This window comes from Pseudomonas sp. NBRC 111140 (assembly GCF_001320885.1).
GTDB classification, from domain to species: domain Bacteria; phylum Pseudomonadota; class Gammaproteobacteria; order Pseudomonadales; family Pseudomonadaceae; genus Aquipseudomonas; species Aquipseudomonas putida_P.
Genome location: NZ_BCBQ01000011.1, coordinates 1 through 57671 on the forward strand (window position 1 = coordinate 1; position 57671 = coordinate 57671).

The 57671-nt window shown below is 63.8% G+C and carries 45 protein-coding genes (1 of these 45 running past the window's edge); 20 read left to right on the top strand and 25 right to left on the bottom strand.

The features are described 5' to 3' along the window. A partial coding sequence (locus APH42_RS05610) for an MFS transporter (RefSeq protein ID WP_156352734.1) occupies positions 1 to 534 on the bottom strand: 534 nt, incomplete at its 3' end. 194 nt (positions 535 to 728) lie between these two features. On the opposite strand from APH42_RS05610, the gene APH42_RS05615 reads away from it, so the two are divergent. Next, on the top strand, positions 729 to 1415 hold the full coding sequence (locus APH42_RS05615; protein ID WP_060492896.1) for a helix-turn-helix domain-containing protein: 687 nt from the start codon (positions 729 to 731) through the stop codon (positions 1413 to 1415). Here the strand turns inward: APH42_RS05615 and APH42_RS05620 are convergent. From APH42_RS05620 to APH42_RS05635, 4 genes are all read right to left on the bottom strand, one after another. Then, positions 1398 to 2279: a sterol desaturase family protein gene (locus tag APH42_RS05620; RefSeq protein WP_060492897.1), complete on the bottom strand. Its 882-nt coding sequence runs from the start codon at positions 2277 to 2279 to the stop codon at positions 1398 to 1400. The two genes, APH42_RS05615 and APH42_RS05620, sit on opposite strands and share 18 nt — an antisense overlap. A gap of 118 nt (positions 2280 to 2397) precedes the next feature. Further along, the gene (locus APH42_RS05625; protein WP_060492898.1) at positions 2398 to 3177 is read right to left on the bottom strand and encodes an alpha/beta fold hydrolase; all 780 of its coding nucleotides are present in this window, start codon (positions 3175 to 3177) and stop codon (positions 2398 to 2400) included. Continuing rightward, positions 3174 to 3593, bottom strand: a complete 420-nt coding sequence (locus tag APH42_RS05630) for a VOC family protein (protein WP_060492899.1) — start codon at positions 3591 to 3593, stop codon at positions 3174 to 3176. Before APH42_RS05630 ends, APH42_RS05625 begins: the two co-directional genes overlap by 4 nt. A 75-nt stretch (positions 3594 to 3668) precedes the next feature. After that, positions 3669 to 4595: an alpha/beta fold hydrolase gene (locus tag APH42_RS05635; protein WP_060492900.1), complete on the bottom strand. Its 927-nt coding sequence runs from the start codon at positions 4593 to 4595 to the stop codon at positions 3669 to 3671. 191 nt (positions 4596 to 4786) lie between these two features. Between APH42_RS05635 and APH42_RS30780 the strand changes: the two genes are divergently transcribed. Next, complete coding sequence (locus APH42_RS30780) at positions 4787 to 5884, top strand: dermonecrotic toxin domain-containing protein (protein WP_256217787.1); 1098 nt, start codon at positions 4787 to 4789, stop codon at positions 5882 to 5884. Between the two features lie 123 nt (positions 5885 to 6007). Beyond that, on the top strand, positions 6008 to 9256 hold the full coding sequence (locus APH42_RS30785; RefSeq protein ID WP_256217788.1) for an NEL-type E3 ubiquitin ligase domain-containing protein: 3249 nt from the start codon (positions 6008 to 6010) through the stop codon (positions 9254 to 9256). Between the two features lie 4 nt (positions 9257 to 9260). Here APH42_RS30785 and APH42_RS05645 read toward each other — a convergent pair whose 3' ends face one another. After that, complete coding sequence (locus tag APH42_RS05645) at positions 9261 to 11705, bottom strand: UvrD-helicase domain-containing protein (protein WP_060492901.1); 2445 nt, start codon at positions 11703 to 11705, stop codon at positions 9261 to 9263. Positions 11706 to 11891: 186 nt separating this feature from the next. On the opposite strand from APH42_RS05645, the gene APH42_RS05650 reads away from it, so the two are divergent. Continuing rightward, entirely contained in the window at positions 11892 to 12590 is a 699-nt protein-coding gene (locus APH42_RS05650) for a pirin family protein (protein ID WP_060492902.1), read from the top strand. Between the two features lie 153 nt (positions 12591 to 12743). On the opposite strand, the gene APH42_RS05655 is transcribed toward APH42_RS05650, so the two are convergent. The 7 genes from APH42_RS05655 to APH42_RS05685 all read right to left on the bottom strand — a co-directional run bounded on the left by APH42_RS05655 (position 12744) and on the right by APH42_RS05685 (position 18339). Then, on the bottom strand, positions 12744 to 13643 hold the full coding sequence (locus tag APH42_RS05655; RefSeq protein ID WP_012272926.1) for a transporter: 900 nt from the start codon (positions 13641 to 13643) through the stop codon (positions 12744 to 12746). Positions 13644 to 13719: 76 nt separating this feature from the next. Beyond that, positions 13720 to 14781 carry an NADH:ubiquinone reductase (Na(+)-transporting) subunit F gene (locus APH42_RS05660; protein WP_060492903.1) on the bottom strand — a complete coding sequence of 354 codons (1062 nt, stop codon included), beginning with the start codon at positions 14779 to 14781 and terminating at the stop codon, positions 13720 to 13722. 11 nt (positions 14782 to 14792) lie between these two features. Then, the gene (locus tag APH42_RS05665; protein WP_060492904.1) at positions 14793 to 15152 is read right to left on the bottom strand and encodes a phenol hydroxylase subunit P4; all 360 of its coding nucleotides are present in this window, start codon (positions 15150 to 15152) and stop codon (positions 14793 to 14795) included. A gap of 65 nt (positions 15153 to 15217) precedes the next feature. Next, positions 15218 to 16732, bottom strand: a complete 1515-nt coding sequence (locus tag APH42_RS05670) for an aromatic/alkene/methane monooxygenase hydroxylase/oxygenase subunit alpha (protein WP_012272929.1) — start codon at positions 16730 to 16732, stop codon at positions 15218 to 15220. 32 nt (positions 16733 to 16764) lie between these two features. Further along, positions 16765 to 17034: an MmoB/DmpM family protein gene (locus tag APH42_RS05675; protein WP_012272930.1), complete on the bottom strand. Its 270-nt coding sequence runs from the start codon at positions 17032 to 17034 to the stop codon at positions 16765 to 16767. Beyond that, positions 17031 to 18026 carry an aromatic/alkene monooxygenase hydroxylase subunit beta gene (locus APH42_RS05680; RefSeq protein WP_060492905.1) on the bottom strand — a complete coding sequence of 332 codons (996 nt, stop codon included), beginning with the start codon at positions 18024 to 18026 and terminating at the stop codon, positions 17031 to 17033. Before APH42_RS05680 ends, APH42_RS05675 begins: the two co-directional genes overlap by 4 nt. A 55-nt stretch (positions 18027 to 18081) precedes the next feature. Further along, positions 18082 to 18339 carry a phenol hydroxylase subunit gene (locus APH42_RS05685; RefSeq protein WP_012272932.1) on the bottom strand — a complete coding sequence of 86 codons (258 nt, stop codon included), beginning with the start codon at positions 18337 to 18339 and terminating at the stop codon, positions 18082 to 18084. A 375-nt stretch (positions 18340 to 18714) separates the two neighbouring features. On the opposite strand from APH42_RS05685, the gene APH42_RS05690 reads away from it, so the two are divergent. The 6 genes from APH42_RS05690 to APH42_RS05715 all read left to right on the top strand — a co-directional run bounded on the left by APH42_RS05690 (position 18715) and on the right by APH42_RS05715 (position 28610). Further along, a complete protein-coding gene (locus APH42_RS05690; protein WP_012272933.1) occupies positions 18715 to 20403 on the top strand; it encodes a sigma-54-dependent Fis family transcriptional regulator in 1689 nt (562 codons plus the stop codon). Positions 20404 to 20570: 167 nt separating this feature from the next. Then, complete coding sequence (catA, locus tag APH42_RS05695; protein ID WP_060492906.1) at positions 20571 to 21476, top strand: catechol 1,2-dioxygenase; 906 nt, start codon at positions 20571 to 20573, stop codon at positions 21474 to 21476. Positions 21477 to 21725: 249 nt separating this feature from the next. Beyond that, positions 21726 to 24497: an amino acid adenylation domain-containing protein gene (locus APH42_RS05700; protein ID WP_060492907.1), complete on the top strand. Its 2772-nt coding sequence runs from the start codon at positions 21726 to 21728 to the stop codon at positions 24495 to 24497. A gap of 97 nt (positions 24498 to 24594) precedes the next feature. Continuing rightward, positions 24595 to 25125 (top strand): sigma-70 family RNA polymerase sigma factor, encoded by a 531-nt coding sequence (locus APH42_RS05705; RefSeq protein WP_012272936.1) that lies wholly within the window; start codon positions 24595 to 24597, stop codon positions 25123 to 25125. Further along, on the top strand, positions 25122 to 26075 hold the full coding sequence (locus APH42_RS05710) for a FecR domain-containing protein (protein WP_012272937.1): 954 nt from the start codon (positions 25122 to 25124) through the stop codon (positions 26073 to 26075). The genes APH42_RS05705 and APH42_RS05710 overlap by 4 nt, the downstream gene beginning before the upstream one ends. A gap of 84 nt (positions 26076 to 26159) precedes the next feature. Beyond that, positions 26160 to 28610, top strand: a complete 2451-nt coding sequence (locus tag APH42_RS05715) for a TonB-dependent receptor (protein WP_060492908.1) — start codon at positions 26160 to 26162, stop codon at positions 28608 to 28610. A 35-nt stretch (positions 28611 to 28645) separates the two neighbouring features. On the opposite strand, the gene APH42_RS05720 is transcribed toward APH42_RS05715, so the two are convergent. Then, complete coding sequence (locus APH42_RS05720) at positions 28646 to 29665, bottom strand: LLM class oxidoreductase (protein ID WP_060492928.1); 1020 nt, start codon at positions 29663 to 29665, stop codon at positions 28646 to 28648. A 150-nt stretch (positions 29666 to 29815) separates the two neighbouring features. On the opposite strand from APH42_RS05720, the gene APH42_RS05725 reads away from it, so the two are divergent. Beyond that, positions 29816 to 30706 (top strand): LysR substrate-binding domain-containing protein, encoded by an 891-nt coding sequence (locus tag APH42_RS05725; protein WP_012272940.1) that lies wholly within the window; start codon positions 29816 to 29818, stop codon positions 30704 to 30706. A gap of 22 nt (positions 30707 to 30728) precedes the next feature. Here APH42_RS05725 and APH42_RS05730 read toward each other — a convergent pair whose 3' ends face one another. From APH42_RS05730 to APH42_RS05750, 5 genes are all read right to left on the bottom strand, one after another. Next, positions 30729 to 32579 carry a DUF3857 and transglutaminase domain-containing protein gene (locus APH42_RS05730; protein ID WP_060492909.1) on the bottom strand — a complete coding sequence of 617 codons (1851 nt, stop codon included), beginning with the start codon at positions 32577 to 32579 and terminating at the stop codon, positions 30729 to 30731. A gap of 79 nt (positions 32580 to 32658) precedes the next feature. Next, the gene (locus APH42_RS05735; RefSeq protein ID WP_012272942.1) at positions 32659 to 33144 is read right to left on the bottom strand and encodes an isochorismatase family cysteine hydrolase; all 486 of its coding nucleotides are present in this window, start codon (positions 33142 to 33144) and stop codon (positions 32659 to 32661) included. 58 nt (positions 33145 to 33202) lie between these two features. Further along, positions 33203 to 35689 carry a TonB-dependent siderophore receptor gene (locus APH42_RS05740; RefSeq protein ID WP_012272943.1) on the bottom strand — a complete coding sequence of 829 codons (2487 nt, stop codon included), beginning with the start codon at positions 35687 to 35689 and terminating at the stop codon, positions 33203 to 33205. Positions 35690 to 35803: 114 nt separating this feature from the next. After that, positions 35804 to 36751 carry a FecR domain-containing protein gene (locus tag APH42_RS05745; RefSeq protein ID WP_060492910.1) on the bottom strand — a complete coding sequence of 316 codons (948 nt, stop codon included), beginning with the start codon at positions 36749 to 36751 and terminating at the stop codon, positions 35804 to 35806. A 3-nt stretch (positions 36752 to 36754) separates the two neighbouring features. Then, entirely contained in the window at positions 36755 to 37264 is a 510-nt protein-coding gene (locus APH42_RS05750; protein WP_012272945.1) for a sigma-70 family RNA polymerase sigma factor, read from the bottom strand. A gap of 171 nt (positions 37265 to 37435) precedes the next feature. Between APH42_RS05750 and APH42_RS05755 the strand changes: the two genes are divergently transcribed. The 3 genes from APH42_RS05755 to APH42_RS05765 all read left to right on the top strand — a co-directional run bounded on the left by APH42_RS05755 (position 37436) and on the right by APH42_RS05765 (position 41411). Continuing rightward, positions 37436 to 37954: a sigma-70 family RNA polymerase sigma factor gene (locus tag APH42_RS05755; RefSeq protein WP_060492911.1), complete on the top strand. Its 519-nt coding sequence runs from the start codon at positions 37436 to 37438 to the stop codon at positions 37952 to 37954. Further along, a complete protein-coding gene (locus tag APH42_RS05760) occupies positions 37951 to 38922 on the top strand; it encodes a FecR domain-containing protein (RefSeq protein WP_060492912.1) in 972 nt (323 codons plus the stop codon). Before APH42_RS05755 ends, APH42_RS05760 begins: the two co-directional genes overlap by 4 nt. A 98-nt stretch (positions 38923 to 39020) precedes the next feature. Next, positions 39021 to 41411 carry a TonB-dependent siderophore receptor gene (locus tag APH42_RS05765; protein WP_060492913.1) on the top strand — a complete coding sequence of 797 codons (2391 nt, stop codon included), beginning with the start codon at positions 39021 to 39023 and terminating at the stop codon, positions 41409 to 41411. Positions 41412 to 41483: 72 nt separating this feature from the next. Here the strand turns inward: APH42_RS05765 and APH42_RS05770 are convergent, their stop codons facing one another. Beyond that, positions 41484 to 42542, bottom strand: a complete 1059-nt coding sequence (locus APH42_RS05770) for a sigma-54-dependent Fis family transcriptional regulator (RefSeq protein WP_012272949.1) — start codon at positions 42540 to 42542, stop codon at positions 41484 to 41486. Between the two features lie 294 nt (positions 42543 to 42836). On the opposite strand from APH42_RS05770, the gene APH42_RS05775 reads away from it, so the two are divergent. The 6 genes from APH42_RS05775 (at position 42837) to APH42_RS05800 (ending at position 51835) form a co-directional block, all read left to right on the top strand. Next, positions 42837 to 43910, top strand: coding sequence for an ABC transporter substrate-binding protein (locus tag APH42_RS05775; protein WP_060492914.1), 1074 nt, complete (start codon positions 42837 to 42839; stop codon positions 43908 to 43910). A gap of 11 nt (positions 43911 to 43921) precedes the next feature. Next, complete coding sequence (locus APH42_RS05780; protein WP_012272951.1) at positions 43922 to 45145, top strand: lipase family protein; 1224 nt, start codon at positions 43922 to 43924, stop codon at positions 45143 to 45145. A gap of 12 nt (positions 45146 to 45157) precedes the next feature. Beyond that, positions 45158 to 46357, top strand: a complete 1200-nt coding sequence (locus APH42_RS05785; RefSeq protein WP_060492915.1) for an LLM class flavin-dependent oxidoreductase — start codon at positions 45158 to 45160, stop codon at positions 46355 to 46357. Positions 46358 to 46361: 4 nt separating this feature from the next. Continuing rightward, a complete protein-coding gene (locus APH42_RS05790; RefSeq protein ID WP_060492916.1) occupies positions 46362 to 47915 on the top strand; it encodes an ABC transporter substrate-binding protein in 1554 nt (517 codons plus the stop codon). Positions 47916 to 48142: 227 nt separating this feature from the next. Continuing rightward, a complete protein-coding gene (locus APH42_RS05795; RefSeq protein WP_012272954.1) occupies positions 48143 to 50719 on the top strand; it encodes a TonB-dependent siderophore receptor in 2577 nt (858 codons plus the stop codon). Positions 50720 to 50746: 27 nt separating this feature from the next. After that, the gene (locus tag APH42_RS05800) at positions 50747 to 51835 is read left to right on the top strand and encodes an LLM class flavin-dependent oxidoreductase (RefSeq protein ID WP_012272955.1); all 1089 of its coding nucleotides are present in this window, start codon (positions 50747 to 50749) and stop codon (positions 51833 to 51835) included. A 132-nt stretch (positions 51836 to 51967) separates the two neighbouring features. On the opposite strand, the gene APH42_RS05805 is transcribed toward APH42_RS05800, so the two are convergent. The 5 genes in view from APH42_RS05805 to APH42_RS05825 are tightly spaced (at most 10 nt apart) and all read right to left on the bottom strand, a layout consistent with a single transcriptional unit that may run on beyond the window. Beyond that, positions 51968 to 53752 (bottom strand): ABC transporter ATP-binding protein, encoded by a 1785-nt coding sequence (locus APH42_RS05805; RefSeq protein WP_060492917.1) that lies wholly within the window; start codon positions 53750 to 53752, stop codon positions 51968 to 51970. Next, positions 53749 to 54576: an ABC transporter permease gene (locus APH42_RS05810; protein ID WP_012272957.1), complete on the bottom strand. Its 828-nt coding sequence runs from the start codon at positions 54574 to 54576 to the stop codon at positions 53749 to 53751. Before APH42_RS05810 ends, APH42_RS05805 begins: the two co-directional genes overlap by 4 nt. Beyond that, complete coding sequence (locus APH42_RS05815) at positions 54569 to 55645, bottom strand: ABC transporter permease (protein ID WP_060492918.1); 1077 nt, start codon at positions 55643 to 55645, stop codon at positions 54569 to 54571. The genes APH42_RS05810 and APH42_RS05815 overlap by 8 nt, the downstream gene beginning before the upstream one ends. Beyond that, complete coding sequence (locus APH42_RS05820) at positions 55638 to 57212, bottom strand: ABC transporter substrate-binding protein (protein ID WP_060492919.1); 1575 nt, start codon at positions 57210 to 57212, stop codon at positions 55638 to 55640. The genes APH42_RS05815 and APH42_RS05820 overlap by 8 nt, the downstream gene beginning before the upstream one ends. A 10-nt stretch (positions 57213 to 57222) precedes the next feature. Further along, a protein-coding gene (locus APH42_RS05825) for an LLM class flavin-dependent oxidoreductase (protein WP_060492920.1) crosses the window boundary here: on the bottom strand, positions 57223 to 57671 show its final stretch. The gene runs 739 nt beyond the window's last position; only the last 449 of its 1188 coding nucleotides appear in the window; its start codon lies off the right edge, out of view — the gene reads right to left on this strand; the stop codon is at positions 57223 to 57225.

Consider the following 57671-nt stretch of genomic DNA (forward strand, 5'->3'; position numbering starts at 1 on the left):
CGACAGGAACAGCCCCAACGTGGCCGTGGTCTGGATCCAGGCGGTGAAGAAGCCCCGTCGGCCCTTGGGTGCATGTTCGGCCACATAAGTGGCCGCGCCGCCGTATTCACCACCCAGGGCCAGGCCTTGCAGCAGGCGCAGGGTAATCAGGATGACCGGCGCAGCCACGCCAATCGCGCTGTAGCTGGGTAGCAAGCCCACCAGTGCGGTCGACAGGCCCATGATGACAATGGTGATCAGGAAGGTATGCTTGCGCCCGATCATGTCGCCCAGCCGGCCGAACACGATGGCGCCGAACGGCCTTACCGCAAACCCGGCGGCGAACGCCAGCAGCGCGAAGATGAACGAGGTGGTTTCATTGACCCCGGCAAAGAAGTGCTTGGCGATGATCGCGGCGAGAGAACCGTACAGGTAGAAGTCGTACCATTCGAACACCGTGCCCAGGGACGAGGCGAAGATGACCTTGCGCTCCTCCTTGGTGATACCGCGTTGGGGCGCGCTACTGCCCGTGGATGCGCTGTCGAGAACCGCCATGGGTTGCCTCCGTCATGTCGTCATGCAGGCCGGAGCACCTCACAACCACTTCACCGTCGCACCCAGGCGCTGGGGCTTGCTTTGGGTTGCGCGAAGCACGACGAGGCGGGCCGCCTCGGATCGCAGCAAGGTAAATGAAGCATAATCGGGATTGCCGGGATATCCACCCGCCTGGCCATACACCAGAGGGCAGCATGGACGACACGGCAACACCCGGCTGGCAGGGCGATATCTGGTTGGCGGACGATCACTGCCTGCTGCGGTCTACGCTGGGCAGGACCGACAGCCATGTGCATTACGCGCATCAGGTGCTTGTGGGCCTTGGTGCGGATGTCGAGGTGCGCCTAGGCGAGCGGATTTGCAGCGGCCCACAGGTGTTCATCGCGTCGCGGCAACCCCATGCCATCCTCAGCCATGGCGTACCGTGCCTAACCGTGTTTGCCGAACCGCTGGCCTTCGACCTGGCAGACCTTGCCCTAGCCTGCAAGCAAGCCGGCAACAGCGCAGAGCAACTGGCAGAGTGCCTCATGCACTGGCCGCGCCGGCCGCTCGACCCGCGCCTGAGAAAAGCCCTCGAGCGCATCCGCGCACTCGACGAACAGGCCTTGCCGGCCCAGGAACTGGCCAGCACTGTTGCGCTGTCGCTCAGCCAACTGGAACGCCTGTTCAGCGGCTCACTGAAATTGTCCGTGCGCCGGCTGGTGCTGTGGCAGCGCTTGCGCATGGCCCTGCAACAGGCGCTGGGCGGCGCCAGCCTGACCGAAGCGGCATTGGCGGCGGGGTTTGCCGATTCGGCGCATTTCACCCGCAGCGTTCGCCAGCAATTCGGCCTCAGCCCAGGTACCGCTTTGCGCCGCTTGCGCCTACGTACGTTCGGCTAACGCCTGACGCAGGCCTGCCGGCAATACCGCCGGTGGCTGAACATCTGCGCTTGCCCACGGCTCACGCAGTTGCGCCAGGTACGCCTGCGGATAGTCCGGCCGATCACCGATGCCCATGTCGTCGTCCGCCAGCGTATAGCCTGGCAGGTACAGCCGCGTGCCAAGCAGGCGGTCCCACAGGGGGAAGAACAGCGCAAAGTTGACGTCGCCGGTAGTGCCGTACTTCAGGTGGTGCAAGCGATGCACCGGTGCCCAGGCGAACACATGGCGCCAGCCGCCAATATGCATGTCCACGTTACTGTGCTGCAGCAACAGCTGGATAGACACACTGAACGCCAGCAGCGATGCCACCTCGACGGGCAAGCCAAGCAGCAGCAACGGCAAGGTGCCCCCCAAGGTTTCGAGCAACTGGTGTATAGGGTGTTTCATCAAACCGTTGAAGCCGTACAAGCGGGTGACACTGTGGTGCACCGCATGCAGCCGCCACAGCAGCGGGCTGCGATGGCTGGCGTAGTGCACCAGCGTGATGCCCAGGTCGGCCAAGGCAATGGCCAGCAGCAACTGCAAGGCCAACGGCCAGTGGCCCGGCCACAGGCCCGTTTCCGGGAGCCAGTGGGCAAGCAGCGGGATGCCTGCCACGCTGGCGAGGGTCAGGCACTCGTTGAACAGCGCATGGCACAGGTCGCGACGGCCATCGCCTTGTGCCCGGTTCCAGGCAGCCTTGTAAGGCATGAGCCGCTCACAGGCGAATGACAGCAGCACTGCGCTGGCCAGCAGTGGCACCAGCCACAACGGGTGGGCTGCCAATGACAAGGCGGCGGCAATGAAACCGAAGAAGAACAGTGGGGCGTATAGGGTGCGCATGGGCGACTCCAGGTAGTCAGGAGCCGCCAGTGTTGAGCCTCAGCCCAGGTGAGCGCTTGAAAGAACGGCGCATGCATGGCCGCGCCTGCAAATCGCCCGCGTTGGCTTGAAAAAACCGTTACCGCAAGAACTGCACGACCTCCGCCAGCACCACCTCTGCCTGCTCCCGGTGTGGCACATGCCCACAGCCTTGCAGCAGTCGCGCCACCCCAGGCCCACCCGCCAGCGCCACCAGTCGTTCGGGGTGCGCCGACGAGCCAAACTCGTCGTTATCGCCATGCAGGCTCAACAAGGGGCAGCGAACCTGCGCCAAAACGGTATCCAGGTTCCAGTCGGCAAAATCCTCGGCCAGCCAGTTGTCCACCCAGGCGCGCAGTACCCATTGGGCCTTGCTGCCGTGGTAGCGCTCCAGCCGCTGCAGTTGCCCAGGCTCGGCAAACTGCTGGTCCGCTGACCGAATGCCTTCAAGTGTGCGGGCTTCGACAAAGGCCTGCGCCGACTCGGTGATCAACCCCATGCACTGGCTGGCGAATGCCGCAGCGCAGGCCACGGCCATTCCGCCGCCAACGCTGTGACCGAAGACAATGAAATCAGCTATGTCAAAGTACTCGCGCAGGGCCGTGAAGCCCTGCTGCGCCTCGTTCTCGACAAAGCCCAGGCGTAACCTGCCGGGGTGTGCGTCGGAACGACCGAAGCCCAAGCGGTCGTAAGCGATCACCTGGTGCCCGGTAGCCTGCGCCAGCTGCGCCGGGAAGTCGCGCCACAAGGCCACGCAACCCAGCGAATCGTGCAACAGGACGATAGGCGCCCCCTGTGCCTGCAGCGGCACCCACTGCTGGGCGAACAGCTTGCCTGACGCGGTGTCGATCCAGTGCTCGCGAATGTGCAGGCCGCTCATACCGCCTCCGCCACCGGCCCCTTCAACTCGACCTGGTTGCCATCCGGGTCGTAGCAGTACAGCGAGAGCCCTTCGCCTTCGGCGCCATAACGCTTTTCCGCAGGCTCTACCGTTACCCCGGCGGCCTCCAGGTAGGCCGTCAGTGCGGCCTCGTCGAACGGCTCGATCCGCAGGCAGAAGTGATGCAGGTTGCGCCCCTCCACCCCCGGTGCCGCCCCGCCTGGCTGGCCCAGCGGGCCGTCCAGGGTCACCAGGTCGATCATCGCTGTGCCCGTGGCCAGGTGCACCATGCCCAGGTCTTCGCGCACCCGGCTGACATTGCAGCCCAGCAGCTCGGTGTAGAAGGCAACACTGCGCGGCAGGTCACGGACCCGCAGAACAAGATGGTCTATGTGCTTGATAGCGAACGGTCGCATGCCGGGCTCCTTATGCCGTGTGTGCGAGTACCGTCGCCACCATAGCCCAGCTTCGCCCGGCGTGGCCAGAATCAGCTACTCGTTAACCAACCGTTGCAGCACGCCCCCTTCATGGCGCGTCAAGATACGCAGCAGTTGGTCGACCAGCGCGCGGTCCGGGGCGTCCAGGTGGAAGTGGTGCCCGCCCGGGTGCCAGGAAACCTTCGCCTGGCTGGGCAAGGCGGCCTGACGCCGGATAAAGGCCTCACCAGTGAATGCGCCCTGGCGGCCAAACAGCAGGTACAACGGGCAGCGGATCTGGCGGAGCAGGTCGCAGGCTTCGCGCTCGGTCAGCGGCATGGGTTCGGGCAGCACCAGCCGTGGATCGTGGCGCCAGCAATAGCCATCGCCCAGTTGCAGCAGGTCGCGCAACGCCAACAGCCGTGCGGCACCCTCCGACAGCTCGGTGTCTAGGCGTTCGCGGCGTTGCGCCAGGGCGGTGTCCAGGTCGTCGAAGCGGCCCGCGTCCGGCTCGGCAAAACCCGGCAACTGGCTGCGCTGTACCATGCGCTTGAGCCGGTAGGCCCGTGCCAGGTGCTGCACGCGGTCATCCTCGGCCACCGTGAACGGTGCACCCATGCCGTCGAGGAAGGTCATGCTGGCAACGCCACTGGTCATGGCCGCCAGCAGCGACGCTACGCCAGTGCCCATGCCATGGGCCAGCACATGAAACTGCGCCAGGCCCAGGCTGTCGACCACAGCCAGCATGTCCTGGGCGTGTTCCCACAGGTAATAGCCACTGTCATGACGACGATGGTCGGAACGGCCATGGCCGACCAGGTCGGGCGCCACCACGAAGCAACCATCGAGCATCGGTGCCAGGCGCTCGAACGAGGCGGCGTTGTCCAGCCAGCCATGCAGGGCCAGTACCGGTATCCCCTCTTCCGGGCCCCAACAGCGCACAGCAATCTCGATACCGTCGAGGTCCAGTAAATGGTCCTTGGGACTGAACGGCGAACGCATGCTCTCTCTCCCTGACTGGTGCCTGGCGCGTACTCGTCAGGCCGGCACACCACCTTGGCCCAGCCACGGCTCACCTGCTGGCCCCTCGCCGACAACCGCATGTGCATCACCGACTCGGGCAGGCAATTATCTACCGCACCTCGCGCCTGCGCCTGCGGCTCCATAGCGGCGACCGACCACGGAGCTACGACATGAGCCACACCCCTTACCACCACGCGCAAATGACACAGTCCCTTCCCGGCTGGAGCAAGGCGCTGCACAGCGAACACGCCAGTCGCATCCTGGCGCGCTTGCGCAAGGACTATCAGGATGCCGAAGGCAATGCTTACCCTTGGTACAGCCAGGCAGACCCACTCACCCGTCAGGCCGTGCAGCGCGCCATCGCCACTCGCGACGCCAGCAGCAGGGCCCTGCAGGCTGCGCTGAGCGACTTGCAGGGCGTCACTGCGTTCTGCGCCCCACTGCTGCAAAAGCAGCTGGGCATCGACACCCCGGTCACTCAGGCGCAATACGTTTATCAAGCCACCGCCGTCAGGCAACCGGACGGGATACCGAGTGGCCCTGTAGTACCAGGTGAGCTGGGCGAGATCGTACCCAAAGGTGACCCGCAGTATCGCAGCCTGCTCGAAGCGGCCCTGCACAATTTCGAAGGAACTGCCGATACCACCCGTTTCAGCCGCCTGCAGCACGGCCGCCAGGACATCAGGCCAATCGCAGGGATGTCAGTGGCGGGGTTCATCGACCAGTGCCGTGCGCTTGACCTGGGCCAGCGCTACCAGCAGCACCTTGACCAGGTCTACGGCGGTGCAAACAAAGCCGAGCTGCAGTCACTGGCCATCACCGCACGGCGTGACGAGTTCCGCGTGCAAACCCGTATTGCGGCCTGCAAAGGCCACCTCAGCCACGCCAGCGCTTTCGCGCTGCATGGCCTCGGTGCCGAAAACGCCGACCCCACCTATCAAGGCCGCCCCCTGCGTTGCTGGCAGCTGCAATTGTTTGGCATCCCGATCCACGAACTGCTGTTCATCGCGCCCACGCAAAACCGCACCCATGACCCGGTATTTCTCTACAACCCGGCAGATGGCGATGCGCTCAGGGAATTTGCCTCGCTGGGCGATGCACGCAAGTACCTGCGCCAGCAACTGCTGCAGGACGACTACCGCAAGCGCTTCGTCGCCCTGGCGCTGCAATCGCAACAGGCAGCGTTGAACCAGCAGCTTGAGCGCGCCCTTTACAGCAACGCCGACCAGGGAGCGCAGCGGCAACCTCGCAAGTCGATACATCTTTAGTCCATCGACAGCACCTTGCCAGATGTCCCTTGGGCACAGCTGGAATCCCGCCATCTTGTACGTCTGCGGGCCGATGCTCGCCAGGTGGCGGTTCCCACAGAGGATGTTGACGCCAGGGTACGCTTGCAGAACATCGAATACTGGCTGGACCTGGGCATGACCGTGCTGAATGTCGCCGCCATGGTCGTACCCTGCCTGAACCCGATCATGCTGACCATCGGCGCCGCGCAGATCATGGGCAGCGTGTTCGAGGGCATTTCAGCGTGGGAGGAAGGTGACAATGAAGCGGCTGTGGCCCAGCTTGAGTCGGTGTTGCTGAACATTGTCACAGTGGCTGCCATGGGCGGCGCCACCGTAGCGCTGAAGGCCTCAGGATTCGTCGATGCCATGCAGAGCATCGTCAAGGATGGCAATGACTACCTATGGAACCCCACGTTGAAGGACCGTGCAAGCCCGGTATCGATTGCCGAACACCTTGAGCCCGACGCACAAGGCCGTTACACGGTAGACGGGCGCCACTACATTCGCATCGATGGTGTTGTCTACGAACAGGTGTATGAGCGGGGCCAGTGGCGCATCCCCCACCCACTGGACCCACAGGCTTATCGGCTGGTAGTGCGCGAATACGGTGCAGGCGCATGGCGCGCAGAACATGAAACGCCGCTGGAATGGGATGACCTGTATTTGTTGCGCCGCTTAGGGCCAATCAGTGACGGCCTGACTGACGAAGCGCTGAAGGCAGCGCTAGCGAGCTCCGGTGTGCAAGGCGACGAACTTCGCCAAACCCAGGTTGCCGCACAGCAACCGCCTGCCTTGCTGGCCGATGCACTCGACCGCCTTAGCGCACGGGATCAGCTCAGCCCTGCCGAACGAGCCCACCCCCTGGCCAGGCAGTTTCCGGGGCTGCCGGGGCGCGCCATCCGGCAGCTCATGGCCAGGACCTGCGCCAGTGAGCGCCTACGCCTGGCCCAAGGCAGGGTGCCTTTGCGCGTCGCCGAAGAGGCCCGGCGGCTTCAGGCACATGCCCGCTTGAGCAGGGCCTTGCTGGGGCTGTATCGCCCTGACCTGGCCACTGCCGACAGTGAAGTGCTGGATGCCGCACTCAAGGCCGAACACCCTGAGCTTGATCCTCACCAACGGTATGAGGTGGCGATTGCCAACCGGGCGCATGCGGCACGGCTGATCGGGCAGCAACCCATCAGGCCGGGCTACCGTTCGCCAATGCGCCTGGCCGATGGCCGCCTTGGCTACCCACTCAGTGGAAGGCTGCCTTGGACCAATACGGCAAATAGACGATTGCGGGCACTGTACCCCAGCCTGAGTTCAAGCGAGCGCAATACTTTGCTCGGCCAAATGCGCCAGCGCGGTAACGTAGCGGCGCAGATCAGCGCGCTGGAAACCGAGCGCAACAGCCTCGACAACACACTGCGTGACTGGACGAGCCAGGGTAACGAGAACCAGCGCAACGCACGCAACGTGGTGCGAGACCTGTTCAATGCCGCCTGGCGCCGTGACGACCCCGACAGCCTGACACTGCAGGGCCTGGAAGTCGACGCCCTGCCATCACTGCCGGCGCGCTTCGATCACATCACCACCCTGAACATTCGCGCTATCGGCATCCGTCAGATACCTGCAGACTTCTTCCAGAGTTTCCCCTCGTTGCGCACCCTGCGCCTGGCGCAAAGCCCAGAGCTCGATTTCGACGGCCTGTTCCGTGCACTGGCGTCCACCCCGCAACTGGAAGAGCTGGACCTGGGCAACAACCAGTTGGGCAGCCTGACCGACGGAATGCGCCAACACCTGACCGGCCTGACCCGCCTGCGCCGGCTGAGCCTGCGTCTGAACAGGCTGCAGCTAAGCGAAGCCGACCTGCAGACCCTTGCACAGCTTCCCCTCGAATACATTGATCTGGAGTACAACCACATTACGCTGAGTGATGCCTTGGCAGCACGATTCACCGGCCTGCACCAATTGCGCGGCCTACGCTTGACCAACAACCCGCTGGGTCAGGCCCCCGACCTGACCGGTCTGACCCGCCTGACCAACCTGCAACTGCGCAACTGCAGCCTGCATGAGTGGCCGCGCGGCCTCACATCACTGATGGCGCAGGCCGACCTGCAATTGCGCCACCTCAGCCTGAGCTACAACCCGATCGCCGAGGTGCCGGACCTTAACCAGTTGCTGACCAGCCCCTTTGCCGATGCCCTGCGTGCAAACCGCGATGCCTTGTGGGACTTCAACGAAAACGACCTGGATGCCAACAGCAACCGCCGGCTACGCGCGGCCGGCGTCGAAGTGCACAGCGACGATCAACTGTCGGATATCAGCGAGGAGTTCTGGCTCGTGGATGCCAGCCCAGAACAGACACAGCTTTGGAACGAATTATTCGAGGGCGATGCAAACCGACATTTACGCGATGTCATCGAACGCGTGACTCGCTCGCAGCAAGCCGAGCAGGATTTGCGCGGGCTGAGTAACCAGGTCTGGCGGTTGCTCGAACAGGCCGGGCAGGATGAGGCGCTGCGCACCCATCTGGACAATGTCGCGCAAGACTACCCGCCCACCTGTGGCGACGCCGGTACCGATGCGTTCAGCGCCCTCGAAATTGAAGCACAGGTGTTCAGCCAACTGGCCCAGGAAGCAGAGCGCCCCGCCTACCTGTTCAACTTTTTCAGAACCCTCTATCGCCGGGAAATGGTCAACGCGCTGGGCGAACGGATCCAGCTCGCTCGACTGGCGCGCCAGGCACGCTTGCTGGAGCTGGAGCGGCTACCTGCCCAGGCACAGCCCGCAAGGCTTGATGTGCCTGCACTGGACAGCCTCGACGAGCTGAGTGACAACGCCCTGCTCACTGGCGGGACGGACCTGATCGAAATACGCCTGGCCTTGCGCCAGTCACTGGCAGTGCCACTCGACTTTCCAGAAACCAGCCAAGGCATGCTGTATCGCCGCGAAGCGATGATTTCGACACGGGTGGAAAGCAATGTCGAACACGCCGTCCGGCAATTCGACCAAACCGCCACAGAGCGCAGGGCATGGGTTGCGCGGCAGCCCAGCTGGCAACGTTACCTTGCCCAGCACTTCGCCAGCCAGTTCGCCACGCTGGATGAGCGGTGGTACCAAGGCATGCAGTACCTGGACTATTGCCTGGACGCTGAAAACGAAGCCGTCACTTCGCTGGATGGTACGGTATTGCAAGCCATCGGCGAGGCGCTGCCCGCGCCAGCGTTGGACGGCAGTGGTCAATTGCAAAGAATGGACCTTGGCAGCCAGGCTTACGACCTGGCCAGCCGGCGCCTGAACGCCGGGCGTGAGCAGCAGCGCGAAGCGTTGTTCGAAACGCTTACCCGCCTGCAAGACCCGAACAGATAGCGCCCTACTGCCCGCGCAGGTCTTCGAAAAAGGCCTGTCTGCCATCCACTTGGCTCGACGCCCGTGGGGCCACCGCGGCATCGCCGTTGGCGGCCTCCACATGCCAGTAGCAGTGCTGCACCGCGCGGGTCACCGCCACATAGGCCAGGCGTTGCACCTCTTCCTTCTGCGCCGTATCGAACGGCTGCGCATCACCAGCCTTGCCCAAGCCGGCTTGGCGATACACCTGATTCTTGTACGGCGAGCTGGTCAGGTACTGGCAGTCACCCAGCATGAACACCGCATCGGCCTGCAGGCCCTTGGCACTGTGGTAAGTCAGTTGGCGCAGCCGACGCTGTTCGGCCGGCAGCGCCGCGTCGGCGTGCAATACGCCTTGCAGGTGCTCGGCCATCAAGGCCCTGTCGCTGCCTTTGCGGTACAGCATCATGACCGTCTCACCGCGCTGGTAATGCTCGATCAGCGTTTCGCCCAAGGCGGCCTCGTCACGGTCGAACACCTTGACCGGCGAGCCGGGCAGCTCGGCCGCCGGGCCACTGGCACGGGCTTTCTTGCCGGCAATCGCCGGGGTGCCTTTGACCAGGTGCTCGGCCGCGTCGATCACCTGCTGCTGGCAGCGATAGTTGTCCACCAGCATCACCCGCGTGTTGGCCGGTGACGGGAAGGCCTTGGTGAACTCCATGAAATACTTGGGCGAACTGCCACGCCAGCCGTAGATCGACTGCCAGTCGTCACCCACGCACAGCAGCGACGAGTGCTGGGCGTGGCGCCCAGTGTGCATGGCCGGGCCGCGTCGGCGGATTTCGGCGAGGCTGGCACGCAGCCAACTGACGATCTGCGGCGACACATCCTGGAACTCGTCGATCATCAGGTGCGCCAATGGCCGCAGCAACGGGTCGGGCAGCAGTTGCAGGTTTTCCGGGTTGTTTTCGCCGAACAGCGCGAACATGCGGTTGTAGCTCATCACCGGCGGCGACTGGTCCAGCAGGTGCATTTCCAGCGCTTTCCAATACAGCGCCAGGGCTTCGAAGAACCGTGCATCACTGTCGCCGGACGGGAAGCTCATGGCCGCCACCGCGTTGTTAACGTCCAGGCCAAGGTTCTCGATGAAGTTGGCCGCGCTGACGAATGCATCCAGCAGTGGCGCCGGGGCCAATTCACCCTTGACCTTGTACTCGAAGCCGGGGCCAGCCACCGCATCGCCTGCCAACGATGCGGCCAGGCGCCGGGCCATGGCGTAGTTGTCCAGCCAGATCAGTGGCCTGTCGCAGAAAGCCTGCAACAGCGTGCGCTTGACCGCCCACTCCGCACGCGCTGCCAGCTTGGCGCCAGGGCGCTGGTACTGCGCGCTTTCCGCCGGGTCGAAGCCCAGCACCACCAACGGCCCCTGGCCTTGCAGACGGCCATGCACATGAAAGCGGCTGCCACGGATGTCGACGGTTTCGCGGCAGGGTTCGATGCCCTTGATCGGCCAGGCACCGGCAGCGAACCACAGGTCCTCGATCACGTCGCACAGTTCTTCGTCGCGTTGGGCCGCCAATTGGGTTACCTGGGCGCGCTTCTGCACGTCGGGGTTGTTCGGGTCCAGCGGTTTGAGCTGCAACGCTTCGCTGCGCAACAGGCCTACCAGCTCGGCAAAACGCGGGCTCTCGCCCAGCAAGCTGCTGTAGCACTGGTTAAGCTGCTGGCGCTGGGCGTCGTTCAGGCGCAGATCGAACGGGTTGCTGTCAGCCTCGGCTTCACGCCCTGCAGGCATCTCGTTGCCCAGTGTTTCGAATGCTCGCACCTGGCCGAAGCCTGGCAGGCTGCGCACCAGCGGCAGGATGCGCGAATGGAAGGTGCGCACCAGCTCGCGGGCCTGCACCGGTTGCAGGTTGATCTGCCACAGAGCGAAGACCTGCAACAGGCGCTTGATGAAGTCCTTACGCGACTCGCGGGTGAAGGTCACCACGGTCATTGCATCCAGCTCATAGCCCAGGTAATGGCGTAACAGCAGGATGCGCAGCACCAACGATGTGGACTTGCCTGCCCCGGCGCCTGCCACCACGCAGGTGGAAGGGGTGTCACTGAAGATCAGCTTCCATTGCGCGGCGCTGGGCTGCGCCTCGGTAGGCAGGCGCTGGGCGACATCCGCCTTGAAGCGCTTCTTCAGCTCGGCTGTCAACGGCAGGCGCCAGTCGTCGAACAGGTTGTCGTCCTGGCCAGGCACAGCGGTTGTGTCGGGGCGCGAATCGCGAATCACCAGCACCTGGCGACCAGCCTCATAGCCAGTGGCGTGGCCGAGGGACCAGGAGTCACGGTGCTGGGCCTGCAAGCGGGTCAGGCCACGCCCCAGCAGGCGGGCGACCAGGCGGCGAAACCAGGGCAACTGGGCAGGAGGGGTAAGGTCGGCGAGGGCCTGGGGTTGCTCGTGGGCCACGGTCACTCCGTTGAAAATCAAAACAACGGGCATGTTCGCCGCATCGACGGAAAATCGCCAGCGAATGCTTGCAGATCAGTGGATTAGGCGATGAGGCGCATAACGCTTGGCAGCATATTCAATCCAACAAATAGATTGTTTTAAGCCGATATTTACGCTTATTTTCGATGTTTCTTTAGCGCATCATGGCGTCATTCCACTGTTTCAAGGAGCACGATCATGCTGCAACTGCGACCCTTCGAAAGCCTCGGCCACGCCAACCATGGCTGGCTTGACGCCCACCATCACTTCTCCTTCGCCGAGTACTACGACCCGGCACGCATGCACTGGGGCAACCTGCGGGTATGGAACGACGACCTGATTGCAGCCGGCAGTGGCTTCCCGCCGCATCCGCACCGCGACATGGAAATCATCACCTATGTACGTGAAGGCGCGATCAGCCACCAGGACAGCCTGGGCAACAAGGGCCGTACCGAAGCCGGTGATGTGCAGGTGATGAGTGCCGGCACCGGTATCGTGCACAGCGAGTACAACCTGGAAGACGTCGATACGCGCATTTTCCAGATCTGGATCGTGCCGGAGCGCACCGGTGAAGCACCGCAGTGGGGTAGCCGGCCGTTCCCCAAAGGCGAACGTGGCGAAGGCTTCGTGACCTTGGCCAGCGGCCGTGCCGGTGATGAAGACAGCCTGCAGATTCGCACCGATGCACGGTTGGTGGCGGCCACCTTGCGTGCGGGTGAAACCGCCGAATACCTCTTCGATGCCGCACGCCGGGGTTACCTGGTGCCGGCCAAGGGGCTGGTCGAGGTCAACGGGTTGCGGGCCAAGGCGCGCGACGGCGTGGCAATCGAGCAGGAAGCAGTACTGCGCGTGACCGCCATCGAAGACAGCGAGATTGTGCTGGTGGATGTGGCCTGACGCCCAGCGACCTGCGTTGTTTGTAGGAGCGGCCTTGTGTCGCGATCGGGCTGCGCAGCAGCCCCAGCACGCTCTGCAGCGCGGCAGAAACCGAGGGGCTGCTGCGCAAGCCCAATCGCGACACAAGGCCGCTCCTACAGGGACCACGCAGGCTTAGAAGGGCAAGGTCAACTTCAACCAGTAGGCATCGCCTTGGGCGCGGTTGCGCACTTCGGTTTCCTTTGACCACTTGGCCGTCACGAACCAGCCATCCTTGCCGCTGTACTTGATCGACGGCCCGATGGCAAAGCTGCGGCCTTTGTTGTCTTCGATGCGCTCGCCATCCAGGTTGTCGTCAGTCGTCTGCCGGTAGTAGTACCCCCCTACCCCCAGCACCCAACCATTCCCAAGCCCCCACCCCACGGCATAATCCACATGAAATTCCTGCCCCGAGCGGTAATCGGTGGCTGGGTTGCGCCGGTTGAAGTCGTACATCACCTTGGCATCCAGGTTGAGCCCCGCCGGGTCGACATAGCTCATCGCATACACCGGCTCGAACACCCAGTAGTTGCGCCCTGGGTTGGCCAGGTCGTTTTTGTCGTAGCGGCCGGTGGGGGCAATCATGTCGAAGGCCAGGATGCTGTGGAACTTGTCGCTGTGGTGAAAGCCCAGTGCCGGGCCGAAGATCACGTCACCCAGGCCACTGTTGTGCTGTGACTGGCCATTGAGCGAGACCTTGACGTCCACCAGCGGCACGATGGCATGCAGCGCCAGGCTACCGCCCAGCAGGGTGTAGTCACTCACCCAGATCAGCCGGGGGACGATGGCGTTGGCCCGCACGCGAAAGTCCACCGGCAGTTTGCGCCCGTCGTTGCCACGCAGGTTGTCTGCTTCATAGTGGTTGACGAACAGCTGGCCATAGAAGCCCGGTGGCGGCATGGCGCCGGACATGTAGTTCTCGGCCCCCAGTGGATACGAGGTGCCACCCCCTTCGGTGGCATGGGTCAAGTTGGCGGCGCCGAACAACGAGGCACACACGGCAAGGCGAAGCAGGTTCGCTAGGGTCGGGTTCATCGGGTCAACCTTTGTTGTTGTTATCGGTCGGGTGCACGCCGGCCCCCCGCGTTCGGGGCGCCGGGCTTGAAGGTGTTCAGATGCGTTTGAACAGGGCCGAACGCTGGCCTTCGGCAGCACCATCGGCAGCGCTGTAGAAGCGCTCCATGAAGATGTCGCGTTCGAACAGGCGGCCTTGCATCAGGCAGGTGATGGCCGCATCGATCATCGGTGGCGGGCCGCACAGGTAGGCCTTGTGACCGTTGAAGCGGCCATCGAAATGCTGCCTGGCCGCGTCGTGCACATAGCCGCGCACACCTTGCCACTGCTCGTCCTCAGCAGCCTGGCTAAGAGCAGGCACGTAGCTGAAGTTGGCATGGCGCTCGGCCAGCGCCTCGAACAACTCGCGGTTGTACAGTTCAGCTCGGGTACGGGCGCCCTGGAACAGTGTGATGCGCCGGGTATCGCCACGCGCCAGCAAGTCGAGAATCATCGACTGCGGGCTGGAAAGCCCCGAGCCGCCAGCGATGAAAATCAGGTCACCCGGCTGTGAGCCGCGCACGAAGAACTGCCCGTAAGGGCCCGACAGCGCCAGCGCATCGCCCACCTTGAGCTGCTGGTGGATGTACCCGGTGGCCACGCCGCCTTCTACCAGACGCACGTGCAGTTCCACCTCGTCGGCCTGCTGGGGCGGGTTGGCCAGGGAAAACGCACGGGAGCCTTCGATACCTAGCAGCTGCAAGTTCACGTACTGCCCGGCCTGGAAGGCCATCGGCCGGTCGAGCTTGAGGTGCACGCCGCGAATGGTCGGCGACAGTTCCACCAGCTGGGTGACCACCGCACGGTAGTCCTGCACCGGCAGGCCGGCGAAGTCCGGGTCGACATCGATGTCGGCCTCGATCACCAGGTCACTCTGCGGGATGGCGCAGCAGGCCAGCACCTTGCCCTCGTCGCGTTCCATGTCCATCAGGGCGAAGGACGATGCAGCGCCGAGGTCGACTTCGCCTTCCAGCACCTGGCATTTGCAGGTGGCACAAGTGCCGTGGCCACAGGCAAACGGCAGCCAGACGCCCTGGCGCAGGGCGGCTTCCAGGATGGTCTGGCCCTCCTCCACTTCGATCTGCTCACCGGTAGGTTCGATGGTGACTTGATAGCTCATGGCGGCATTCCTCAGTTGTGGCTGCCGCCCAGGCCTTCGAGGCCGGGGGTGTGCAGGTGCAGCAGGCTCTTGTGGGCAACCCCGTTGGCGGCCAGGCCACGGGCCAGATCAGGCGTGAACGGCTGCTCGTCAAGGCGCCAGCGGGCGGCGGCAAAATCGACCTGTGCAGCATCCGGGTGCAGGGCAATGGCCGGCTTGACCACCTGTTCGATGAAGGCGGCAAAAGGCAGCGCCGGGTCCACCGGCAAGGTGAACGGTGCGCAGAACAGCAGGTGGTTTTCCCAGCACAGGTACACCAGCTGGGCGCCGTGGAAATTGGCCTGGCAGTCCAGGGGTTGGGCGGTGTAGCGGCCGATGGCGGTCACGGGCATGGCGTTGGTCCTCTTGTTCTTGTGAAAACCAGGGCGCAACAAGCGCGCCCTGGCAGATCGGCACTTCAGACAACCTTGCGTTCGGCACCCTGCAGCGCCTGCCAGCGCTGCTGTTCGGGCGAGCCCTGGTACTCGAAGTTGTCCTGGCCGGGGGTGATGTTGTAGTAGTCGCGCACCACCGACTCGACATCGCCGCCCCCGCAGTTGCCCTGCAGGATCTGGTGCACCGGCAACCAGGCCTGCACGTACTTGTCCGGCTCGAAGGCGAAGATGTCGCAGCAACCATCGGAGCAGAAGTGGTAGCGCTCGCCCTCGTGCACCAGGCTACGGTGGCTCAATTGCGTCGGCGCATCCGGCTCGGTGAAGGCCAGCGGGATCTGGCAGATCTGGCACAGCATCGGCAGCGTCGGGTTGTAGAAGCGCTCACCGCGCGCCTGCAATTCGCGCCAATGCTCGTAGCGCGGGCGGTAGTAGCGGTCGAAGGTGTCCGGGTACTTGGCCGACAGCCAGTCCAGTTCTTCGTCGGTAGGGATCCAGGTGTGGAAGTTGGTGGCCTGGCTGTACTGGTAGAAGATCGACCAGGCCTGGTGGCTGATGTGCTCTTTGCCGATGGTGGTCTGCTCGACGTATTTCGGCGGGCGAATGCCATAGCGTTCCAGGTCCTTGAACAGCGCGCCGCCGGCCTCCTCGAAATACACCTCCCAGGCTTCGGCCCAGGACATCACTTTGTTTGGCAGCATGTAGTCCATCATCATGCCGACCAAGGTCAGCAGCCGGTAGCCGCGCCAGAACCACTTGTCGATCCAGCGTTGCACGATAGGCACGTTGTCCTCGTGCTGCTCAAGCAGGAACTTGATCACCTCCAGGCCCAGGGTCATGTGCCGGGCTTCATCGGACTGCGCCGAGAAACCGAAGGTGACCGTGGCCATGTCGCCGTTGAATGCCGCACCCGACATGAATGGCACGAACAGCAGGTTGGTCAGCACGTACTCGAACGAGAACGAAATGGCGGTAAGGAACTCGAACGGGCCCGCCGTGCGGGCATCCTCGAAGAACGACTTGGGCACCGACAGGAACCACACCCGGTCGTGCATGTGGGCAAAGTCATGCAGGCCGTTGAAGTGCTTGTTGTAGTGGCTCATGGCGTGCACCTGGGTCTGCACGTGGCGCAGCTCGTCGATGGCCTGCATCTGGCAGGCCACCCGTGCGCCGGCACCGCCAAAGTGCCGGCCAACCCGGGCAAAGCCCTGATAGGCCTGGTACTCCAGGGGTGTGACGCCACTCAGGAACAACTTCAGGGCGTTGACATAACGGGCGTCGGAAATGTTCTGGTGGCCGTTGTTCTGGGCAAAGGCATCGAAGATGGCGTACAGCTTCTTTTCTTTTTCGGCCTGGTACTTCCAGTAGGCGTCCATGGTCAGGCGGAACGGATCTTCCCACTTGTCCCAGTCGGTGATCTTGATGCCTTCGAACCGCTCGTAGGGGTAGATGTCTTCCTTGCTCTGGTAGCTCGGCTCCCAGCCCAGGTCACGGGTCAGGCAGCGGTACTTGTCTTTCTGGTTGAGGCGCTTGGCGGCCATGGTGGTCTCCCTTGTTCTTGTCGTTGTGCGGATCAGTTCCAGTGCAGGGCGAAGCAGTCTTCGTCTTCCTCGACGTTGCCGCCGAGGGTGATCACGTCGATCAGCATTTCCTGCACGTCCCATTCACGGCCAAGCTTGTCTTCCACCGTGGCGCGGTGAATTTCCAGGCGCCCTTCGGCCTGCACGCGGATCATCGCCGGCTGGTGCTGCACCTGGGCATGGGGGTTGTCCTGGGTGATGGCCTCGACGATGTAGCGGGCGCTGTCGTTGTCCTGGAAGGCGATATAAACGAGGGAAGTCATGCGGCATCTCCACTGAGGCCGAGTTTTTTCAGGCGTGCGCCGAAGGCACTGTCACAGGCATCCAGCGCGTCGCGGCCGGGGCCGGCCTCGGCCAGTGGCAGCAGCGCTTGCACGGCGCGGCCGCGCCATTGGCTGACCCAGCCCTCGATCAACTGACGGTTGTGCGGGCTTTCGGCAACCACGGTCTTGACCAGGGCATCGACCCAGCGCTGGCTCTCGGCGAACCACAGGCGCATGAACTCGGTGAGCATGCCCAGCTGCCCTGCCCCGGCGGCCACCAGTTGCGCGTCGAAGTGCTCGAACAACAGCGGGTACAGCAGGCCATCGCTGACCAGGTTCTGCGCCAGGCTCAGTTCGAACCAATCGCGCAGCACCAGGCTGTCCTCCACGTAACGGCGCAGCCCTTGCCAGGCTGGCTCGTCCAGCCAGCGCTGCTTGGCTTCGGCCAGCAGTGCCAGGCCGTCGTCCTCCAGCAACAGCCCCATGCGCGACAGATATTGGGCAATGGCCAGGCGGTCCATGGCGTGGAACATGTGCATCTGGGTGACGCTGGTGCCGAACGCGTCGGCGGCAATGCCACTGTTGTTCATGTTGGCGCCCAGTTCGGCATGGCGCAGCGGTAGCAACAGGCGCGCGATCAGGGCGCGGGTTTCGGCAGACAGGCTGGCCAGCAGTTCGCGTTTTTCGCAGAAGGCAAAACTGTGCTCGGCGTTTTCCTGCATGCGGGCCCGGGCCTGCACGTAGGTGCCGTAGTAATACTGGCGCGGGTCGCTGACGGCGTACCAGTCGGCCATTTGCACGGCAGTGCGGCTGGGGTCGTTGAGCAGCTTGTCGGGCTGCCACAGCGGGCGGTAGTGGAAGTTGCTGGCGGCTTCGATGTCGAAGCTGGCTTCCTGATAACGGCTGGCCGGCTTGTCACCGAAACGGCGGCGGGTGTGGCTGAAGGTCTGGCGGATCGGCTCGACCGTGGCCGTCTTGATCTCGATACTCATGCAAGGCGTCCTGTACTTGTTGTTGTGGGGATGCAATGCGCCGGCAAGCGGCGCTTCACTCGTCCGCGTCGCGGCTTTCGCCATAGCGCCACTTCTGCATGTCGGCATCGACGGCAGCGGCCATCGCGGCATCCATGTGGCGCACTCGGTTGCTGGCGCAGAAGCTGGCGAAGGCAGTGCGCGGCAGGACCAGTTCGACGAACAGGTCCGGGTAACCGATGGCGAAGTCGAACTCGACAAAGGCCGCATCCGGTTCGCTGCGTACGCGGACGTAGCGCGGCATCTGTTCGAAAGAAGGGGTGGCTGAGGTCATGCGCTGGTGCTCCGGCTGGACGTGCCAAGGGCTAGAGCAACGGCTGTGCCAGGCACTTTCAAATCAAATAAAAATTCATTCAACTCATTGTTTTTTATGAGTTTTAATTTCTACTGACGCTAACCGGACGTGGCCCTGCCCGCGCACAGAAGCCTGCCCGTTTGATCATTTGCTCAATCGGGCCAAGGCGGATGGAGCAAATGGCCAATGCGGCCAGCGATTGACTTTTGCGCGGCTTTCAGGCGGTTTAGAAAAGAGAGCGACCCGGGCCTTGCCTGCAACACCGAGGTCGTTTCGGCGTGACCGATAAACCCGCCCAGCCTGAGCGGGTGCACGCCAAATCCCCATACAACTACAAGCAAGGGGCGCAAGCGAATGATTACCCAGTACAGGGCGCCTGAACCTGCACCGGCGCTGAAAGACCTGACCGAGCGGGTACGGTTCGAAGGCACCGAAGGCAAGATCTGGCTGGACGAACAACGCATGCTGCTGGTGCAAGCTGCGACCATGGCCAGCATGCGTCGCGAGCTGATCGAAATGCTCGGCGAAGAACGGGCCAAAGGCTTCTTCCTACGCCTGGGCTACCAGTCAGGCCTGAAGGACGCCGAGCTTGCCCGCAAGCTGCGGCCCAACGGCAACCCGGTGGAAATGTTCTTCATCGGCCCGCAGTTGCACTCGCTCAAAGGCATGGTCAAGGTGCGCCCGCAGCAACTGGAAATCGACCTGGACAACGGCCACTTCTACGCCGACATCGAGTGGCAGGATTCCTTCGAGGTGGAAAACTGCCAGTCAGAAGGCCTGCATTCCGAGCAGCCGGTGTGCTGGATGCTGCTGGGCTATGCCATCAGCTACAGCTCGTTCTTCCTTGGCCGTCAGGTGCTGTACAAGGAAGTCAGCTGCCGTGGCTGCGGTGGTAGCGAGTGCCGCATCATCGGCAAGCCGGTGGAGCAATGGGACGATGCCGAAACCTTCTTGCGCTACTTCCAGAGCGACCCGGTGATCGACGAGCTGCAATCGCTGCAAGTGCAAGTGGCCAACCTGCGCCAGCGCCTGCAATACGAGTCGGGGCAGTTCTACGGCATTGGCCAGTCGGCGGTGTACCGGCGCTGCTGCGCGCTCACCGACAAGGTCGCCCCAGGCAAGGCCTCGGTATTGCTGCTGGGTGAAACCGGGGTGGGCAAGGAAGTGATCGCCCGCAGCCTGCACCTGCGCAGTGAGCGTGCCGGCGCGGCATTCGTCGCGCTGAACTGCGCGACCATCCCGCCAGACCTGATCGAAGCCGAGCTGTTCGGCGTCGAGAAAGGCGCCTACACCGGCGCCCAGCAGGCTCGCATGGGGCGCTTCGAGCGGGCCAACGGCGGCACGCTGTTCCTGGACGAGATCGTCGAGTTAACCCCGCGAGCCCAGGCCAGCCTGCTGCGCGTGCTGCAGGAGGGCGAACTGGAGCGGGTGGGCGACAGCCGTACGCGGCCGGTGGACGTGCGGGTGATCGCTGCCACCCACGAGAACCTCGAACAAGCGGTCAAGGACGGGCGTTTCCGTGCCGACCTGTTCTACCGGCTGAACGTGTTCCCGGTGCACATCCCGGCGCTGCGTGAGCGCCGCGAAGACATCCCGCTGCTGATCGAACACTTTCTCGGCCGCCTGCACCAAAGCTACGGCAAGAAAACCCGTGGCCTGAGCGACCGAGCGCTGCAGGTGTGCTTGCAATACGACTGGCCAGGCAACATCCGCGAGCTGGAAAACCTGATGGAGCGCGGCGTGATCATCACCGACGAGAACCAGAGCATCGGCCTGGACGCGCTGTTCCCGCATGAGCCGCCGGCTATCGACAGCATCGGCCTGGGTAGCGATGGCCGGCTGGTCGCGGCCAGTGACCAGGCTGCGCCTGGCTGGGTGGCGCAGATTCTCGACAGCGGTACTGGCCTGGATGCCGTCGAAGACGCGCTGATGCAGGAAGCCATGCAGCGCTGCGGGCAGAATGTTTCTGAAGCCGCGCGCCTGCTCGGCGTAACCCGCCCTGCCCTTGCCTATCGGCTGAAGAAAGCCCCCGACAAGCCTTGAGCATTTGCGCAATGACACTGGCGCAGGTTGATCAAATGATCGAGCCTGCGCCCGCTTTCACCCCCGCCTGAACAACAAAACTGCCTGATTTCAGCGTGTTACCAACCTGGCATTGCATTTGCTCAAGCCTTTGCACCGCAATAACAACAACGACCGGTGAGGCAACCATGACTGTAGCGATATCCCATTCCCCCGACGTGCAGGCCTTTTTCGCCAAGGCCGCAGGCATTGGCAACGACCAGGGCAACCCACGCCTGAAGCAGGTCGTGCTGCGCATCCTGCAGGACAGCGCCAGGCTGATCGAAGACCTGGCGATCAGCGACGACGAATTCTGGCTAGCGGTGGACTACCTCAATCGCCTGGGCGGGCGCAACGAAGCGGGCCTGCTGATGGCGGGGCTTGGCCTGGAGCACTTCCTCGACCTGCTCAGCGATGCCCGCGATAGCCAGGCCGGCTATGCCGGCGGTACACCGCGCACCATCGAAGGCCCGTTGTACGTGGCTGGCGCGCCGCTGTGCGAAGGCGAAGCTCGGCTGGACGATGGCCACGACCTGGGCCAGCCAATGCTGCTCGAAGGCCAGGTGCTGGACGTGCACGGCAAACCGCTGGCCGGGGCCATCGTCGATGTGTGGCACGCCAATACCCAGGGGCTGTACTCCTACTTCGACACCAGCCAGGCCGAGTACAACCTGCGCCGGCGTATCCGCACGGATGCCCAGGGCCGCTATCGCGCCCGCAGCATCGTACCCAGCGGCTATGGCTGCCCGGCCGACGGGCCGACCCAAGCCTGCCTGGACCAGTTGGGCCGCCATGGCCAGCGGCCCGCGCATATCCACTTTTTCATCAGCGCACCGGGGTATCGGCACCTGACCACGCAGATCAACCTGGCGGGGGACGAATATTTGTGGGATGACTTTGCCCATGCCACCCGTGACGGGCTGGTGGGTGAGGTTGAACAGCTTGCGGACGGAGTGGCGCGGGTGGTGTTCGATTTTTGCCTGCAGGCGGCGGCCAGCGCCGATGATGAACAGCGCAGCCAGCGGCCTCGGGCTTTGCAAACAAGTACCGATTGATTTAGCAGGGGCAGTCCACTCTGTGGGAGCGGGTTTACCCGCGAACACCGGCACAGCCGGTGCCAGGCACCGCGTTGGATTCTTCGCGGGTAATCCCGCTCCCACAAGGCAATCGGACTGGCTGCGAAATCAGTGTCGTGCCAACCCGGCTATCGCAAGGCAGCCTCCAATCATTGGCGCCATCGGCCACCCTGCACTAGCGTTGTGCTACCAGCCAGCCCCAACGTTCATGCGGAGCCTTCACCCATCATGCCGGACCTGCGCCCGAACCCGACGCTGCGCCTGGAGTACCGTGCCGAGCAGCCGATTCATCAGGCTTTTCTCAAGCAAGCCAGCCGCTGCCCGGATGCCACTGCCATCATTGCCCAGCACACCACCTGCAGCTACACCCAACTGGAGCAGATCAGTCAGGGCATTGCCGCATTTTTGGTAGAAAACGCTGCCAGCGGCGCCGATCGTGTGGTCATCGTCGCCAGCCGAGGCGCTGCGCTGGTGTACGCCATGCTCGGCTGCCTGCGCGCCGGCCTGGCCTTCACCGTGGCCGACGCCGCCAACCCCGCCGTGCGCATCAAGCAAATCGTCAGCACCCTGAAGCCTGCCGTGGTCCTGCGCTGCGGCGAGGCAACCGTGGACGCCGGCCAGTTCATTGTCGCTGCGGTGCCAGAAGCCCCCACTGCAGCACAGCAAGCCTTCCCTCGCCAACCTGTCGCGCTGCCCGCTGTCAGCCCCGAGCAACCGGCCTACATCACCTTCACCTCGGGCAGCACCGGCGAGCCCAAGGGCATCGTCACCCACCACGCGCCGTTGGTGCACTTCATCGACTGGCATGTGCAACAGCATGGCTTCACCCAAGCTGACACCTTCTCGCTGCTTTCCGGCCTGGGTCATGACCCGGTGTACCGCGACGTGTTCACGCCACTGTCGATCGGCGCGACCCTCGCCTGCCCGGCCCAGTCGACCTTGACCGACCCCTCACGGCTGGCCAGCTGGATTCACCAGCACGGCGTGAGCGTGATCCACCTCACCCCACCACTGGGCAAACTGATCGAAACCGGCGCACACATGAATAGCCAGGTGCTCGGCCAACTGCGCTACCTGTTCTGGGGCGGTGATGCGCTCAGCCCGGCGCAGTACCAGCAGGTGCGCGCCATCGCACCGAATGCCGTCAATGTGAACTTCTACGGCACCACCGAAACCCCGCAAGCCATGGCTTTCCATACCCTCGAACCGGAGGCGGTCGATGCCCGCGTACCCTTGGGCAAAGGCATTGCCGATGCGCAGTTGCTGGTGGTCAACCCGGCCAACCAGTTGGTCAGCGAAGGTGAAACCGGCGAAATCCTGATCCGCAGCCCGTACCTGTCGCTGGGCTACTGGAACGACCCGGCATTGACCGAGGCCAAGTTCATCGCCAACCCGTTCACCGGCAGTGCAAGCGACCGCTGTTATCGCACCGGTGACCTGGGCGCCTACCTGGCCGATGGCAGCGCCAGTTTTCTGGGGCGCGGTGACAGCCAGGTGAAAATCCGCGGCCATCGCATCGAGCTGGCGGAAATCGAGAACGCCATCACCCGTCAACCACACATCGGGCAATGCGTGGTGGTGGCCAACCAGGATGGCGGGGCGACCCGCCTGGTTGCCTATTGCGTCGCACAGCAGGCTACCCGGGCTGACGAGCTGCGCCAGGCGCTCGCCGGCCAGTTGCCGGACTATATGGTGCCGGCGCTGTTCGTGTTCCTGGATGCCCTGCCGCTCACGCCCAACGGCAAGGTCGACAAACGCGCCCTGCCCGCCCCCTTCGACGACGGTGCCAACCAAGCGCTGTCCCCGCTGGCCGAAAAGCTCAGCACGGCCTGGGCACGCATTCTCCAGGTGCCGCGCCTGGACGCCAGGTTGAGCTTTGTCGAACTGGGCGGCGACTCGCTGTCGTTCGTGCAAGCCTCGCGGGTACTGGAGGAACTCATAGGCCACCTGCCAGAGCGCTGGGAAACCCTGCCGGTGTGCCAGCTCGCCGAATTGAGTGCGCCGCCCAAGGGTGTGTGGCGGGTGATGGAAATGCCAGTCTTCGTGCGGATGCTCGCCATCATCCTGATCGTGGTCGGCCACCTCAGCGAGTTCGACCACTGGCTGATCGTCGGCGAAACCTCGGTACTGTTTCTGGTCTCCGGCATCAGCCTGGCGCGCTTCCAGCTCAAGGCCATCGAAGAGCGGGGCGATGCGCGCACCTTGCTCAGGTCACTGGCAGCCATCGTGGTGCCGACGCTGTTGTACACAGCACTGATCCAGCTGGTGTTCGACCGGTTGCACTGGCAATCGCTGCTGCTGGTGTCCAACTGGTTCCCGGCCAGCGAGGTCAGCCTGTTCAACTACTGGTACATCGAAGTGCTGGTGCAGATGATCGTGATCATTGGCCTGCTGCTGTCGATCAGGCGCGTGCGCCGGGTCGTCGTGGCCGACCCGTTCCGCTGCCTGATCATCTCGGCCTGTGCGCTGGTGGCGCTGGATGTGCTCATCAACCAGTTCGTATTCGACGCCAGTGCCCTGCTCCACCGGGTACCGCAGCACTTCCTGGCGGTGATGGTGCTGGGCATGGCCGTGCACCACGCCGACACCACCGCACGTAAATGGGTGGCCAGCGCAGTAGCCGTGCTGGTGGTCGGCGAGCTGGACCTGATGGCGGTGGCCGGTGTTGGCTGGGAAGCGTTCACGCGCTATGTCGACATCGCCCTGCCGGCGATGCTGGCGCTGATCTGGTTTCGCTCGGTGCCGGTCCCGGCCCTGGTTGCCCGGGCAGGCGCCGTGATCGCCTCGTCAACCTTGTTTATCTACCTGACGCATTTCCAGTTCCAGTCCGTGGCGGACCATGTGTCCAGGCACCCGCTGTTCGAGGTGGCCCTGGCACTCGCTGGTGGGGTGCTGGTGGCCTATTGCTGGAATACCCTGATACGTCTGCTGTTTACCCGCAGAAACAAGCACAACCCGGCGCGCGGAGCAGACCCTGCCGAGCGCGCCACCTCAGCCTGAGCTGACTTGCCGGCACAGGAGCAGTGATTGCAAAGCCTGAAACACTCTGCCTAAAATGCGAACCATTAACATTTGCAAGCATTTTCAGGCGGCATGGATGAGCACCCCGGACGTAGCGTTCACCTCTCAAGTCAGCCAGCTATACCGGGCCCAGAGCAAATGGCTGCATAACTGGCTTAAACCGCGAGTCAACTGCAGCCACCTGGCCGCAGACCTCGTTCAGGATGTGTTCGTGCGCGTCATGTCTGCCGCCGACGCTGCGGTAAAACTCGAAGCCGTGCGCGAACCCAAAGGTTACCTGGCAACCATCGCACGCCGTCTGATGATCGACCACCTGCGCCGCGTGCACCTGGAACGGGCCTGGCTGCAGGTGCTCGCCGAGCAACCCGAAGCACTGGACATCTCCCCCGAGCAACGCCTGGCCCTGCTGCAAACCCTGTTCGAACTCGACGCCATGCTGGCCTCGCTCGGGCCAAAGGTGCGCGAGGCATTTCTGCTTTCGCAGATCGATGGCATGCCCTACAAGCAAATCGCCGCGCAGCTGGGCATTTCCGAAGTCAGTGTGCGCCGTTACGTTGCCAAAGCGGCCGAGCACTGCATGATCTACAGCCTTGGCCTAGGCCTGTGAGCGTGCACCTGGATGCCGAGCAGCGGGCTTCGTTGCGCCAGGCTGCGCACTGGTTCAGCCAGCTCAACAGCGGTGACGTGCAGGCCAGTGACTATTCAGCCTGGCAGCTGTGGCTGAATGCGACACCCGTCAATAGCTGGGCCTGGCAGCAGGCCGAGCGGCTGCAAACGCGCATGGCAGCAAGCGAAAACCCCGCTTCGGCACGCGTGCTGGCGCTGGCGGCACACGGCCGGCACGCCAGCCGGCGGCGGGTGGTCAAGGCCGGCTTGGTGCTTCTGGGCGGCGGTGCTCTGAGCCTGGGTGGCTACCGGGAGGTGAAGCAGTCTGCGTGGCTGGCAGACGTGCGTACCGGCGTAGGCGAACAGCGTTCGCTACTGCTGAACAATGGCACTGCGGTGGTCCTCAACACTGCCTCGGCAGCGGATGTAGGTGACCTGCGCGAAGCGCCGTGGCTGCGCCTGCGCCAAGGTGAGTTGATGGTAACGGTGCCGGCACGCCAGACCTGTAAAGTCGTTACCCGTAACGGCACCATCGAGGCCGGCGAAAGCCGCTTTGCCGTGCGGCTGTTCGAAGACAGCAGCAGCCTTGAGGTGTTCGCCCAGCAGGCACAGGTGAAGCTGGCTTCGGGCCAAACCCTTCAGCTAGCGAGCGGCCAGCGTTGCCAGTTCAACGAACAGGGCTTCTCCTCGGTGGAAGCTGTCGCGCTGGCAGCTGATGCCTGGGGCCAGGGTTTGCTGATTGCCAACGATCAGCGCCTGGACACGTTCATCGCCAACCTTTCACGCTACCGCCCGGGCTGGCTGCGCTGCGCGCAGTCGGTGGCAGGCCTACGCATCAGCGGCACCTACAAGCTGAGTGATACCGACCAGATTCTGCGGGCACTGGCCACGTCCCTGCCGGTGCAGGTGCAAGCGCGCACACGCTACTGGGTAACGGTCACGGCGGTGTAAATAAACTCGCCCTACCTGATCACTTTGCTGCGGCTTATCCGACTCATAGGTAACCCGACACTTACCTACATGAGAAACGCAAACATGACCCGCCGCTTCAACCCCAGGCCTTTCACTGCGCCAGGCCTGCGCACCTGCCTGATGCTGGCTGCCCTGCTCGGTGGGCCCGGCGCCGCCTGTGCCAGCCAAGCCCATGATTACCACCTGCCGCAGGGTGACTTAGGCGAAACACTGACTCAGTTCGCTGCGCAGTCCGGCATCGTGCTGTCGTTCGACACGCACTTGACGCGCGGTAAACGTTCGCCGGCACTCGACGGGCGCTATGGCGTAGAGCAGGCCTTGCGAATGCTGCTGGGCGGTACCGGGTTGCAAGCCATACAGGAAAGTGACGGGCGCTATTCGCTGCTGTTGAACACCGGCGAGGGCGATGTGGTGGAGTTGGCACCCAGCCGCGTCGATGCCCTGGGGCTGGGTAACGTCACCGAGGGTACCGGTGCGTACACCACCGGTGGTTCTACCACTGCAACCAAGCTGCCACTGACCCTGCGTGAGACACCGCAGTCGGTCAGCGTGATCACTCGCCAGGTCATGGACGACCACGGCTCGCAAGACATCGGCGACGTGCTGCGCAACACGCCCGGGGTTTCAGTCCAGGCTTATGACAGCGAACGCATGGAGTACTCCGCACGCGGCTTTGCCATCACCAATTACCAGTACGATGGCATCAACACCATCTATGACGGGGTCTACGACGAGGGCGTAACCCATGTCGACATGGCCGCCTATGACCGTATCGAAGTCATCAAGGGCGCGACCGGCCTGATGACCGGCTCTGGCGACCCATCTGCCACGGTCAACCTGGTGCGCAAGAAGCCCACTCACGACTTCAAGGCGTCGATCACCGCCAGCGCCGGCTCCTGGGACAACTACCGCACCGAAGGTGACATTTCCGGTTCGCTCAACGACAGCGGTAGCGTGCGCGGCCGCCTGGTAGGTGCCTACCAGGACCGCAAGTCGTACCTGGACCACTACAAGCAGAAAAAGGACGTCTACTACGGCATTGTCGAAGCCGACCTGACACCCGACACGCTGCTGACATTCGGCATCGACAACCAGGCCACTACCCCGCGCGGGTCGTCCTGGACCGGCAACCCGACGTACTTCTCCGACGGCAGCCGCACCGACTTTTCGCGCGCATACAACCCGGCAGCCGACTGGAGCCGTCGCGACTTCCAGTCCACCACCTACTTCAGCTCGCTGGAGCAGGCCCTGGTCAATGACTGGAAGGTCAAATTCAGCCTCAACCACATGATCAGCGATCACGACACACGCCTGGCTTCTGCCAGCGGCGGCAACCCGGACCCGGTCACCGGCGAAGGGATGTTCCTGTATTGGGGGCGCTGGGAAGGCCATCGCGTGCAAAACACCGCAGACTTGAATGTATCCGGGCCGTTCACCCTGTTCGGCCGCGAGCATGACCTGGTGGCAGGCTTCATGACCTCGCATTCGCGGCAGACCGGTGATACCTACGACGGCAGCGCATTCGAGAGGGTGCCCGGTTCCATCTTCGACTGGAACGGCAAACTGCCCGAGCAGCACTTCCCGAAAAACGGCGACTACACCACCACGCAAAGCCAGAACGGCGCCTATGTGGCCACCCGCCTGCGGCCGACCGACAAGCTTTCGGTCATCCTTGGCACCCGCGTCAGCACCTTCAAGTACAACGATGATGAAGACTATTACCCAACGTCTTCGCTGAGCGACACCCACGCGAGCTACAAGGAACACGGTGTGGTCACCCCCTACGCGGGCGTGGTCTACGACCTGGACGACACCTACTCGGCCTATGCCAGCTACACCTCCATTTACCAGCCGCAAGTGTACAAGGACATCAACGGCGCGACCTTGGCACCGGTGGAAGGCGATGGTTACGAAGCAGGTTTCAAGGCCGCCTGGTTCGATGGCCGGCTGAACGGCACCCTGGCGTTCTTCCGCATCGAGCAAGACAACGTCGCCTCCAACGTCGGCACCAACCCGGTAACCAATGAAGGCATCTACAAAGCTATCGACGGTGCAACCACCAAAGGTGTCGAACTGGAACTGGCCGGCGAACTGGCGCCCGGCTGGAACATCACCGCCGGCTATACCTATGCCCGTACCCGCGATGCCGACGACCAGCGGATATTCGGTTTTCCGTTGGCAACCACCAAGCCTGAACACGTAGTGCGGCTGTTCAATACCTACCGCCTGCCTGGTGTACTCGATCCGGTGACCGTAGGCGGCGGGCTGAGGTGGCAAAGCGGCTTCTATGGCAACATCTACAGCCCGGTCGCCAATGACTACACCCGCATCAAGCAAGGCGGCTACACCCTGGTCGACTTGATGGCCCGCTACCAGTACAACGAGCACCTGAGTTTTACGGTCAACGCCAACAACGTGTTCGACAAGGTCTACCTGACCGGGCTGGGCAACTTCGATACGACCTACTATGGCGAACCACGCAACCTGATGGTCACCACCCGCTGGGATTTCTGACCGGTCTGCGACTCAGCGCCCAGCCCGCCGGGCATCTACCAGTCCTGACACATTGGCTGCGGCCCCGGCAGGCTGGGGAATAGCGGTAGCACCTCTTGCGCCAGCTCCTGGAGGATGTCTGCCACAGGCCGTTGCGCCTTGTGAATGCCTAGCGCGGCATGGTTGACCCCTGCCGCCTGCCACTCGCCTAGCAAGTCGATCAGCCCCTGACGCCCGGTTTTCAACACGTAGCCACCCTGCACGGGTGTGAGTGGAAAATGCGGGTCATCGACCAGGTCAATCCACTCGTTGGTCATGTGCGGGCGGAAGCCGCCGCCAGGGATTGCGGCACGCCAGGCGCGGACCTTCTCGGCCAGGCGCGTGCGCCCCATGGCATCGTGGGTGGCGTCCGGGTAGCTCAGCCAGCCGTCGGCATACTCGCCCAGCCACTCCAGGCTTTGTTGCGAACGGCCGGTAACCACCAACGGAATACGCCCACTCAGCGGCCTGGGCAACAGCTGGGCATCGCGCACCAACCCCAGAGGCGAGTCGATCGACGTGTGCCCCGCCAGCAATCGGCGCACATAGTCCACCGCCAGGGCAAAACGCTCGCCGCGCGCTTCATGGGCCAGGCCATAAGCGGGGAACTCAACGGCGCGGTCACCCGAGGCAATACCCAGCACCAGCCGCCCGCCCGACAGGCAGTCCAGTGTCGCCGCTGCTTTTGCCAGGTCGATGGGGTGACGCAAGGTGAAAATGGCACTACCGGTGGCCAGTGCTACGCGTTGGGTCTGAGCGGCCAGGAAGGCCAGGTAGGCGAATGGGTCGAACACCTGCCCAGCATCACCGAACGATGGGTCGAACAATGGCACGTCGCGCACCCACACGGCAGCGAAGCCCAGCCGGTCAATGGCCCGCACCTGTTCAGCCTGGCCCAGCAATACACGCATGTCGCCCTGGTAGGCGCGCAATGGCAGGAACACGCCCAGCGTCAGCCGCTGGGGGGCGAACATACGGCAGTAACCGGGGTGGTTGGCAAACGCGCTGGCATCGGCGCCGCGAGTAACAGCCGACAACGTCGGATCGTAAACGGACATTCTATCAATCCCTCAGAAAAACTAATGTTTGGCAGTTGATCCGAGCGTTATCCTATTCACCACTGGTTGGAATAAGAAACGATATGTTCTGCCATATAACTTTAGATTTTCTAAACACAGGAGCAGCCCATGGGCGCCGTCTTGCCCTTGCTTGCCTTGCGCGCGTTCACCGAAACAGCACGTCTTGGCACCTTGAAAGCCGCCGCCGAGCATATGGGGGTGACGCCGGGCGCGATTAGCCAGCAGATACGCCTGCTCGAGGAGCGCCTGGGCGTCACGCTGCTGGTACGCACCCGACAGGGCGTGCAACTGACCGACGCCGGCACCACGCTGTATCCGGGCTTGTCACGCGGCTTCGGGCAGATCGAAAGCGCCTTGGCCGAACTGCAAACCGTGGCCCGCACGCCCACCCTGACCGTCAGCACCGTGCCTGCCTTCGCCGCGACCTGGCTGGTACCGCGCCTGGGCGATTTCAATGCCCGCCACCCGGACATCGAGGTGCGGGTAGAGGCGTCAGCGAAGCTGGTGGACTTGCAACGCGACCGCGTCGATGTGGCGCTGCGTCATGGCCTGGGGCATTACCCTGGGCTGCAGAGCATCGCCCTGATGGCACCTGTGCTGTTGCCGGTGGCAAGCCCTGCGCTGCTGGCCAGCGGGCCAGCGATCGAAGCCCCCGCGGACTGCCTGTATTATCCGTTGCTGCAAGATGGCGAACGTGCCGACTGGCCCTTGTGGCTGCAGGCGCATGGTTGCACCGTGGATGGCCGCTGCAGCCGCGGCCCGAGCTTCGATGAAGACCTGCTGCTGTTGCGTGCGGCGCTGGCTGGGCAAGGTATTGCGCTGGTGCAGGACCACCACGCGCAAGAAGACCTGCGCAGCGGCAGGCTGGTGGTAGCGGTGGACAGGCCATGGCCGGCGCGGTTCGCCTACTATGCCGTGGCCCACCAGCAAGCACTGAAACGCCCGCAGGTGCGGGCGTTCATAGACTGGGTCACAGACCAGGCACTGGGCAAATGGTGAGGGCGAATTGCACCTCTTCCATTTACCCCGCCTGCACGATGATCTGGCTCTGCAGGTCGCGAATCATCGCCTCCAGGGCCGGTTTCATGGCCGTGAAGTCTTCTGGCGTGCAAACCACATCCGGTCGGCTGAACTTGAAATGCCGCTCCACCACCACCGCATTGCCATCCTGGGTGTAACGCGCGCTGTAGTCGACATTGCCATCGTGCACCTTCACAGGCTTGGGGATCGCCAGCACGTTGACCTGGGCCGGGAACTCGAAGCGCGACGTTTCCACCGTGTCGTTGGAAATGCACACAAAGCTCTGGTTGCGGTCCTTTTCCAGGGTGAAGCTGTACACATTCTGCGAGATACCGCCCGCCAGGCTGGTCAGGGTCGCCACGCCCACCGGCCCTGGCAGGTTGACCAGGTTTTCCGTGCGCCCGTCGACGGTGCTGACAAAATCGCCATTGCCCACGGGCGGCGCGACCTTGAACGAACCACTGCCGCGCTGGCCGTAGGCGGCCAGCACTTTTTCCACCAGCATGTCGCGGTCTGCCGGTTTCATCAGTTGCAAGCCAAAGCGGCTCATCTCGCTGGCCCAGCCCTTCACCGTGGAAACGTTGGTGAAGTCGGCGGCACCATCGGCCTTGACCTTGAACAGCAAATCACTGGAAACCTGGTTCAGCTGCATGGCCGGGGTTTTGCCGAACTCGCCGGTGGCCGTCAGCAGCACGCGCTTGTTCAGCACGGTCAACGGCAGGTAACCCGCCGCGATCGACGGGTCGGTCGAGTCCAGGTACAAGTCCAGGCTCGGCACATAGGTGATCACATGGTTCAGTACACCCAAGGTCGGCACTTTGGGGAACACATAGGCGTTGCCCTGGTTCACCAGCGCCGGTGTGCTCCTGATACCTGCAGCGCTCAGCAGCGCCTCCAGCAGCGCAACATGGTCCTTGCAGTCGCCGTAGCGGTTGTCCAGCACGGTTTGTGCGGCATGCGGCACCACCCCGCCAGCACCGACATACACCGCCACATAGCGGATATTCTGGCGCACCCAATCACTGAGGGTAAGGGCCTTTTCCCGGGCTGTGGGCACACCGGCGGTCAGGCGCTTCGCCAGCTCGCTGATCTGAGGGGTGACCTCGACCGTGGCCCTGGTCTGATAGGCCTGGGCGAAGTCCTTGAACCCTAAGAACGTCGACACTGCCAGGTAGTGGCCGTAATCCAGGTACGACACCGCCCCCGTCTCGATCCGCGCCCGCGCCCCCGGTACATAGTCCCAGCGATACACTGTACGGCCATCATTCGTGGCAGGCGGCGACGCCTTGAAACCACGGGCATCGGCCTGCAGCGGCATGCCCTGGGGCATCTCGTAGGCCAGCGAAAACTGCCCGACCGGGTAGAACTGCGGCACGGTGATGTCTTCGAACTGCCCAGGGAACAATGGCGTAGAGCGGTTACGTTGATAACGCAGCACCAGCCGGTCACCCACCGCAACCTCGGGGAAGATGACCACCTTGTTGACCGAGTCCTGGAACATCGGTGCCTGGGCAGACGCCTGCTCTTGCTGCTCCTTGATGTGCGCGGCATCCACCTGCACTTTGCGCCCGTCGGGCTTTTGCGTATAGGCCTCGACCACTTCCAGCGTTTCCAGTGACCGGTTGTAGCTCAACGGGTGCTGGGCATTGGTCTTGATGGCGCGGTCTTCGTTGATCAGCATGACGCTGTCGACATCCAGACGGAAGCTGCCGTCTTTCTGTACCACGAACGTCTGCGCGATCTTCTCCAGGGTGACGGAACGGTCGGTGCCGTCGGTGAAGGCGTGGGCATGGCTACACCAGGCCAGGGTTACAGGCAGCAGAACAGCTGCCAGACGGAGCATTTTCAGCATGGAGATCCTTCTCGATCAGCGGTTTACAATCGACAATGATACGCATTGTCACCGCATGATGGCAAAGTGACTACATGCACTACCCTTGCATGGCCAGTTCGGCCAGTACTTCGGATGAGGTGGTGACCTGCCGAAAATGGTGCTTCCACAGGTCGATACCGAGCTTGCCCGAGCGGTCCAGCGAAGACCCTACCGTCATGTCTGTCACCAGCGTTGGCATCAACCCTGCGTCGAACAGGGCGAAGCCTGCGGCCAGCACACAGGTTTCGGTCTGCAACCCACACACCAGCACCCGTTCCACACCCAATTGCCGAATGTACTCAATCGCCTCGGCACGTTGCCCGTAGCCATGTTTGACGAATACCTGGTCGGCCTCGACCAGGCTTTCGTCCTCGGCGGCCGGGTGCCAGCCGAGCTGGCGCTCGAACGGCGTGACCTGTTCATCATGCAACTCGACCGAGGCAATGGTGGGGATGTTGGCCGACAAACGCCGCAGGCCATCGACCAGCCACTCGGGTGGGCTGAAGGTGGATTGGACATCGACGATGAGCAAAACCTGGCGCATAGCGTACTCCGGCCATAGGCAAATGGCGCGGAGTATAACGCGTGGCGCCGGGGCTTGATCACCAGTCGTAGGTCATCTCCACCGACGCTACCCGCTCCTGCCCGTAGTAGCAGCCAAATGCGTAGTTGCAGTCCGATACGTACTCGCGGTCGAAGATGTTCTGCACATTCACGCTGGCCTGCAGGCCACGCAGGCTTGGGTCGAGTTTGCCCAGGTCGTAGCTGACGGTAGCGTCATACACGGCATAAGCCGGCACATCGAAGGTATTGGCCGAGTTGCCCGGCTTGCGGCCGGTGTAACGGGCACCGGCGCCAAAGGTCAGGCCATTGAGCATGGCCTGGGTGAAGTGATAGTCCACCCACAGCGAGGCAGACACCGGGGCCTGCGACTCGTTGCGGTTGCCCTGGTCGCCATAGGTACTCTTGGTATAGAACGAGTCGATGTAGGTGGCAGCGGCCAGGACATCAACGTTCTCGATGCTGGATTTGAGCTCCAGCTCCACCCCACGCGAACGCACCTCGCCATTTTGCGACTCGTACTGCGGGTACTCGGTATCGCCGGTCAGCACGTTTTTCTGCTTCACCTGAAACACCGAGGCCGTGAACAAGGTGCCCTCGAACGGCTGATACTTCAGCCCCACTTCGTATTGCTCGCCCTCGGTGGGCTCGAACGCCTTGCCGCCACGCTCTGGGGCCGCCGTGCCCAAGGTTGGCAAGAACGACTGGGAATAGCTGACATAGGGTGCCAGGCCAAACTCGGTGACATAGGTGAGGCCGATGCGCCCGGTGAACTTGCTGTCACGCTGGGAAGCAATGCTGTGCGCCAACAAGTCTTTGTTGTCGATTTCGGCCCAGTCCTGGCGCCCGCCTACGGTCAGGATCCAGTTGTCCAGCTTGATCTGGTCCTGCAGGTAAACCCCGGTCTGGCGCACGGTATTGTCCCAGCGGGTATCCAGTACCGGGGTGATGCTGCTGGTGTCGAAGTTGTTCTTGCCATAGAGATCGACGGGCAGCACGTTGTAGGCGTTATAGCCATCGTACTTGCGCGTGAAGTGACGGTAGTCCACGCCTGCCAGCGCGGTGTGCTGCAAGGCCCCTGTATTGAACTTGTATTCCAGGTTGTTATCGACGGTGTACGAAATATTGTGCTGGCGCCAGTCGAGCTTCACCCGGTTGGCGCGGGTGTAGTCCACCCCATCGCCCTCTGTCACGAAACTGCGCAGGTAAAAGCCTTTGTAGCGGTCACGGACATCGGTGTAGCGCGCGGTAGAGCGAAATGCCAGCTCGTCACTGAAACGGTGGTTGAAGTCGTAGCCGAAAATGTACTGGTTGCGTTTGTAATCGTTGTAATGCGAGTCGCCCGAGAAGAAGTCCCGGTCGATATGCTGGCCTGTCGGGCCACGCTTGAGCGAACCGATCATCGGCAGCGTCTGGTAGTCGGGCAGGCCATCGTCACGCTGAACCTGAGCGAGCAACGTCAGCGAGGTGTCTTCATTCGGCGCCCAGGTCAAGCTGGGTGCCAGCAGCAAGCGCTCGCTGTGGGCATGGGCGACCATTTCGTTGCCTTTGTCGGCAACGCCGACCAGGCGATAGGTGAAGACCTTCTGCTCGTCCAGCGGGCCGCTGGTATCGAAGGCACCGTTGACCCGGTTGTAACTGCCCGCACCAAGCTTGACCTGGCTACGCTGCTCGCGGGTCGGGCGCTTGGAGACCATGTTGATCAGCCCGCCTGGCTGGTTTTGCCCGTACAGCACCGACGACGGGCCTTTGAGCACTTCGATACGCTCCAGCGTGTAGGGGTCGATCTGGGGGGCGCCGCCCAGGCTGCCGGCGTAAGGCAGGTAGGCGCCGTCCAGGTACAACGGGGTCGGGGCAAAGCCGCGGCTGGTGATTTCATCGGCAATGCTGTTGCGGTCAGTAAAGCCACCGGTGGCCAGGCCCGGGGTGTAGCGCAGCGCCTGGGTCAGGTTGCGCGCACCTTGCGCCTGCACCTGGTCGGCGGTGATCACGTTGATGGCCTGGGGGATTTCCAGAATCGGCGTGTCGGTCTTGGTGCCGGTCGCGCTGCGGCTGGCGACGTAGCCGCTTACCGGCCCATAGGCGGACTCAACGGCCGTGCCGGTAACGCTGGTGGTATCGAGCTGCAAGGTGGAATCATCACCCACCATGGGCAGCAGCGAGTAGCTGCCACTGCCCTGCTTCAGCACCTGCAATCGGCTGCCGGCCAGCAACTGGCGCAGGCCCGCATCGGCGCTGTAACGGCCGTGCAGCCCAGGCGAATGCAGCGCCTGCACCGATGACGGCTCGAACGACAGCGTCACAGCGGCGGCCGAGGCAAATTGCGTGAGTGCCGTGCCAAGCGCGCCAGCGGGTATGTCGAAGCGCATTTCAGCCTGGGTCTGGGCAACGGCAGGTTGAGCGATCATCGCCGTTGCCAGCGGGGTCGCCAACGCCACGCTGAACAGCGCGCGATGCACGGCCCGCGCCAGGCTGGCTTTGGTCGGGTTGATCGGGAGAGTACGGTTGCATTCGTTGACAGCGAGCATGCGGTTTCCTTTCGCCCTGCGGCAGTTTTTTCAGTGCGCTTGGTGCGCGTCTACCTACAAGTCGAACGAGAACGAAAATCGATAACCCCTCTGACAAAAAAACAAGGACAGGCTTCAGGCCGCCTCGACACGCGTCCAGTAGCGGCTGAAGCGACGAATACGCACAGGTAACGTGGTGGTGAGGTTTTCCAGGACACTGTCGATATCGCTCAAATGAAACGCCCCGGACAACCGCAAATCACTGACGGCCGCATCACAGCCCAGGTACCCAGGGCGATACCGCTGCAGCTCGCTGACAACATCGGCAAGGCGCCAGTCATCCACGACCAACATTTCACGGGCCCAGGCGTCTGCCATGGCCGCAGCCGGTGTCAGGGCACCGATCTCTTCCAGGCGAAATGCCAATTGCTGGCCTGCGCCTACCCGCACCACCGCCGCGCCACGTGCGCTGCGAACTTCCACGGCATGTTCCAGCACGCAAACCCGGCTGGTCTCGCTGTCGCAGCGCACCGTAAAGCGTGTTCCTAGCGCGCGGACACTGCCCTGCCTGGTGTGCACGATGAACGGGCGAGACAATGCATCCGGCACGGTTTGCACCAGGATTTCACCCTTGAGCAATTCAAGTGCGCGAATGTCGGCGGTATAGCGAACGTTGACAGCCGTGTCGGTGTTCAACTGCAGTTGGCTGCCGTCGTCCAGTTGCAATGAACGGCGCTTGCCAACGCCAGTGCTCAAGTCAGCCATCAAGCTGGCAACGCCACCTTCGCGCAATGCCAGCCCACCTGCCGCGCCCGCCATCAGCAGCACCGACAGTACTTTGAGCACCTCACGCCGTTTGGCCCTGGCACTGTTCAACATGGGCCGCGCGATACCCGGCGCGACCTGCTGCAGCGTGCCCTGCAAACGCCCCAGGCGCTCCCAGGCCTGCTGGTGCCGCGGGTCACTCAGCAGCCAGCGCCGATGTGCCGCTCGCGTGGCCTCGTCAGCCTCGCAGCGCAGCTCGACGTACCAGCGTGCGGCAGCCTCCAGCGTGTTGCGATCCAAGGGGTCTGCACCTGTCACCGGTCACGCCTCAGCCAGCAGCAGGCAATGGGTCAGCGCCCGCACTGCATGCTTTTTGACGGTGGTAAGCGACACATTCAGGCGCCTTGCGATTTCCACATAGCTCAAGCCATCGAGCTGGGCCATCAGGAAGATTTCGCGAGTGCGTGTGCCCAGGCCGTCGAGCAGGCGATCGATCTCCATCAAGGTCTCGATGATCAGCAGGCGCGCCTCGGGCGAAACCTCTACCAGCTCGGGCCGTGTCGCCAGGGTTTCCAGGTAAGCCTGCTCCAGTGCCCGTCGCCGGAACATGTCGATCATCAGGCTGCGGGCCACGCTGCTCAAATAGGCCCGTGGCTGTCGCAGCTCAGCGGCCTTGCGCAGGGTCAGCACCCGGATGAAAGTGTCCTGGGCCAGGTCGGCGGCATGCTCCACACAACCGAGCTTGCCGCGCAGCCACCCGCACAGCCAGGAATGATGGTCCTCGTAAAGTGTGTGCACGGCTTTTTGCAGGGAAGGGTCAGCGCAGGGCATGGGTTGAACCGATCAAAACGTCTTTAATAATGACTCTCATTTAACCCGAGTCTTGCAGGGCTTAGCAATCGTATCTCGCCATCAGATAGTGTTGCCGTGTTCATCAGCCCTGGCCTACCATTGCGAAAAATTCTCATATGAGACCTTGTCGCATAGCGTAAGGATGCCCCGATGTCGCGTCTCGACCCCGCTTACAGCCAGCAGATTCACACCTATTACACCAACCACCACGGCTGGATTCGCGGTTGGCTGCACAAGCGCCTGGGCAATGCCAGTGATGCCGCCGACCTGGCCCATGACGTGTTCGTGCGCCTGCTGAGCAAGCCGCAGCAATTCCAGACCGAGCAGCACGCGCGCGCCTACCTGAGCACCGTCACCCGCCATCTGTGCATCGATTTCTGGCGCCGTCAGCACCTGCAGCAGGCTTGGCTGGAGGCCTTGGCCGCCCTGCCCGAACCCTTGGCACCCAGCGAGGAAGAGCGTGCACTGGTGTTCGAGGCACTCGAGCAGGTGCAGCGAATGCTCGCGCGATTGCCGGACAAGGTCTGCCAGGCCTTTCTGCTGGCCCACGTACAGGGCCTGGGCTACCGGGAAATCGCCAGGCAGCTGCAGGTTTCCGAACGCAGCGTGACCAAGTACATGGCCCAGGCGATGTACCAGTGCCTGCTGCTGGAACTGGACCTGCCATGAACGCCAGCGAGCGCCCGGACCACGCCACCTTGCAGGCAGCCGCCAACTGGTATGCGCAGTTGCTTGCCGCCCCGCAAGACCTGCAATTGCAGTTGCGCTGGCAGAAATGGCTCGGGACTGCACACGCCAACCAGGTGGCATGGGACCATGTGCAACGCATCAGTCAGCGTTTCTCACCGCTGAAACTACAGGCCGACGCCTCACTGCAGGCACTGGGCAGCGTGCGCCGCACCGACCTCGACCGCCGTCGCGCGGTTGGCCTGCTCGGTTTGCTGTGCGGCGGCAGCCTGCTGGCCTTGGCCGGCTGGCGCCTACCTGCCGCCAGGCGACAGCTGCAGGCACTCAGCGCCGACCAGCGCACCGGCACCGGCGAAGTGCGCAGCCTGCGCCTGCCGGACGGCGGCCAACTGTGGCTGAACAGTGCCACCGCATTGAACATCGACTACCGCGCCAACCTGCGCCGCCTGGAGCTGCTGGCCGGTGAAGTACTGGTAGAAACCGCCCATGACAGCCGGCCATTCGTGATCGACACCCGTCACGGCCGCCTGCAAGCGTTGGGCACCCGCTTCAGCGTCTGGCAACGCGACCAGGCCGCACGCCTGAGCGTGTTCGACGGTGCCGTGCGCCTTCACCCCGCAGATGGCGCAGGCAGCCTGGTGGTTGCGGCAGGATGGCAAGCGGATTTCGACCGCCATGGCGCACAACCGCCCCGTGCGGTGGACGAGTCGCGCCAGGCCTGGCGCGATGGCCGTCTGTTGGCCAACGACATCAGCCTTGGCGAGTTCAGCGAACAACTGCGTGCCTACCTGCCCGGTCATCTCGGTGTTGCTCCACAAGTGCAGGCGCTGCGGGTGATGGGCAACTTCCCAGCCAATGACCCGGAACGCACCCTGGCCATGCTCGAAAGCGCCCTGCCGATCAAGGTGCGCAAGACCTTGCCTTGGTGGTACAGCATCGAGCCACGCTGAACCCACCGTTTTTTTGCGCAGGGGTGTTCCGGTTTTACCCGGCTCGTTCGGATTAGCAGATGAACACCCAGCTTCATCTGCCCCCACAAGGAACACCCATGCCCCTGCTCCCGTTTACCTTGCGCCCTCTGCTGCTGGCTCTGCCGTTGCTGATCGCCACCCCGGTGATGGCCGACGACAGCCCGCGCCGCTACGACCTGCCATCCGGCCCGCTGGCCCAGCAGCTCAACCGCCTGGCCAGTGCGGCCGGTATCTACATTGTCGGCGATGGCGTGCTCAGCCAAGGCAAGGCCAGCGCACCGCTGCAAGGCGAATTCACCCCCGAACAGGCCCTGGAACGCATGTTGCTGGGCAGTGGCCTGATCGCCGTGCCCAGCGGCGAACGCCAGTATCGGCTGCAACCTGCGGCACAAGGTGCGGGCCTGCAACTGGCGCCCACCAGCGTCGATGCCTATCGCGACAGCGCCTACGGTGCCGTGAACGGCTACCTGGCCACCCGCGCCAGCAGCGCCAGCAAGACCGACAGCGCGCTGCTGGAAACCCCCGCCTCGGTGTCGGTGGTGACCCGTGACCGGATCAAGGCCCAAGGTGCACAGACCGTTACCGAAGCCTTGAGCTACACCGCTGGCGTGCACGCCAACGTCGCTGGCAACAACCCCACCGACAACACCTTGATGGTGCGTGGTTTCCAGCAGATCAACAGCGATGCCTACACCGACGGCCTGCGCAACAACAACATTGGCTATTACGCGCCGGAGCCGTTTGGCCTGGAGCGCATCGAGGTACTCAAAGGGCCGGCGTCGGTTATCTACGGCCAGGGCGAGCCTGGCGGCATGATCAACCTGGTCTCGAAAAAACCACTGTTTGCAGCCCACCGTGAAGTCGGTCTGTCGCTCGGCAATCACGACCGCCAGCAACTGAGCCTGGATGTCGGCGACCTGCTCGACAGCCAGGGCACCCTGGCCTACCGCCTGGTGATGCTCGGCCGTGATGCCGACAACGAGATCGACGGTATCAAGGACGACCGCCAGTACGTCGCGCCCAGCCTGACCTGGGCACCGAATGAAGACACCAGCCTGACCCTGCTGGCGTCGTACCAGAAAAACACCAACCTGTTCACCTCGAACATGGCCTACTCCCTGTTCGACGGCTCCAACCCCAACGGCCGCGTACCCCGCCACCGCTCGCTGAACGAGCCGGGCTTCGACCGCGAGCAGTCAGAGATGAACAACCTGGGCTATGAGCTGAGCCATCGCATCAACGACACCTTCAGCTTCCGCCAGAACTTGCGCTACAGCCACATGCACGGCTATCAGGATCAACTGTTTCGCAACAGCGGTGTGATCAATGGCAACACCCTGGCCCGCTATTACGAGCTGCGCGATTACAACAGCGACAACTACACCCTGGACAACCAGCTGCTGGCCAATTTCAACACCGGCCCATTGCGCCATGACCTGTTGCTGGGTGCCGACTACCTGCGCGGCCACCGCAGCCAGGACGTGCAGCACGGCGACGCGCCATCGATCAACATCTACAACCCGGTGCGCGGTGTAACGATCGACACTTCCCGCTACACCTCACTGTTGTCCACCGCCCGCGACGACCGTCAGGTCGGGCTGTACCTGCAGGACCAATTGCACCTCGACAACTGGGTCGCCACCCTTGGCGTGCGTCACGACTGGGCGCGCCAGGACAGCACCAATCGCATCAATGGCAGCCACCAGGTGATCACCGACGAGGCCACCACTGCCCGCGCGTCGTTCGGCTACAGCTTCGACATGGGCCTGTTCCCCTACGTGAGCTACAGCGAGTCGTTCAAACTGGCCAGTGGCAACAGTTTCGACGGTTCCCCGTTCGAACCGGAAACAGCCAAGCAATACGAAGTGGGCATCAAGTACCAACCGCCAGGCAGCGAAAACTACATCACCGTGGCAGCCTTCGACCTGCGCCGGCAGAACGTGGCCACGACCGATGTCGAGCACCCGGGCTTCAGCGTGCAGCAGGGTGAAGTGACCTCGCGCGGGGTGGAGCTGGAAGGCGTAGCCAAACCGCTGCCGGGGCTGAACCTGATCACCGCGTATACCTACAACGATGTCGAGGTAACCAAGGACAACCCGAACGCGCTGGGCGTCAGCAACAAGGGAAATGCACCGGTGCGGGTCCCACGTCATCTGGCCTCGCTGTGGGTCGACTACACCCTGCAGGGCGGGCCATTGGCCGGGCTTGGCGGCGGCCTTGGCGTGCGCTACACCGGCGCCACCTCTGGCGATGCGCAGAACACTTTCGAAGTGCCTGGCTACACCTTGGTCGATGCCATGCTGTCTTACGACTTCGGCAAGGCCAACAACGGCCTGCAGGGCTTGTCGGCGCAGCTCAATGTGAAAAACCTGACCGACAAGTACTACGTGGCCGGCTGCTTCGCCACCGTAGCCTGCCTGTTGGGAACGGGGCGCACCGTAACCGCCGACCTGACCTATCGCTGGTAGCTGGGTACGCCGCCGAACTTGCGGGAGCGGGCTTGCCCGCGATAAGTGCGCGGCAGCCCCAACACAGGCACCTCATGCCTTCGACAGTTCGCCAATCTTTTCCAGCCGCGCCCGCACAATGTTACGGCTGATGTTCAGCAAGCGCCCCGTCTGCAACTGGTTGCCGTGACAGTATCGATACGCCGCCCTGAACACTGTCTCCTCGATATGCTCATACAGGTTCGGCACATTCTGCTCGAACAACGCCAGCAACGCACTTTCCAGGTCAGGTGGTGCCGCGCTGGCTGTCGGCAAGTAGGCATGTGCAACCGGCGCCGCTACCTGTGGCCGCATATCGACCAGGTGCAGGTCCGCCGGTGCCACCACCTGATACCGGCACACCAGCAACGCATGGTGAATGGCGTTTTCCAGCTCGCGGATGTTGCCCGGCCAGCTATGCGCCAGCAATTTGCGTTCGGCATCCGGGCTCAACGAGGCACGCTCGTAACCCAGGCGTCGGCAATGCTCCTCGATGAAGAATTCCGCGAGCGGCAGGATGTCCCCCGGTCGCTCTCGCAGCGGCGGCAAGCGAATCGTGGCGACATGCAGGCGGTAGAACAGGTCTTCACGAAAATGCCCCGCCACCACTGCATCAGCCAGGTTCACGTTGGTCGCTGCCACCAGCCGCACGTTGATCGGGATCGGCGTGCGTGAGCCCAGGCGCACCACTTCACGCTCCTGCAGCACCCGCAACAACTTCACCTGCATGTTCAGCGGCAAGTCGCCAATTTCATCGAGGAACAGCGTGCCGCCGTTGGCTGCTTCGAACCAGCCGGCCTTGTTGCTGGTGGCGCCGGTGAACGCGCCTTTTTCGTGGCCGAACAGCTCGCTTTCCACCAGGGTTTCGGCAAAGGCACCGCAGTTAACCGCCACGAATGGCTCACGCCCGCGGCGGCTTAGGTGGTGGATGTGACGGGCGACCAGCTCTTTGCCGGTGCCGGTTTCGCCGATGATCAGGGTGTTGGCCTCGCTGGGCGCCAGGCGCTCGATGCGGCTGAGCAGCTCCTGGGAGCGCGGGTCCTTGAACACGAGCACGGTGGCACGTACCGACTTGGTCAGCTCGCGGGCATTGGGGTGGGTGATCAGCGACATAGGGGCATTCCTGGCAGTTGACGCGCAGGCCAATAGTGCATGAAACAAATTAGATCAAAAAATTATTAATTAATATTTATATATTCGAATTGGAAATATTCGATTTTTCAGCAGCCCATTGCTGCCACAGCAGCAACCCGCCAGCACTCGCCTGCCCGCCGGCCAGCAGGCCCGGCCCGCCGCACGCAGCCTAACCCTGGCTGAAAGCCCCACCACGCATGGTCTGCAGCCAATTTTCGAAGGGCTGGCATGCATTTCGCTCCTGGCCTGTAGAACCTTTGCCTGGAGCTGCACATGAACAATCCCTGGCGTCATGCCCTTGCTCTGTTGGGCGGCCTGTTCCTCAGCCTGGCTGCGCTGGCAGCCGAGCCACCGGCGGCGGTGCGCATTGCCATCGTCGCCTTCACCCAGGGCGGGGCGCCGGTGTTCGGCGGCATCCCCGGCCGGGTGATCGAGGAAGGCTGGCTGGAACAGCAACTGGCCGCCCGCGGCGTGAAACTGCAATGGACCGCCCTGCCCCATGCCGGCGCCGGGCCACAGATCAACGAAGGCTTCAGCAACGACAGCCTGGACTTTGCCGTGCGTGGCGACCTGCCTTCGGTCATCGCCGGGGCTGGCCAGGTGCCGGGCAAGCTGGTGGTGCCGGGCGGTAGCGGCAACAACATCTACCTGGTGGTGCCGAGCAATTCCACTGTGCGCAGCATCCAGGACCTCAAGGGCAAACGCCTGGCCCTGCACCGTGGTCGCCCGTGGGAGTTCGCCTTCAGCAACTTCCTCGAAAGCCAAGGCCTGAAACTGAGTGATTTCAAGATCGCCAACCTCAACCCGCAAGTGGGCGCCGCTGCGGTTTCCGCCGGCAAGGTCGATGCCGCCGTGTTGCTCAACGAAGCCTATGCCCTGGAAGACAAAGGCGTGGCGCGCATTCTCTGGTCGACCAAGCAAGGCGCCAATGATTGGCGGCTGGTCTCGGACCTGTGGGGCACCGACCGCTTCGTGCAGCAGCACGCCGACCTGACGCAACTGGTGGCCACCGCCTGGGTGCGCGCGGCCTGGTGGATTTCCCAGGAACAGAACCGCGACGCCTACTACGCGCTGTCATCGCGCGCGGGGGTCAGTGAAAGCGTGCTACGCCGTGACGACCAGGACGACCCCGTGGCCTGGCAAGCGCGCTGGGCGCCAAAAAGCGATGCGCAGCTTAAAACCCATTACGACGCCCTGGGCCAGTACGCACTGGCCAACCGGCTGATTCGCACGCCCTACGACATTACCAGCGACCTGGCCACGGGCTTTACCCGCCAGGCCTTGATCGACTTGCAACTGACCCATTACTGGCCGTCCCTCGACGCCCAGATCAGCCAACAACCTTGAGAGCCTTTCCCATGAAACTGCCTGCTTCGCTCGTCTTCGGCCTCAGCGCCCTGGCCCTGTCCATCGGCGCCATGGCCGCCGAAACCTACGCGCCAAAACCTGACCCGCAACAGGGCGATGGCCGCGTGTCGGCCTTCTACACCTGGACCAAGGCCATCCCCGCCACGCCCGGCAAACTGCTGCGCAGCGAACCGCTCGAGCAGGCGCTGAGCCTGCCCAATGCGGCCAGCGCACAACGCATCCTGTACACCTCGCTGGACGGTATCGACGGCAAGACGCCAATCGTGGTTTCTGGTGCGCTGTTCATCCCCAAAGGCAAGGCACCCGCGGGCGGTTGGCCGGTCGCCAGCTGGGGCCATGGCACCGTTGGCGTGGCGGATATCTGCGCGCCGTCCTGGGCCGGGCGCAGCTACCGCGACGTGCAATACCTCAACCGCTGGCTGGATGAAGGCTATGCCATCGTCGCCACCGACTACCAGGGCCTGGGTGTACCGGGCGGCCACCCATTGCTGAACAACCGCATGGCCGCTTACGGCATTCTCGATGCGGCCAAGGCCGTGGTCGCCGGCGTACCGGGGCTGGCCGACAAGGTGTTGATCATTGGCCAGTCGCAAGGGGGGGCCGGGGCCTTTGCCGCCGGGGCCTATGCGGCAACCTATGCGCCCAAGCTGGGCGTCAAGGGCAGTATCGGCACAGGGGTGATCTACACCGTGGGTTCGAAAAATGTCGGCGAACAGGACCAGAACAAGGTCGACCCGGCCCTGGCCTACGGCTTCTACACGCTGCTTGCCGCGCAGCAGTATGACCCGAGCATCGACCCGCGCGACTTCTACACCGACAAGGCCCTGCCACTGTTCGAGCAGGCGCGCACCAGTTGCCTGTCAGCACTGGTCAGCGACGTGGTCGGCACCGGCCTGACCCCGGCCAATGCCAAGAAGGACTACCAGGGCGACAAGCTCAAGCCCTGGCTGGCGCAGGTGTCGTACCCGACCTTGAAGCTGGCCCAGCCGATCTTCATCGGCACCGGCGCCGAGGACAAGACCCCCGCCGCCGCCACCCAGGTAGCGCTGATGCAGGACGCCTGCAAGGCAGGCTCGGTGGTGCAGGGCCACCTGTACAAAGGCCTGGGCCACAGTGAAACGGTGAATGCCTCGTTGAAGGACTCCATCCCCTTCGCCCGCCAGGTCATCAGCGGCCAACCGGTCACCCCTAATTGCAGCCCAAGCGTCCAGTAAGGAGGCCAGCCCATGAGCATCGAATTCTTCACCCGCCTGCCCCTGCATGGCGAAACCCAGTTCCTTCCCGGCGACCCGCGCAACCGCGGCGACTGGCATGCGGGCGGGCCCAGCACCGGTGCGGTGTCGGGGTTTGCCGTGGGTGATCACTTCACCTACATCGACTACCTCGGCCAAATCGCCCGCGCCGCTGAAATAAACGGTTTTGGCGGCGCGCTGATGGTCAATGCCCCCACCGGCGAAGAGCCGTGGACGGTGTGCTCGCTGCTGGCCCGTGAAACCCGCACGCTGAAATTCGTCACCGCCTTCCAGCCCTATCACTACACCCCATGGGTGGCCGTGCAGCAGGCCGCGACCTACCAACGCGCCACTGGCAATCGCCTGGTTTGGAACATCATCAATGGCGGTTCGGATGCCATCCAGCGCCAGGTCGGTGACTTCGAAGACCATGACCAGCGCTACGCCCGCGCCACCGAGTTCATGGACGTGGTGCGCGGCTATTGGCACAACGAGCAGTTCCACTACCAAGGCACCTACTACCGCGCCGAGGGCGGTGGCCTGCGCGGCCCGCTGAAAAAAGCCGAGCTGCCGCTGATCTGCACGGCAGGTTCGTCGGTGGCAGCGCGCGAATTCGCGGCCAAGCACGCCGACTTCTACCTGATGCGCGCCGAGCACCCGGACGAGATTGCCGCGCTGATCGCCGATATCCGCGCCCGCGCGCTGAAGTGGGGCCGCACCGATATTCGCTTTGGCCTGTCCATCGACGTGATCGCTCGCGATACCGAAGAGGCGGCACTGGCCGAGGCCAAGCGCTTCTTCGACGAAGGCGTGGCCAAGGGCACGGTCAAGGCTCGCGCTGCCCATGCGGGCCTGCGCACGGCACGCAAACTGAGCTATGAGCACGACTACAACGACAAGGACGAACAACAGGCCTTCGACGACTTCTTCATCCACCCCAATGTGTGGACCGGCTTCGGCTACATCGGCATCCCGCCCGGCTGCGCGCTGGTAGGCAGCTACGCCAACGTAGTGGCGCGCATCCGCGAGTACCACGGCATAGGCATCGATCTGTTCTTCCTGGCCGGCTACCCGCACCTGGAAGAAGCCTACCGCATCGGCGAGCACATCCTGCCGCACTTTCGTGACCAGCGCGCAGCCCTTGCCCGCCCTGTAGCCGAACCCGTGCAACTGCACGCCAGCAACGGAGCCTGACGCCATGGCCAGGGACGGTTACCCACTGAGCCGGCGCAGTTTCCTTGGCCACGCCGGCGTGCTGGCCGGCGGGTTGCTGGCCGGCTGCGGCCCCGCCGACGGCCCAACCCATGGCGTGGCCGACCAGCCACGCCATGGCGGGCGCCTGCGCCTGGGCATCATCGACGGCAACCAGAGCGGCAACCTCGACGCCCACAAGCCCATCGGCAGCGGCATCGTGCGTGGCTTTGCCCTATACAGCAAGCTGTGGGAATGGGACGAGCAGATGCAGCCGCGCCTGGCCCTGGCCGAGTTCGCCGAGCCCAATGCCGATGCCAGCAGCTGGACCTTGCGCCTGAAGCCGGGGCTGGAGTTCCACCACGGCAAGACCATCGACGCCGACGACCTGATCTTCTCCATCCGCCGCCTCACCGACCCGCAGCTGGCCTCGCCCTACGCGGCGCTGCTGCACTGGGTGGACCGCGACAACCTGGTCAAGCTGGACGACCGTACCGTGCGCCTGGGCTTTCGCGAAGGGCGCAGCTACCTGCCGCTGCCGGAGACCTGGGTCAACTTCGGCGGCATCGTGCCGGTGGACTACCACCCAGTCACCAACCCGGTCGGCGCCGGGCCTTACAAACTGAAAAGCTTCACCCCAGGTCAGCGCTCACTGTTCACCCGCTTCGACAACTACTACAAACCCGGCAAGCCTTATGCCGATGAACTGGAGATCATCGACTTCAAGGACCAGACCGGCCGCCTGGCGGCATTGCGGGCCGGGCAGATCGACATGGCCAACGTCATGTCCACCGAACACCTGCAGGTGCTGCAAGCCGACCCACGGCTGCGCCTGCTGAAGTCGGTGAGCGGCAACTGGCTGTCGTTCGACATGAACACCGCCAAGGCGCCGTTCGACGACCCGCGCGTGCGCGAGGCATTCCGCCTGCTGGCCGACCGTGACGAGCTGGTGCGCCGTGCGCTCAATGGCCAAGGCCGGGTGGCCAACGACCTGTATGCACCGTTCGACCCCACCTTCGACCACAGCATCGGCCCACGCCCTCATGACCCGCAGCGCGCAGCCCAGTTGCTGCGCGAAGCCGGCCATGAACAGTTGCAGGTGGAGTTGGTGACCACGCCAGGGCCGGGGCTGGCTTCGGCCCTGGTGCTGGCCGAGCAGGCCCGGCGTATCGGTGTGACCCTCAATGTGCGCCAGGTCGACCTGGCCACCTTCCAAGGGCCGCAGCGCGATGACTGGACCTTGAGTACCGGTGGCAGCATCGGTGCGCCGTTCCTGGCCAGCGCGATTCACACCGATGCGCCATTCGCCGTGGCCAACAAGACCCACTTCAACGACCCCGAATTCAGTCAGGCCTTTCTCGCCGCCATGGCCCAGCCAGACCTGGAGAAGCGCAAGAACCTGGTGCACCAGGCGCAACGCATTCAATACGAACGCGGCGGCATGTTGATCTGGGGCTTTGCCGACCTGCTCGACAGTGTCAGCACCCGCGTGGGTGGCGCGCAGGCAGAGCAGTCGCTGTTCAGTACCTGGCGGTTCGAGAGCCTGTGGCTGAAAACCTGACCCTGTTACTACGCGGTCTGCCTTTTGTAGGAGCGGCCTTGTGTCGCGATAGGGCCGCAAGGCGGCCCCAGGATTTCAGCGTCGATACATAGATTGCCGGGGCCGCTTTGCGGCCCTATCGCGACACAAGGCCGCTCCTACAGGGACGGCGTGTACCCAATACCAACCGCAGGCGCGGCTGCGCCCTCGTTTCTCCCACATTCCTACTCTTGAACGAGGCCCAGCCAATGCCCCGCGTTACCTTGCTGCACCCAAAATTCCAGCCTAGCGCCCTGGCGCTGGCCATCCTGGCCACCAGCACACCCATGGCCTTCGCCGAAGACACCCAACTGCAAACCGTCACCGTGCAGGCCGAACAAACCGACGACGACGCCCTGCCCACCCGTCCGCCCGCTTCGATCTATGGCGGCCTGGAAGCCAAGGTGCTGGACACCCCGCGCTCAGTCACCCAGATCAACGCCGAACAACTGGCCAACGACCCGATCCGCAGCTCCGACGACCTGGTCAAATACGCCCCCGGCATCACCCGCGGCGGTGGCCAGAACGCCGGTATCGCCCCGCAGATGCGCGGGCAGAACACCGAGGTGTTCCAGGACGGCCAGCGCGCCTACGGTGTACGTCACCCGGCCAATTTCAACGCCTACGAAGGCGCCGACATCGTCGCCGGCCCATCGTCGGTCACCTACGGCTCGGTCAGCGGCAGTGGCGGCTACGTCAATTACCTGAGCAAGAAGCCCGATTTCAACCGCTTTCGTACCAAGCTCAGCGGCGAGATCGGCAGCTGGATCCCCGATGGCGAGTCCCGCGATGCCACCAAGTTCAGCATCGACAACACCGGCCCGCTGAGCGACAACCTGGCCTACCGGGTAAGCATTACCCGCCAGCGTCAGGAAGACTTCTACGACAACGTCGAGAACAACTTCGACGCTTTCTACGGCGCCCTCGCCTGGCGCAATGACAACCTGCGGGTGGACTGGAACGCCGCCTACGACGACTACTACGACTACAACATCACCCACGGCTGGAACCGCGCCAGCCAGGGCCTGGTCGACCACGGCAAGTACTACGCCGGCCGCGCCACGCCGATCATTCAGAATGGCAATACCTTGTGGTCGCCGGTGCTGTCCTCTGGCGCCGCCGATGCCCAAGTCCTCGGTTGGGTACAACGCCAGCGCAATGCCCAGGGCCAGTACGCGGTGGTCAACGGCAGTTTCCAGGGCGCCTCGCCCAACACCCAGGCCAACCCCGGCAGCCTGCGTGGTTGGGTCTACGACCCCTCGCTTGCAGGTAACGGCCTGACTTCGCTGTCATCGCAGACCGGCCAGCGCGCGCAAGACGAAAACCGCTCGCGGCGCTTCACCACGCAACTGCGCGTCGAAGGCGACCTGACCTCGTCGATCACCCTGGCCAACAGCACCTTCTACCAACACTCCACCGACACCACCGACGCCGTGGGCGCGTTCCAGGTGCAGGGCAAGGACGACATCTTCGACAACCGCTTCGAGTTCCGCGCGCGCGGCCAGTGGCAGTTGGGCGACCTGACCCTGATCGACGACAGCAACACCGGGCTGATCTATCGGCGCGAGCGCAACGAGTCAATCGCCGCCAACAACAGCTTCGGCAGTACCATCAACGCGTATGACCTGACCCTCGACCCGACCTTGAAGAACCCCGGCGACCTGCTCGGCCTGAGCGGCCGCAACCCAGCTGGCGGCAACGCTGCCTGGATCGGCCAACCCGGTGTGCCGCAATTCTCCAGCTATTACGGCTGGCTCAACCTGCCCGCCATGTACCCGGCAGGGCACGGCCTGTATGCCGAATCGGTGGCGCCGTACACCGCAGACAGCACCTGGACCACCAAGACCCTGTTCAGCCAGCACAACCTGCGCCTGGGCGAGCGTGTAGGCCTGAACGTCGGCGCCAGCCGCAGCTGGATAGACGCACGCATCGAAAACCCATTCGTGCTGCCCGGCGGCAACCCGCGCAAGGACGCGAACAACTACCGGTTGTTTTCGGTGCAGGTCAGCCCCTATTTCAAACCCACGGACAACAGCACACTGTATTACACCTTCGATCGCTCGCTGGCGGTGAACACCGGCTTCTTCACCAACGGCCTGGGCTGGGGCAGTGGCAGCGGGGCCAACCAGCTCAACCCGCTGGCCTTCGAGAGCCTGAGCGTGTTGCATGAGGTGGGCTTGAAGGTGGAGGCAGTGCCCGACCAGCTGTTCCTGACCCTGGCGGCCTACCGGCAAGCCCGCGACCAGTCGCCGGACAGCAACAACAACATTGCCCGGCTGATCGTCAAAGGCTGGGAAGCAACCCTGCGCTACCAGGACCAGCACCTGCGCGGCGGCCTCAATCTCAGCCGCATCAGTGCCTACAACGAGTTCACCAGCCAAGCGGGGTTTGCCTCGGCGGGGTTCATCCCCGACAACGGCACCGTATTCGGCGACAACAACAGCCTCAACCAGCGCCCGTCCGGCAAGTTCGATGCCGTGCAGATCCCCGAATACAACGCCGGCGGCTATGTCGACTACCGCTTCGATTCGGGGTTTGGCGTCGAGCTTTCCGGCTGGTGGACCAGCAGTTGGTACCTGAACCTGAGCAAGACGGTAAAAGTGCCGGACGAATACAACCTCGACCTTGCCGTGTACTACCGCCAGCCCCAGTGGGGCGTAACGGTGCGCATGCTCAACGTCACCGACGAGCTGAATTTCGTCAGTGGCCTGGCAGGTTCCACCAACACTTTCCTGCAACCGATGCCGGGCCGCACGCTGCTGGCCCAGGTCGATTACCAGTTCTGATCACCCTCAACCTGAAAGGCCTCAGCCATGTCCATTGAATTCGTCGGCATGATCTTCCCCCGCCAGTGGTCCGAGACCCGTGGCGTGCGCACAGCGGACTTCGACCTGCCGTTCATTCGTCACCACGCCCGCGCCCATGAGCATGCCGGGTTCGACCGGGTACTGATCGCCAGCGGCCCAGGCAGCGCCGACAGCCTGCAGATTGCCGCCTATGCGGCCGCGCACACCGAACGCCTGGGTTTCATGATCGCCCACCGCCCGGCCCTGACAGCGCCAACGGTGGCCGCACGGGCATTCGCCACCCTCGACCATACCACCGGCGGCGGGCGCATCCGCCTGCACGCAATTACCGGTATTACCGCCGAGCCGCAAGAAGGTGACACCCTGCTGGACAAGACCGAGCGCTACCGGCGTGCCGACGAGTACCTCGAGATTGTCCGCCGCACCTGGACCGCCGAGGAACCGTTCGACTTCGAGGGCCGCTACTTCAACATCAAAGGTGCTTTTTCACCGGTCAAACCGTTGCAGCAGCCGCATATCCCGATTTCCTTCGGTGGCTCGTCCGATATCGCCTACCAGATCGCCGTCAAGCATGCGGATTTGTATGCCCTGTGGGGTGAGCCGCTGAGCGGTGTTGCCGAGCAGATCGGCAAACTCAAGGCGGCCGCGGCCGCCGCAGGCGTAGCCGCACCCAGGGTTAGTCTGTCGGTGCGGCTGATTTTGGCTGCCACCGAAGAACAGGCCTGGCAGCGCGCCGAACAGATCCTCGCGCAGATCAAAGCCAACCCGCAGTTTGCGGCAGACAGCCCGTGGCAGAAGCGCATCAAAGGCACCGGTTCCGAGCGCCTGCTCGCCGCCGCCGCCCGCGCCGACCGGCATGATCGGGCGTTGTGGATGCCGACGGCGACCGCAGTGGGTGCCTATGGCGATACCACTGCGCTGGTGGGCACGCCGGAAACGGTGGCCCAGGCGTTGCTCGATTATGTCGACCTAGGGGTGACCACTTTTCTCAACCGCGGTTATGACCCGCTGTATGACACGGTGGATTACGGGCGCTGGGTGATTCCGGCGGTGCGCGAGGAAGTGCGGCGGCGGCAGGCGCGGTTTGTGGGGTGAGGATGGGGTGTATGGGTTGGGGTTGCGTGTTGGCTTCTGGGTTCATGGCTTGGGGTATGCAGCACCTGTGAGATCGAGCGCCGCCCGCGCGGCGCTCGATCTCACAGGCACCAAACACCCCAAGCCATGAACCTAGAAGCCAACACGCAACCGAGGCGAATGCTCCACCAGCGTCCGGGTATACGCATCAACCGGCCTCCCAAGCACCTGCTCGGCACTCCCCTGCTCCACCACCCGCCCCTGTCGCAACACCAGCACCCGGTCGGCAATCGCCCGCACCACCCCAAGGTCATGAGTGACGAACAACAAGGTCAGCCCCTCCCCCTGCAAACGCTGTAGCAAGGCCAGAATCGACGCCTGCACCGACACATCCAGCGCCGAGGTAATCTCGTCACAAACCAGCAGCCTTGGCTCGCAGATCAACGCTCGGGCAATCGCCACACGTTGCCGTTCACCACCAGACAAGCTATGCGGGTACAAATCCGCCACCCGAGCCGGCAACGACACCCGCTCCAGCACCGCCTCGACCCGACGCCGCGCCTCACCACCACGCACACCGAAAAAGTGCGCCAACGGCGCGCTGAGCGTTTGCCCGACCGTCTGCCTTGGGTTCAAGGCCCGATAAGGGTTCTGGAACACATACTGAATCTGGTGACGCAAACGGGCATCACGCTCGCGTGCGGCAAACGCCAAAGGCTCGCCGGCGTAACGCATTTGCCCCTGAACGTTCTCGCCCAGCCCGGCAATGGCCCTGGCCAGGCTGGTCTTGCCCGAACCCGATTCGCCCACCAGCGCCAGGCACTCCCCTTGCCCCACACGCAATGAAACATCGAACAGCACCTGGCGATCGTAAGCGACATCCAGCTCCCGAACCTCTAGCAACACGGCTTCGTTCGGCACCGATTCAACCTCGACAGCCGCCCCCGCAAGGGGCAGCGGTTCTTGGTGCGGCACCAGGCAGGCGACCTGATGCTTGCCGTCGAGCGTCAGCAACGACGGTTCGATCACCGAACACTCGGCCCGATGCCGGTCGCAGCGCGGCGCAAACGCACAGCCATGCGGGCGCTGCCCGGGTGCCGGCGCATGCCCGGCAATCGCCTGCAGCGGCTGACGCCGGGCAACGTCGGGGATAGCCGCGAGCAAGGCACGGGTGTAAGGGTGCGCAGGGTTGCAGAACAGCGCCTCGCGCCCGGCCACCTCCACCAGCCGCCCGGCGTACATCACCATGACCCGGTCCACCAGCTCACGCACCACGGCCAGGTCGTGGGTGACGTAAAGCGCCGCCACACCGTGTTCACGGCACAGGCGCTTGAGGGTCTGCAACACATGGGCCTGGGTGGTGACGTCCAGTGCGGTAGTAGGCTCGTCGAGCACGATCAACCGGGGCCGCAGGACGAACGCCAGCGCCAGCATCACCCGCTGTTGCTGCCCGCCAGACAGTTGGTGCGGGAAGCGCCGCAGGAAGGCGTCGTCATCGGGCAGGCCCACCTCCACCAGGGTTTCGCCGATGCGCTTACGCACAGCGTCGCGCGACAGCTTGGGCTGGTGCGCCAGCAGCGTTTCACGCAGCAAGGCCCCCAGGCGCAACGCCGGGTTCAGCGCCGTGGCTGGGTCCTGGGCCACGTAGCCGACCAGCCCGCCACGGGCCAGGCGCAAGGCTTCGCCTTCGAGTGCCAGCACCGACTGCCCTGCCACCACCACCTGCCCGCCAACAATGCGCGCGCCCTGCCGGGCGTGCTGCAACAATGCCGTGGCCAAGGTGGTCTTGCCTGAGCCGGACTCGCCGACCAGGCCGACAATCTCCCCCGCCGCCAGGCTGAAGGAAACCTCGGCCAACACCTCGACCTGCCCAGCCAGTTCCACCCGCAGCTCGCTGACTTGCAACACGTCGCTGTCGACCTTCAAAGGCGCATTCATGACTGTTTCTCCCCGACCCGTGCGCTGACCCGGCCAATGCCCTCGGCGAGGATATTGGTGCCATAGGCAAACACGCCGATCAGTAACGCCGGAGCCAGCACGGCCCACGGCTGCACCAGCAAGCCGGCCTGGTTTTCATTGATCATCAGCCCCCAGTCGGCAGCAGGCGGTGCCACCCCGTAGCCCAGAAAACTCAAGCCCGACAGCATGCCCACCGCCCAGGTCAGCATGTTGCCGAAGTGCACCAGCAGGGGCGTAAGAATATTCGGCAGGATTTCCTGAAAGAGGATGCGCCAACGCGGGTAACCCATCATCTGCGCAGCCTCGACAAACTCCTGCCCGGCTACCGCCACCGCGCTGCCGCGCGCCAGGCGGATGACGCCTGGGGTGAAGGCAATGGCTACGGTCAACACGATCAGCCACGGCGCCCTGCCGAGCATGGACACGATCAGCAGCACCAGGATCAGGTCGGGAAACGCCAGCGACACATCCGCCGCCCAACTGATCGCCTGGTCCAGGCGCCGACGCGAGAACCCGGCCAGCAAGCCCAGGCTGCCACCGACCAGCAATGCCAAGGTGGCTGCGGCAACCGACATCCACAGTACCGATAACCCGCCACTGAGCAGCCTCGATAACAGGTCATGGCCAAGAAAATCATGCCCCAGCGGCGCTCCGGCGGCCGGCGGGCCGTACACCGGCCCCACCATCGCCGTGGGAGCATGCGGCGCCAGCCAGGGGCCGAACGCGGCCAACAGCGCCACCAACAAGGTGATCACGGCGCCACGCCGTACCTGCGGGTCGGCCAGCCAACGGGATTCAGTCATGGGTCGCCTCCTGGGCAGGGGTGCTGCGCGCGCGTCGCCACCACGGGCGGATACCGCGGCGGATACGGCGGATCATCCGCACCCGGCGCGCGGTACGCAGCTTGGGGGTAAGCAATACGGTCAACAGATCGGCCAGCAGGTTGATCAGCACCACCGCCAGGGTGATGACCAGCACCACGCCCTGGATCATCGGCAGGTCGCGCATCTGGATCGCTGCGTTCAACGCCGTACCTATACCTGGGTAACTGAAGATCACCTCTGCCAGCAGGGCGCCGCCGACCAGCGTGCGCAGGGTCAGCGCCACGCCCTGGATCGCCGGGGTCAGGGCATTGGGCAACGTGTGCCGCCAGACGATGCGCCGCTCGGGGATGCCGCGCAGACGGGCGGCGATCACGTACTCGGACTCCAGCGCCTCGATCATCGAGGCACGCACCATGCGCGTCAGGTACGGCAGTGCCGACAAGCTCAGGGCCACTACCGGCAGCACCAACGATTGCCATTGCCGCCACAACGGCAACTGCGGGTCAAGGATCGACACCGCCGGCAGCCAGCCCATGCCCGGCATGGAAAACACCAGCACCAGGCCGATGGCCAGTAAAAAGCCCGGCGTGGCCTTGAGCAGAATCAACGCCGACAACCCCCAGCGGTCCAGCCGGCTATCGCGGCGCAGGGCCAGGTTCACGCCCAGCAGCAGCGCCATCGGCACCACCAGCGCCAGCACCCCGGCCAACAAGGCCAGGGTATGGCCCAACCGGCCAAACAGCAGCTGCGCCACGGGTACCTGGGAGTCCAGCGAAATGCCCAGATCGCCGCCCAATGCGGCGCCCAGCCAGCGCAGGTATTGCACCAGGATCGGCTGGTCGAGGCCCAGTTGGCGTTGCAGGGTGAGGATACTGTCCAGCGGCGCATCCGGGCCAAGAATCACCCGCGCCGGGTCCGAGGGCAGCGCCTGGGTGGCGACGAACACCACCAGGGTGATCACCCACGCGGTGAGCAGGCCATAGCCCAGTCGGCCGATGAACCAGGCCAGCCATGCCGGTGTGCGGGGCGTGTGTCGTGTATCAGGCATTGGGGTTCAACCAGAGTTCGTCAAAACGCCAGGAGGCGAAGGTGGTCTGTTCCGGGGTGAGCCCGCCCACCTTGGCCGACGCGGCATCGAGCACGTCGGAAAAGCCCCAGACCAGCAACCCACCACGTTCGTGCTGGATGGTTTGGGCTTCATGCACCAAGGCCTTGCGCAATGCCAAGTCAGGCTGGGCCAGGGCTTGCTGGAACAGGTCGGTAAAGCGCGGGTCGTGGAAATTGCTGCGGTTGTAGATGGCCTGCGGTGCATCGTTGTGCAACGCCGAGGCGAGAAAGCCGCGGGCCGGAGTCGAGCCCGGCGACAGCTGCCATTGCTCACGCTGCGGGCCATTGAAGACGGACCCATCCACCTGATTGACCTTCACCTGCACCCCGGCTTTCAAAGCCTGCTGAGCGAACACCAGCGCGGCGTTGACACCGGCCCCCGGCGTGGTTGTCAGTTCGACACGCAAATCGCTCTGCCCGGCCTGACGCAGCAGCGAACGGGCCTGGTCCAGGTCGTAGGGGCGCTGGGCGATGGCATGGTTGAAGGTGGGGTCATGGGGCGAATACAGGTCATTGGCCACCCGCCCAAAACCATTCAGGCCACGCGCCACCAACTCCTGGCGGTCGGCCAGCAGGCGGAACGCCTGGCGCACCCGCACATCCTGAAACGGCGCCTTGGCCATGTTCAGGTTGAAGCCGGTGAACGAGGTGGTCGGCGAGGCATACAGCCGCAGCCGTGGGTCGGCCTTGAGCAACGCACTGTGCTCGGCCTGCACACCACTGGCCACGTCGATCTGCCCGGCACGCAGCGCTGCGGCCCGCGAGACCTGGTCCTTAAATTCGATGATTTCCAGCTCATCCGCATAGGGACGGTTGGGCTTGTAGTAGTTTTCGAAGCGGGTGTAGAGCGAGCGCTGGCCGGGGATGAAGCTTTTCAGCCGGTACGGGCCGGCACCGACCGGGTTGGTCACCGGGTGGTAGTCAGTGGGCACGATGCCGCCGAAGCTGATCAAGGTTTCGTCCAGGGGGTAGAAGCTTTGCCCCTGCTTGAAGCGAACTTCGAGGGTGCGCGCGTCCAGCTTGCGCAAAGCCTGCCGATCGATGGCGCCGACCAGCCCGGCAAATGGCGAGGCCAGTTGCGGGTCGGTCAGGCGCAGGATCGAGAACAGCATGTCATCGGCGGTGATACTTTTGCCGTGGTGAAATTCCAGCCCAGGCTTCAGCCGGATGGTCCAGGCACTGGCATCGGCGTTCGGCTCGGCGAACTCGGCCAGTGCCAGGCGCGTGCTGACATCAGCATTCCATTCCCAGCACTTGGCGTACAACGCCCAGCCGCGGATGATGCCGCCACCCACCGGTTTGTGCGCATCGAGGTTACCGGCCTGGTCACCGTCGATAATGCCCACCCGCAGTCGCCCGCCACGCACCGGCGTGCCCGTCGGCACCGCGCTGGCGGCTGCTGGCGCGCCGCTGTCGCAGCCGCTGAGCAACCCGCCGCCAAGCAGCAGGCTGCCGCCAACGGCCAGGCTGTTGCCGAGAAACACCCGGCGCGAAAACAGCTCGCTCATCACCCTCTCCTTACGCCGGTTGTGCCACGGGCGGCTTGCCGGCCGCAGCCAGGCGCGGCACCTCGAAGCCATGGTCCAGGTCCAGCAGCGGGAACAGCAGGTCAGCCACCCGGTGCGCTTCATCGATCAGCGGGAAACCCGAGAGGATGAATGCCGACGTGCCCTGGGCCTCGTACTCACGAATGCGCTCGGCGACCTGCTCGGCGCTGCCAACCAGGTAGGTGCCGGCAGCCGGGCCGAGGATGTTGAAGCCAAACAGGCTGGGGCCTAGCCAGACATTGGGGTAGATCTCCAGTTCGCGGGCCGTGGGCAGGCGCCCGGCGCGGATGCTGTCGAGGTTGCGCTGAATGCGCGGGTCGTCGCTGACGTAGCTGTCGAAGGTTTGCCCCGGCGGCAGCTGGCGCTCGATGGCAGCACGCGCGGTGGCCAGCGAGGTGCGCTGCAACAGGCGCTCGGCGT

Coding starts and splice junctions, on each gene's coding strand:
- APH42_RS05615 (WP_060492896.1), top strand. CDS start 729: ATGGACGACACGGCAACACCCGGCTGGCAGGGCGATATCTGGTTGGCG.
- APH42_RS05620 (WP_060492897.1), bottom strand. CDS start 2,279: ATGCGCACCCTATACGCCCCACTGTTCTTCTTCGGTTTCATTGCCGCC.
- APH42_RS05625 (WP_060492898.1), bottom strand. CDS start 3,177: ATGAGCGGCCTGCACATTCGCGAGCACTGGATCGACACCGCGTCAGGC.
- APH42_RS05630 (WP_060492899.1), bottom strand. CDS start 3,593: ATGCGACCGTTCGCTATCAAGCACATAGACCATCTTGTTCTGCGGGTC.
- APH42_RS05635 (WP_060492900.1), bottom strand. CDS start 4,595: ATGCGTTCGCCGTTCAGTCCCAAGGACCATTTACTGGACCTCGACGGT.
- APH42_RS30780 (WP_256217787.1), top strand. CDS start 4,787: ATGAGCCACACCCCTTACCACCACGCGCAAATGACACAGTCCCTTCCC.
- APH42_RS05645 (WP_060492901.1), bottom strand. CDS start 11,705: ATGCCCGTTGTTTTGATTTTCAACGGAGTGACCGTGGCCCACGAGCAA.
- APH42_RS05650 (WP_060492902.1), top strand. CDS start 11,892: ATGCTGCAACTGCGACCCTTCGAAAGCCTCGGCCACGCCAACCATGGC.
- APH42_RS05655 (WP_012272926.1), bottom strand. CDS start 13,643: ATGAACCCGACCCTAGCGAACCTGCTTCGCCTTGCCGTGTGTGCCTCG.
- APH42_RS05660 (WP_060492903.1), bottom strand. CDS start 14,781: ATGAGCTATCAAGTCACCATCGAACCTACCGGTGAGCAGATCGAAGTG.
- APH42_RS05665 (WP_060492904.1), bottom strand. CDS start 15,152: ATGCCCGTGACCGCCATCGGCCGCTACACCGCCCAACCCCTGGACTGC.
- APH42_RS05670 (WP_012272929.1), bottom strand. CDS start 16,732: ATGGCCGCCAAGCGCCTCAACCAGAAAGACAAGTACCGCTGCCTGACC.
- APH42_RS05675 (WP_012272930.1), bottom strand. CDS start 17,034: ATGACTTCCCTCGTTTATATCGCCTTCCAGGACAACGACAGCGCCCGC.
- APH42_RS05680 (WP_060492905.1), bottom strand. CDS start 18,026: ATGAGTATCGAGATCAAGACGGCCACGGTCGAGCCGATCCGCCAGACC.
- APH42_RS05685 (WP_012272932.1), bottom strand. CDS start 18,339: ATGACCTCAGCCACCCCTTCTTTCGAACAGATGCCGCGCTACGTCCGC.
- APH42_RS05690 (WP_012272933.1), top strand. CDS start 18,715: ATGATTACCCAGTACAGGGCGCCTGAACCTGCACCGGCGCTGAAAGAC.
- catA (WP_060492906.1), top strand. CDS start 20,571: ATGACTGTAGCGATATCCCATTCCCCCGACGTGCAGGCCTTTTTCGCC.
- APH42_RS05700 (WP_060492907.1), top strand. CDS start 21,726: ATGCCGGACCTGCGCCCGAACCCGACGCTGCGCCTGGAGTACCGTGCC.
- APH42_RS05705 (WP_012272936.1), top strand. CDS start 24,595: ATGAGCACCCCGGACGTAGCGTTCACCTCTCAAGTCAGCCAGCTATAC.
- APH42_RS05715 (WP_060492908.1), top strand. CDS start 26,160: ATGACCCGCCGCTTCAACCCCAGGCCTTTCACTGCGCCAGGCCTGCGC.
- APH42_RS05725 (WP_012272940.1), top strand. CDS start 29,816: ATGGGCGCCGTCTTGCCCTTGCTTGCCTTGCGCGCGTTCACCGAAACA.
- APH42_RS05730 (WP_060492909.1), bottom strand. CDS start 32,579: ATGCTGAAAATGCTCCGTCTGGCAGCTGTTCTGCTGCCTGTAACCCTG.
- APH42_RS05735 (WP_012272942.1), bottom strand. CDS start 33,144: ATGCGCCAGGTTTTGCTCATCGTCGATGTCCAATCCACCTTCAGCCCA.
- APH42_RS05740 (WP_012272943.1), bottom strand. CDS start 35,689: ATGCTCGCTGTCAACGAATGCAACCGTACTCTCCCGATCAACCCGACC.
- APH42_RS05750 (WP_012272945.1), bottom strand. CDS start 37,264: ATGCCCTGCGCTGACCCTTCCCTGCAAAAAGCCGTGCACACACTTTAC.
- APH42_RS05755 (WP_060492911.1), top strand. CDS start 37,436: ATGTCGCGTCTCGACCCCGCTTACAGCCAGCAGATTCACACCTATTAC.
- APH42_RS05760 (WP_060492912.1), top strand. CDS start 37,951: ATGAACGCCAGCGAGCGCCCGGACCACGCCACCTTGCAGGCAGCCGCC.
- APH42_RS05765 (WP_060492913.1), top strand. CDS start 39,021: ATGCCCCTGCTCCCGTTTACCTTGCGCCCTCTGCTGCTGGCTCTGCCG.
- APH42_RS05770 (WP_012272949.1), bottom strand. CDS start 42,542: ATGTCGCTGATCACCCACCCCAATGCCCGCGAGCTGACCAAGTCGGTA.
- APH42_RS05775 (WP_060492914.1), top strand. CDS start 42,837: ATGAACAATCCCTGGCGTCATGCCCTTGCTCTGTTGGGCGGCCTGTTC.
- APH42_RS05780 (WP_012272951.1), top strand. CDS start 43,922: ATGAAACTGCCTGCTTCGCTCGTCTTCGGCCTCAGCGCCCTGGCCCTG.
- APH42_RS05785 (WP_060492915.1), top strand. CDS start 45,158: ATGAGCATCGAATTCTTCACCCGCCTGCCCCTGCATGGCGAAACCCAG.
- APH42_RS05790 (WP_060492916.1), top strand. CDS start 46,362: ATGGCCAGGGACGGTTACCCACTGAGCCGGCGCAGTTTCCTTGGCCAC.
- APH42_RS05795 (WP_012272954.1), top strand. CDS start 48,143: ATGCCCCGCGTTACCTTGCTGCACCCAAAATTCCAGCCTAGCGCCCTG.
- APH42_RS05800 (WP_012272955.1), top strand. CDS start 50,747: ATGTCCATTGAATTCGTCGGCATGATCTTCCCCCGCCAGTGGTCCGAG.
- APH42_RS05805 (WP_060492917.1), bottom strand. CDS start 53,752: ATGAATGCGCCTTTGAAGGTCGACAGCGACGTGTTGCAAGTCAGCGAG.
- APH42_RS05810 (WP_012272957.1), bottom strand. CDS start 54,576: ATGACTGAATCCCGTTGGCTGGCCGACCCGCAGGTACGGCGTGGCGCC.
- APH42_RS05815 (WP_060492918.1), bottom strand. CDS start 55,645: ATGCCTGATACACGACACACGCCCCGCACACCGGCATGGCTGGCCTGG.
- APH42_RS05820 (WP_060492919.1), bottom strand. CDS start 57,212: ATGAGCGAGCTGTTTTCGCGCCGGGTGTTTCTCGGCAACAGCCTGGCC.